This window comes from Pedobacter sp. ASV1-7 (assembly GCF_040203335.1).
GTDB lineage: Bacteria > Bacteroidota > Bacteroidia > Sphingobacteriales > Sphingobacteriaceae > Pedobacter.
In genome coordinates this window covers 692,057-749,727 of sequence record NZ_JBEHBV010000001.1, presented here as the reverse complement: position 1 = coordinate 749,727, position 57,671 = coordinate 692,057, and the positions used below count along the sequence as shown (strand labels likewise).

47 protein-coding genes (2 of these 47 running past the window's edge) are annotated in these 57,671 nt (G+C 37.2%); 11 read left to right on the top strand and 36 right to left on the bottom strand.

Going from position 1 to position 57,671, the window contains the following annotated elements; genetic code table 11:
* Window positions 1–472 carry the end of a hybrid sensor histidine kinase/response regulator gene (locus tag ABDJ41_RS03255; RefSeq protein ID WP_349784309.1) on the top strand. The gene continues 1,118 nt to the left of window position 1, outside the view, so 472 of the gene's 1,590 nt are visible here — the last part of the coding sequence; the start codon falls outside the window, past its left edge; it ends in the stop codon at window positions 470–472.
* On the opposite strand, the gene pth is transcribed toward ABDJ41_RS03255, so the two are convergent.
* From pth to ABDJ41_RS03240, 3 genes are all read right to left on the bottom strand, one after another.
* Entirely contained in the window at window positions 462–1,022 is a 561-nt protein-coding gene (gene pth / locus ABDJ41_RS03250; protein ID WP_349784308.1) for an aminoacyl-tRNA hydrolase, read from the bottom strand. The genes ABDJ41_RS03255 and pth overlap by 11 nt on opposite strands.
* A gap of 96 nt (window positions 1,023–1,118) precedes the next feature.
* On the bottom strand, window positions 1,119–1,697 hold the full coding sequence (locus tag ABDJ41_RS03245) for a 50S ribosomal protein L25/general stress protein Ctc (RefSeq protein ID WP_349784307.1): 579 nt from the start codon (window positions 1,695–1,697) through the stop codon (window positions 1,119–1,121).
* Between the two features lie 27 nt (window positions 1,698–1,724).
* Window positions 1,725–2,666 (bottom strand): ribose-phosphate pyrophosphokinase, encoded by a 942-nt coding sequence (locus ABDJ41_RS03240; protein ID WP_349784306.1) that lies wholly within the window; start codon window positions 2,664–2,666, stop codon window positions 1,725–1,727.
* 674 nt (window positions 2,667–3,340) lie between these two features.
* Here ABDJ41_RS03240 and ABDJ41_RS03235 point away from each other — a divergent pair.
* Both ABDJ41_RS03235 and ABDJ41_RS03230 read left to right on the top strand, forming a co-directional pair.
* Window positions 3,341–6,367: a glycosyltransferase family 117 protein gene (locus ABDJ41_RS03235; RefSeq protein WP_349784305.1), complete on the top strand. Its 3,027-nt coding sequence runs from the start codon at window positions 3,341–3,343 to the stop codon at window positions 6,365–6,367.
* 330 nt (window positions 6,368–6,697) lie between these two features.
* Entirely contained in the window at window positions 6,698–8,686 is a 1,989-nt protein-coding gene (locus tag ABDJ41_RS03230) for a calcineurin-like phosphoesterase C-terminal domain-containing protein (protein ID WP_349784304.1), read from the top strand.
* Window positions 8,687–8,784: 98 nt separating this feature from the next.
* Here ABDJ41_RS03230 and ABDJ41_RS03225 read toward each other — a convergent pair whose 3' ends face one another.
* The 13 genes from ABDJ41_RS03225 to ABDJ41_RS03165 form a co-directional block, all read right to left on the bottom strand.
* Window positions 8,785–9,747: an acetyl-CoA carboxylase carboxyltransferase subunit alpha gene (locus ABDJ41_RS03225; protein ID WP_349784303.1), complete on the bottom strand. Its 963-nt coding sequence runs from the start codon at window positions 9,745–9,747 to the stop codon at window positions 8,785–8,787.
* Between the two features lie 47 nt (window positions 9,748–9,794).
* The gene (locus ABDJ41_RS03220; RefSeq protein WP_349784302.1) at window positions 9,795–11,717 is read right to left on the bottom strand and encodes an alpha-amylase family glycosyl hydrolase; all 1,923 of its coding nucleotides are present in this window, start codon (window positions 11,715–11,717) and stop codon (window positions 9,795–9,797) included.
* 32 nt (window positions 11,718–11,749) lie between these two features.
* Window positions 11,750–13,087 carry an MFS transporter gene (locus tag ABDJ41_RS03215; RefSeq protein ID WP_349784301.1) on the bottom strand — a complete coding sequence of 446 codons (1,338 nt, stop codon included), beginning with the start codon at window positions 13,085–13,087 and terminating at the stop codon, window positions 11,750–11,752.
* A gap of 9 nt (window positions 13,088–13,096) precedes the next feature.
* A complete protein-coding gene (locus tag ABDJ41_RS03210; RefSeq protein WP_349784300.1) occupies window positions 13,097–14,797 on the bottom strand; it encodes an alpha-amylase family protein in 1,701 nt (566 codons plus the stop codon).
* A 44-nt stretch (window positions 14,798–14,841) separates the two neighbouring features.
* Window positions 14,842–17,157, bottom strand: coding sequence for a glycoside hydrolase family 65 protein (locus ABDJ41_RS03205; protein ID WP_349784299.1), 2,316 nt, complete (start codon window positions 17,155–17,157; stop codon window positions 14,842–14,844).
* Between the two features lie 57 nt (window positions 17,158–17,214).
* A complete protein-coding gene (gene pgmB / locus ABDJ41_RS03200) occupies window positions 17,215–17,880 on the bottom strand; it encodes a beta-phosphoglucomutase (protein ID WP_349784298.1) in 666 nt (221 codons plus the stop codon).
* Window positions 17,881–19,746 carry a glycoside hydrolase family 13 protein gene (locus ABDJ41_RS03195; protein ID WP_349784297.1) on the bottom strand — a complete coding sequence of 622 codons (1,866 nt, stop codon included), beginning with the start codon at window positions 19,744–19,746 and terminating at the stop codon, window positions 17,881–17,883.
* A 6-nt stretch (window positions 19,747–19,752) separates the two neighbouring features.
* A complete protein-coding gene (locus ABDJ41_RS03190; protein WP_349784296.1) occupies window positions 19,753–21,216 on the bottom strand; it encodes a SusE domain-containing protein in 1,464 nt (487 codons plus the stop codon).
* Window positions 21,217–21,226: 10 nt separating this feature from the next.
* The gene (locus ABDJ41_RS03185; protein WP_349784295.1) at window positions 21,227–22,003 is read right to left on the bottom strand and encodes a hypothetical protein; all 777 of its coding nucleotides are present in this window, start codon (window positions 22,001–22,003) and stop codon (window positions 21,227–21,229) included.
* Between the two features lie 7 nt (window positions 22,004–22,010).
* Window positions 22,011–22,508, bottom strand: a complete 498-nt coding sequence (locus tag ABDJ41_RS03180) for a DUF5004 domain-containing protein (protein WP_349784294.1) — start codon at window positions 22,506–22,508, stop codon at window positions 22,011–22,013.
* Window positions 22,509–22,532: 24 nt separating this feature from the next.
* Complete coding sequence (locus tag ABDJ41_RS03175; RefSeq protein WP_349784293.1) at window positions 22,533–23,915, bottom strand: RagB/SusD family nutrient uptake outer membrane protein; 1,383 nt, start codon at window positions 23,913–23,915, stop codon at window positions 22,533–22,535.
* A 24-nt stretch (window positions 23,916–23,939) separates the two neighbouring features.
* Window positions 23,940–26,993: a SusC/RagA family TonB-linked outer membrane protein gene (locus tag ABDJ41_RS03170; RefSeq protein WP_349784292.1), complete on the bottom strand. Its 3,054-nt coding sequence runs from the start codon at window positions 26,991–26,993 to the stop codon at window positions 23,940–23,942.
* A 557-nt stretch (window positions 26,994–27,550) separates the two neighbouring features.
* Window positions 27,551–28,570, bottom strand: coding sequence for a LacI family DNA-binding transcriptional regulator (locus tag ABDJ41_RS03165; RefSeq protein WP_349784291.1), 1,020 nt, complete (start codon window positions 28,568–28,570; stop codon window positions 27,551–27,553).
* 154 nt (window positions 28,571–28,724) lie between these two features.
* Between ABDJ41_RS03165 and ABDJ41_RS03160 the strand changes: the two genes are divergently transcribed.
* Window positions 28,725–29,876: a fatty acid desaturase family protein gene (locus ABDJ41_RS03160; RefSeq protein ID WP_349784290.1), complete on the top strand. Its 1,152-nt coding sequence runs from the start codon at window positions 28,725–28,727 to the stop codon at window positions 29,874–29,876.
* A gap of 19 nt (window positions 29,877–29,895) precedes the next feature.
* Here ABDJ41_RS03160 and ABDJ41_RS03155 read toward each other — a convergent pair whose 3' ends face one another.
* The 9 genes from ABDJ41_RS03155 to ABDJ41_RS03115 all read right to left on the bottom strand — a co-directional run bounded on the left by ABDJ41_RS03155 (window position 29,896) and on the right by ABDJ41_RS03115 (window position 43,316).
* Window positions 29,896–30,588, bottom strand: coding sequence for a GDSL-type esterase/lipase family protein (locus tag ABDJ41_RS03155; RefSeq protein ID WP_349784289.1), 693 nt, complete (start codon window positions 30,586–30,588; stop codon window positions 29,896–29,898).
* 29 nt (window positions 30,589–30,617) lie between these two features.
* The gene (gene glpT, locus ABDJ41_RS03150; protein ID WP_349784288.1) at window positions 30,618–31,958 is read right to left on the bottom strand and encodes a glycerol-3-phosphate transporter; all 1,341 of its coding nucleotides are present in this window, start codon (window positions 31,956–31,958) and stop codon (window positions 30,618–30,620) included.
* A gap of 105 nt (window positions 31,959–32,063) precedes the next feature.
* Window positions 32,064–32,966 (bottom strand): glycerophosphodiester phosphodiesterase family protein, encoded by a 903-nt coding sequence (locus ABDJ41_RS03145; RefSeq protein ID WP_349784287.1) that lies wholly within the window; start codon window positions 32,964–32,966, stop codon window positions 32,064–32,066.
* 31 nt (window positions 32,967–32,997) lie between these two features.
* Window positions 32,998–34,413, bottom strand: a complete 1,416-nt coding sequence (locus ABDJ41_RS03140) for a calcineurin-like phosphoesterase C-terminal domain-containing protein (protein WP_349784286.1) — start codon at window positions 34,411–34,413, stop codon at window positions 32,998–33,000.
* A 19-nt stretch (window positions 34,414–34,432) separates the two neighbouring features.
* The gene (locus ABDJ41_RS03135; RefSeq protein ID WP_349784285.1) at window positions 34,433–34,999 is read right to left on the bottom strand and encodes a hypothetical protein; all 567 of its coding nucleotides are present in this window, start codon (window positions 34,997–34,999) and stop codon (window positions 34,433–34,435) included.
* Between the two features lie 128 nt (window positions 35,000–35,127).
* On the bottom strand, window positions 35,128–36,675 hold the full coding sequence (locus tag ABDJ41_RS03130; RefSeq protein ID WP_349784284.1) for a DUF5689 domain-containing protein: 1,548 nt from the start codon (window positions 36,673–36,675) through the stop codon (window positions 35,128–35,130).
* Window positions 36,676–36,699: 24 nt separating this feature from the next.
* The gene (locus ABDJ41_RS03125; protein WP_349784283.1) at window positions 36,700–38,265 is read right to left on the bottom strand and encodes a SusD/RagB family nutrient-binding outer membrane lipoprotein; all 1,566 of its coding nucleotides are present in this window, start codon (window positions 38,263–38,265) and stop codon (window positions 36,700–36,702) included.
* Between the two features lie 12 nt (window positions 38,266–38,277).
* Window positions 38,278–41,517, bottom strand: a complete 3,240-nt coding sequence (locus ABDJ41_RS03120) for a SusC/RagA family TonB-linked outer membrane protein (RefSeq protein WP_349784282.1) — start codon at window positions 41,515–41,517, stop codon at window positions 38,278–38,280.
* Between the two features lie 188 nt (window positions 41,518–41,705).
* Window positions 41,706–43,316 carry a glycerol-3-phosphate dehydrogenase/oxidase gene (locus ABDJ41_RS03115; RefSeq protein WP_349784726.1) on the bottom strand — a complete coding sequence of 537 codons (1,611 nt, stop codon included), beginning with the start codon at window positions 43,314–43,316 and terminating at the stop codon, window positions 41,706–41,708.
* Between the two features lie 200 nt (window positions 43,317–43,516).
* Between ABDJ41_RS03115 and ABDJ41_RS03110 the strand changes: the two genes are divergently transcribed.
* Complete coding sequence (locus tag ABDJ41_RS03110; protein WP_349784281.1) at window positions 43,517–44,281, top strand: DeoR/GlpR family DNA-binding transcription regulator; 765 nt, start codon at window positions 43,517–43,519, stop codon at window positions 44,279–44,281.
* A 23-nt stretch (window positions 44,282–44,304) separates the two neighbouring features.
* Here ABDJ41_RS03110 and ABDJ41_RS03105 read toward each other — a convergent pair whose 3' ends face one another.
* From ABDJ41_RS03105 to ABDJ41_RS03080, 6 genes are all read right to left on the bottom strand, one after another.
* The gene (locus ABDJ41_RS03105) at window positions 44,305–45,276 is read right to left on the bottom strand and encodes a polyprenyl synthetase family protein (protein ID WP_349784280.1); all 972 of its coding nucleotides are present in this window, start codon (window positions 45,274–45,276) and stop codon (window positions 44,305–44,307) included.
* 6 nt (window positions 45,277–45,282) lie between these two features.
* Window positions 45,283–46,698, bottom strand: a complete 1,416-nt coding sequence (locus tag ABDJ41_RS03100; protein ID WP_349784279.1) for an MBL fold metallo-hydrolase — start codon at window positions 46,696–46,698, stop codon at window positions 45,283–45,285.
* 71 nt (window positions 46,699–46,769) lie between these two features.
* The gene (locus ABDJ41_RS03095; protein ID WP_349784278.1) at window positions 46,770–47,786 is read right to left on the bottom strand and encodes an asparaginase; all 1,017 of its coding nucleotides are present in this window, start codon (window positions 47,784–47,786) and stop codon (window positions 46,770–46,772) included.
* A 2-nt stretch (window positions 47,787–47,788) separates the two neighbouring features.
* Window positions 47,789–48,556: a TatD family hydrolase gene (locus ABDJ41_RS03090; protein ID WP_349784277.1), complete on the bottom strand. Its 768-nt coding sequence runs from the start codon at window positions 48,554–48,556 to the stop codon at window positions 47,789–47,791.
* A gap of 91 nt (window positions 48,557–48,647) precedes the next feature.
* Window positions 48,648–49,631, bottom strand: coding sequence for an FKBP-type peptidyl-prolyl cis-trans isomerase (locus tag ABDJ41_RS03085; protein ID WP_349784276.1), 984 nt, complete (start codon window positions 49,629–49,631; stop codon window positions 48,648–48,650).
* Window positions 49,632–49,688: 57 nt separating this feature from the next.
* Window positions 49,689–50,699: a DHH family phosphoesterase gene (locus tag ABDJ41_RS03080; RefSeq protein ID WP_349784275.1), complete on the bottom strand. Its 1,011-nt coding sequence runs from the start codon at window positions 50,697–50,699 to the stop codon at window positions 49,689–49,691.
* 143 nt (window positions 50,700–50,842) lie between these two features.
* Between ABDJ41_RS03080 and ABDJ41_RS03075 the strand changes: the two genes are divergently transcribed.
* Both ABDJ41_RS03075 and bamJ read left to right on the top strand, forming a co-directional pair.
* A complete protein-coding gene (locus ABDJ41_RS03075) occupies window positions 50,843–51,262 on the top strand; it encodes a nucleoside-diphosphate kinase (RefSeq protein ID WP_349784274.1) in 420 nt (139 codons plus the stop codon).
* 117 nt (window positions 51,263–51,379) lie between these two features.
* Window positions 51,380–52,126: a BamJ family beta-barrel-assembly machinery protein gene (gene bamJ, locus ABDJ41_RS03070; protein ID WP_349784273.1), complete on the top strand. Its 747-nt coding sequence runs from the start codon at window positions 51,380–51,382 to the stop codon at window positions 52,124–52,126.
* A 36-nt stretch (window positions 52,127–52,162) separates the two neighbouring features.
* Here bamJ and ABDJ41_RS03065 read toward each other — a convergent pair whose 3' ends face one another.
* From ABDJ41_RS03065 to recF, 3 genes are read right to left on the bottom strand one after another with little or no spacing between them, the layout of a single operon-like run.
* A complete protein-coding gene (locus tag ABDJ41_RS03065) occupies window positions 52,163–52,324 on the bottom strand; it encodes a hypothetical protein (protein WP_349784272.1) in 162 nt (53 codons plus the stop codon).
* A 38-nt stretch (window positions 52,325–52,362) separates the two neighbouring features.
* Window positions 52,363–52,653, bottom strand: coding sequence for a DciA family protein (locus tag ABDJ41_RS03060; protein WP_349784271.1), 291 nt, complete (start codon window positions 52,651–52,653; stop codon window positions 52,363–52,365).
* Window positions 52,646–53,749: a DNA replication/repair protein RecF gene (recF, locus tag ABDJ41_RS03055; RefSeq protein ID WP_349784725.1), complete on the bottom strand. Its 1,104-nt coding sequence runs from the start codon at window positions 53,747–53,749 to the stop codon at window positions 52,646–52,648. Before recF ends, ABDJ41_RS03060 begins: the two co-directional genes overlap by 8 nt.
* Before the next feature lie 203 nt (window positions 53,750–53,952).
* Between recF and ABDJ41_RS03050 the strand changes: the two genes are divergently transcribed.
* From ABDJ41_RS03050 to ytxJ, 3 genes are all read left to right on the top strand, one after another.
* Window positions 53,953–54,624, top strand: coding sequence for a tetratricopeptide repeat protein (locus ABDJ41_RS03050; RefSeq protein WP_349784270.1), 672 nt, complete (start codon window positions 53,953–53,955; stop codon window positions 54,622–54,624).
* Between the two features lie 97 nt (window positions 54,625–54,721).
* The gene (ribH, locus tag ABDJ41_RS03045) at window positions 54,722–55,213 is read left to right on the top strand and encodes a 6,7-dimethyl-8-ribityllumazine synthase (RefSeq protein WP_349784269.1); all 492 of its coding nucleotides are present in this window, start codon (window positions 54,722–54,724) and stop codon (window positions 55,211–55,213) included.
* A gap of 213 nt (window positions 55,214–55,426) precedes the next feature.
* A complete protein-coding gene (gene ytxJ, locus ABDJ41_RS03040) occupies window positions 55,427–55,759 on the top strand; it encodes a bacillithiol system redox-active protein YtxJ (protein WP_349784268.1) in 333 nt (110 codons plus the stop codon).
* On the opposite strand, the gene ABDJ41_RS03035 is transcribed toward ytxJ, so the two are convergent.
* On the bottom strand, window positions 55,749–56,153 hold the full coding sequence (locus ABDJ41_RS03035; protein ID WP_349784267.1) for an OsmC family protein: 405 nt from the start codon (window positions 56,151–56,153) through the stop codon (window positions 55,749–55,751). The two genes, ytxJ and ABDJ41_RS03035, sit on opposite strands and share 11 nt — an antisense overlap.
* 131 nt (window positions 56,154–56,284) lie before the next feature.
* Between ABDJ41_RS03035 and lipA the strand changes: the two genes are divergently transcribed.
* The gene (lipA, locus tag ABDJ41_RS03030; RefSeq protein WP_349784266.1) at window positions 56,285–57,163 is read left to right on the top strand and encodes a lipoyl synthase; all 879 of its coding nucleotides are present in this window, start codon (window positions 56,285–56,287) and stop codon (window positions 57,161–57,163) included.
* A gap of 57 nt (window positions 57,164–57,220) precedes the next feature.
* On the opposite strand, the gene ABDJ41_RS03025 is transcribed toward lipA, so the two are convergent.
* On the bottom strand, window positions 57,221–57,671 hold the end of the coding sequence (locus ABDJ41_RS03025; protein ID WP_349784265.1) for an NAD(P)H-hydrate dehydratase. 494 nt of this gene lie beyond the right edge of the window; the window shows 451 of its 945 coding nt (coding positions 495–945); its start codon lies beyond the right edge, outside the window — the gene reads right to left on this strand; the stop codon is at window positions 57,221–57,223.

Genomic DNA, 57,671 nt, shown 5'->3' with positions numbered 1-57,671 from the left:
TATAGGCAGTACATTTTCTTTCACAAACTGGTACGAAATAGTTAAAGAAATAAAAGTCACTAAAAAGATGAATGAAGAACAACTTCTCCCATTTAATAATGCCAAAGTACTTGTTGCGGAAGACAATCCTGTTAATAAATTCCTGATTGAAAAAATACTTAAAAGCTGGAATGTAAATTTTGATATGGTTGAGAATGGTAAAGAAGCAATAGAAAAACTCAGGGATAATGACTACCACCTTATTTTAATGGATACATTTATGCCCATCATGAATGGCCTTGAAGCTATTAAATTGATAAGAGAAGGCTATGCAATTGGAAAAGAAAAAATTCCTATAATCACATTTTCCGCTGCTGTAATGGAAACGGATAAAGAGACAGCAATAGCAGCTGGTGCTAATGATGTAATCAGTAAGCCATTTGAAGCAGCTGTTCTTCACAAAAAAATAAAGGAGTATGTGACTATTGATTAAAAGCGGTCATGGTTTTAGCGGGACCAATAGTTACGAAGCTTTTAATTAGTTCTACACTTTTATCAATCAATGCAGGTAATTCTGGCCACTCATCTTTATCAAAAGGAGAAAGGACATAGTCCGCCTGTTGTCCCCTGCCAAAATTATCGCTGATACCAAAACGTAGTCGGGGGTAACCTTGTCCGCCACAAAGGCCTTCAATACTTTTTAACCCGTTGTGTCCGGCACTGCTCCCCTGTAATTTCAAACGTAATTTACCCAGAGGTAAAGCCAGGTCATCTACTATTACCAATACGTTTTCTATTGGAATACGCAGTTCCTGCATGTAATAGTTTACAGACTTCCCACTTAAATTCATATAAGTAGTAGGCTTAATCACATGAATCTTACGTCCCTTAAAACCAACCTCAGCATAATAAGCCAAACGGGTATTAGTAAATTTACCTTCCAGCTGATTTACCAGTTCATCTGCTATCATAAAGCCAATATTATGACGCGTATATGCATATTCTGGCCCTATATTTCCTAAACCAACAACTAAGTATTTCATTTCTTCAAATATAATATATAAATCGTTGTTACAACAAGTATATAAAAAAAGCAGTACCGACGTGGTACTGCTTTTTATTTAGCCTGTTAAATAGAATTATTTTTTACCAGCTGCTTGTTCTGCTTGTTTTAGAGCTCTTGACATACCAACTGAAACGACTGTATCTTCACCAGTGTTGGTAATGAAATAATCGCCTTTTGCAAGATCACGTACGCGGATAGAGTTACCAACTTCCATTTTAGCGATACTTACTTCGATTGTTTGAGGCATGTTTGTAGGTAATGCTTTAACACGAAGCTTACGTAATTTCTGAACTAATTTACCCCCCATTTTAACACCTGGAGAAGTTCCTGTTAATTTAACAGGGATTTCCATTAAAATCTCTTTGTCATCAAATAACTGAAGAAAATCTACGTGTAACAACACGTCTGTTAATGGATGAAATTGTAAATCCTTAATGATAGCTTTAGTTTTAGTACCATTGATTTCAATTTCTACGAAGTTCGCTTCCGGAGTATAAATAGCTTCCTTTAAATCAGTGATTAATACTGCAAAGTGAATTTGCTCTTTACCACCATACAATACTGCAGGAGCCTTACCTTCGTAACGAAGCTCTTTAGCATCGCGTTTCCCTACGTTCTCTCTTGGAGAACCGCTAATTGCGATTGTTTTCATTTTATATATATTTAATTGTTAAAATTATTAAACGTTAAACAGGTCACTGATAGAGCCATGTTCATTTACATTGGCAATAGCCTTAGCAAACAACGGAGCCGTACTCAACACCCTTATTTTAGGACTTTTTTGTTTCAATGGAATCGTATCAGTAACAATCAATTCAGTTAACATTGAATTCTCAACGGTTTCATACGCCTTTCCCGACAATACAGGATGGGTACAAACCGCTCTTACACTATTGGCCCCATTTTCCATAATTAAAGCAGCAGCTTTAGCAAGGGTACCTGCAGTATCGCAAATGTCATCAATCAACACAACATCTTGTCCCACTACATCCCCAATAATAGACATTGATTCTATTTCATTTGCACGTTTACGTCTCTTATCACAGATAACTACCTCTGCATTAAAAAATTTAGCAAAAGTACGAGCGCGATAAGAACCACCCATATCTGGTGATGCAATAATTAAATTATCCAGTCCCAGACTTTTAATATAAGGAACAAAGATGATAGATCCGTCCAGATGGTCAACAGGAATATCAAAAAAACCTTGAATCTGAGCAGCGTGCAAATCCATGGTCATGATTCTGTGAATACCCGCAGATCTTAATAAGTTGGCAACCAATTTTGCACCTATTGCAACTCGTGGCTTATCCTTCCTGTCCTGTCTTGCCAATCCATAGTAAGGAACTACCGCAGTAATATAATGTGCTGAAGCTCTTTTAGCTGCATCAACCATCAGTAATAATTCCATTAAATTGTCAGAAGGCTGATAAGTAGACTGGATGATAAAAACATCACAACCACGTACCGTTTCGTTATAAGAAGGCTGAAACTCCCCGTCGCTAAACTTATTTAAAGTTACATCGCCAAGTGGTCTGCCGTAATGTTCGGCAATTTTTATTGCTAACTCTTTAGTACCTGTTCCGGCGAAAAGTTTAACTGGGTTAAATTGCAAAGGCATGATTAAAGGGGATCAATGCTGGTTAAATAAAAATCGGATTGTGAAACAAACCACAATCCGAATAATGTTTTGTTGTCCGACCTGGATTCGAACCAAGACAAACGGTACCAAAAACCGTTGTACTACCCTTATACTATCGGACAATCTTTCCTTTTTAAAACTCCTTTCGAGAAAGGGTTGCTTTGAAATGGAATGCAAATGTAAGCAGATTTTTCTTTAATGCAAGAGCTGAATTAAAAATTTTTGAAATAATTTCGAATAAATTCCTACCTTCTAAAATAACTCCCTATAAATGAATGGATTGTTTTCTGCATTATTTTTATAAAAAAATCAAACAAATCTCCGAAATCAGAATTCATATCTTATTTAACACCTCAATTAATAAAATAAATGGTTCTTGTATTTTAATTTGATGAACGGGATGTAATAAATTGGGAATAATCAAAGAATGATTTAAGAATAAATAAGTAGTTGCTTATTCCCTATTTATTCCTTAGATATTACTAACTCATTATATTAGGCAGAGCCATTGCGATCTAAAGCTTGCAGAGCTAATACTAATGATAAAAAATGTTAAACTCATTGTTTGATTGCGCTAGTATCAATCTATTTCTTTATTTTCGGCTGCATTTTATTCGCCTAATGGCGTATATATTTAACTATTCAATAAAGAAATGAATTATTCGAAAATTAATAATCTTACAGGCTGGTTTTGCTTTTTAATCGCAGCTGTAACTTACATCTTAACCTTAGAACCCTCTGTAAGTTTTTGGGATTGTGGTGAATTTATTGCTTCCGCTTTAAAAATGCAGGTTGTACACCAACCTGGTGCGCCACTATTTTTAATGATTCAGCGCTTCTTTTCTCTTTTCGCTTTTGGTGACGCAGAGAAAGTAGCTTACTTCATGAATGTTGGATCTGCAATGGCAAGTGCTGCAACAATCTTATTCTTGTTCTGGACCATAACAGCTCTAGCTAAAAAAGTTCTGGTTAAGGAAAATGAAGAAATATCTAAAGGAAACTTAATTGCAATAATGGGCGCAGGTGCTGTTGGTGCTTTAGCTTATACTTTCTCAGATAGTTTCTGGTTCTCAGCTGTAGAATCTGAAGTATACGCATTGTCTTCTTTATTTACAGCTATCGTTTTCTGGGGAATCCTGAAATGGGAAGCAAAAGCCAACGAAACAGGTGCAGATAAATGGCTACTTTTCATAGCTTATATTATGGGCTTATCAATAGGTATTCACTTATTGAACCTACTAACCATCCCAGCAATTGCTTTTGTTTATTATTTCAAGAAAACAGAAAAGCCTACTACTGCCGGTATGATTAAAACTGGTATTATCGGCATCCTTATACTTGCAGTAATCCAATATGGCATTATACAATACCTGGTATCATTTGGTGCATATTTCGACCTGTTCTTTGTAAATACATTAGGAATGGGCTTTGGCTCTGGAGTAATCGTATTTGCAATACTGGTAATCGCTGCCTTAGTTTATGGGATCCGCTATTCTATCAAACACCAAAAAAGAGTTTTAAACCTGGCTTTACTTTCAACTGTACTCATCATATTCGGTTATTGCTCATTTGCTATGATTATTATCCGTGCAAAAGCCGACCCGAACCTTAACAACAGTGACCCTGATAACGCATTCTCATTCCTTAGTTATTTAAACAGGGAGCAATATGGAGACAGACCTTTGTTATTCGGCCCTAACTATAATTCGCAAAAAGTTAACCTTACTCAAGGAAAAACACTATATAGAAAAGGTGATGATAAATATGAAGTAGCTGGCAAAAAGACGGACTATGAGTATGATAAAACTACACCTTTCCCAAGAATGTATAGTGATGATGGTCGACACGTTGGCTATTATAAAGACATGATGGGTTTTGATGACAGTCACTTCCCCGGTCTTTTTGACAACATCAGCTTTCTATTTAAATACCAGATTGGACAAATGTATATGCGTTACTTTATGTGGAACTTTGTTGGTCGTCAAAATGATGATCAAGGTCAGGGAAGTTTATATGAAGGTCAATGGTTAAGCGGAATTAAACCAATTGATGCTATTATGCTTGGTGATCAGACGAACCTCCCTCCCTCTATTGTAGACAGCAATTCCTATAATCGTTTCTTCTTCCTTCCTCTTATACTGGGGCTAATGGGTGCCATCTGGCAATTTAGCCGCAGCCAAAAGGATGCTGGAACAGTAGCCTTATTATTCTTCTTTACAGGTTTAGCCATTGTGCTTTACCTGAATCAGAAACCGATGGAACCACGTGAAAGAGATTATGCATATGTAGGATCATTCTATGCCTTTGCCATTTGGATAGGACTCAGCGTACTGGCTATTCGAGAGTGGGTATTTAAAAAGCTTACTCCTGCAAATGGGGCGATTTTAGCTACTGCGACAGGTTTATTAGCCGCCCCTGTACTTATGGCCGCCCAAGGATGGGATGATCACGATAGATCAACCAAAATGGTGGCTCATGATATTGCAGTCGATTACTTACAATCCTGCGCACCTAATGCCATTCTCTTTACTTATGGTGACAACGATACCTACCCATTATGGTATGCACAAGAAGTTGAGAATATCAGACCAGATATTAAACTTGTTAACTTAAGTTTATTTGACACCGATTGGTATATCAACGGACTAAAACGTGTTACTAATGAATCTGCTGCATTGCCAATCTCAATGAAACCCTCGCAATATGTTCAAGGTGTTAGAGATGTCATGTACTACCAGGATTATAAAATTGCAGGCTCTGTAGAATTAAGCAATATCCTTGCTATTCTTTTATCTGAAGATCCTGAAGATAAACTTCCATTACAAGATGGCAGCAGAGAGAATTTCATTCCTACAAAGAATTTTAAGCTTACTGTAAATAAAGCTGATGTAATTAAAAACGGTGTAATAAGTGCTGCTGATTCAAGTAAAATTGCACCAGCACTGGAATGGAGCTTTAATAAGAATTATGTAACCAAAGGCACTTTGGCATTCTTTGATATCCTGGTACACAACAACTGGGAAAGACCAATTTATTTTGCCAGCACAGTTCCATCAGACCAATACAACGGCCTTGACAATTATTTATATAATGAAGGGCTTGCTTTACGTTTACTTCCTTTAAAAGCTGACACATCAGCCCAAAAAGCTGAACTGATCAACACCCCTGTTCTTTACAAAAATGTAATGGATAAGTTCGTTTGGGGTAATGTTAAAAATGCAAAATATCTGGACCCACAATCTGCTGACGACATTTCTATTTTCACCAACATCTTCAACAATACCATTTCCGGATTAATCAGAGAAAACAGAGCTGAAGATGCTAAAAAAGTTGTAAACAGATACTTCGAAGTAATGCCTGATAAATTCTATGGCATGCGTTCTATGATGGGCACATATTTTATGGCCGAAAACCTTTATTTACTTGGTGATGCCAAGAGAGCAAATACTTTAATAGAAAAATCTGCTGCTTATATCCAAAAAGAGCTGACTTATCTTGCTGACGTTTCTGCCAGTAAACGTAAGTTTGTTGGCGGACAAAATGTTCAATTGGGATTATCATTCCTGCATCAAATGTCTAAAACAGCAGAACAGAACCAACAAGCAAAGCTTAGCCAAAGTCTGACAAGTCAATTTGAAGGTTTGGAATCGAGATTTGCGGCCTACTTCTCGCAACAATAAAATATATAATAAATTATTTCGCGCTGATAAACTATCCCTATATGGTGTTAAGTTTATCAGCGTTTTTTTTGTGTCTTATTTTAATCAATCGTCTTATAGCTGGTGAAGAAACAGTACAACTTTTTTGAACAAAAGGAAGAAACGAAAGCTTAATTAAGAAAAAATCTCAAAAAAGAAAACGATAGAAAACTTCTTTTTGTTTCATTTTAATTATTTTTTATTATTTTCACTTTCAATTTATTACTTGCAAAATCCATAACTCTTCGTTTAATTGTTTAACTGGATTTTCGCTACTCAAAACAAAAAGCCAATTAAATAAACGAACTAAGTATGGAAAAAATCAAACATCCTCCTTTCACAAAAGCGGCCATTATCCTTCTGTTTCTTTCAATCCTGGCAATTGGATGCTCAAAAAGTAAAGTAGATCCAGACCAACCCGAGCCAGAGCCTTCAACCTCCGGGATTAAAATAACAGAAATAGCGGTTCCTACATCAATAACAACTGATTATAAAACAGAAATAAAGATCTCAGGAAAAGGGTTTGCTCAAGGTGATGAAATCATGTTAACTTCAACAAAAGATTTATCCCTGATTTACAATTCAACAGTAAAACAGGTATCGGCAGATGGCATTACTTTTATTATACCGAATGATTTTCCAGAAGGAAGTTACAAACTAACTGTAAAGCGTAAAGGCGACTATCTTTACCTGGCTAGTACAACTATTGATATTATTTTTAATGCAAATATTCCAGATAAAACAGGAATGACAATTAAAGGTGTAATTCATGCACAAGGTGTAGGAATTGCAAATGTGGTCGTTTCTGATGGAGTGGAGGTTACTAAAACTGACAGTGAGGGCATCTATTATCTCCCTTCTAAAAAAGAGAACCAGTATGTTTTTGTTTCTATTCCAGGAAACTATGAAGTAGATAATAACGGAAGTGCACCATTGTTTTATAAGACATTAACTAAATCTGCAAACCAGGTTGAAGTAAGAGACTTTAAACTAACGCCTGTAGACAACAACAAACATGTTGTTCTGGCTATGGCCGACCTTCACCTTGCGAATAGGAATGATGACATTTCTCAGTTCGAAAAGGGGTTTATACCAGATGTAAATGGTGTAATTCAATCTTATAAAAGTAGTGGTACTAAAGTGTATGGACTAACATTAGGCGACTTAACATGGGACTTATATTGGTATTCAAATAGTTACTTTCTATCTGATTATGTTAAACAAATGAATAAAATCAATGCTCCGGTATTTAATGTTATCGGCAATCATGATAATGATCCATATGTCGCAAACGATTTGTTATCTGAGGGTGCATACAGAAATATTATCGGCCCCACCTATTACTCTTTTAATTTAGGCAAGGTTCATTATATTGTTTTAGACAATGTGGAATATCTCAATGCCGGAGGTGCATTTGGCGCAGTAGGTGCAAGAGATTATAAAGGAAAAATCACAACGAATCAGATAGAATGGCTAAAGAAAGACCTGGCTATGATCGAAGATAAATCTACCCCTATTATTGTAGGAATGCACATTCAATTAAACAACAACCCAACATTAAGTGCCGGAAAACCTATTTCTACTGCAAGACTGGACAACTCTACAGAATTTAAAACTGCATTTACAGAGTTTTCCAATGTCAACATATTAACAGGACATACTCATATTAACTATGCAGTAGATAATGCCACAGGTTCATTTATGGAACATAATTTAGCAGCAGTATGCGCTACCTGGTGGTGGACTGGAAGAAACGGTTATGCAGGAAACCACATTGCCAAAGATGGTAGTCCAGGTGGTTATGCAATCTGGGAATTCAATAATAAAGATGTAAAGTGGCAGTATAAAGGAATTGGGGAAAGTAGAGACTACCAATTCAGGGCTTATGATTTAAACAAAACGCATATAACAGCCGCTGCATTTGCTCCAGCATCAACAGATACAAAATTGAACCCTTATACTAGAGGTTATGGAACAGCAAACAACAACAATGAAATATTGATAAACGTTTGGGGTTATGATGAAAAATGGAAAGTTGAGGTTACAGAGAATGGGGCTCCTTTAAATGTTACCAGAGTTTCTGCCTATGATCCGCTACATATTATATCTTACGAGGCTAAACGTCTAAATGTAGATGCCGTACCAACAGAAGACTTTGTCTCAACGGCAACAGTGCACATGTTTAAAGCTAAGGCCAGTAATGCAACTAACACCTTACAGATTAAGGTTACCGATAGATTTGGCAAGGTTTATACGGAAAATATGATAAGACCCAAAGTATTAACCTACTTAATGAAGTAGTCATTGCAAAAAGAGCTAATTAAATAAAACAGCCTGTATCATGATGAATGATACAGGCTGTTTTATTTAGATACGACCAGAATAGGCCGACAACTATTTTATTCGTTAACGACTCCCATTGCACAGAATTTTTCAATTCTTGCAGCAATCATTTTTTCCGTTTTTTCCTTTTTAAGTACTTTAAGATCTGCTATGATCTGAGCTTTCACAGTCTGCGCCATCAGTTCCGGATTCTGATGTGCCCCCCCTAGAGGCTCCTTAATGATACCATCAATAAGTTTATTCTTAAACATATCATCAGATGTTAGCTTTAAGCACTCTGCCGCACGCTCCTTATAATCCCAGCTGCGCCATAAGATTGACGAGCAAGACTCTGGAGAGATTACGGAATACCAGGTATGTTCCAGCATATATACTTTATCACCAATACCAATTCCCAATGCACCACCTGATGCACCCTCACCTACTACAAAGCAGATGATTGGAACTTTTAATACCGACATTTCAAGTAAGTTACGCGCAATGGCTTCACCTTGACCACGCTCTTCAGCCTCAAGCCCTGGGTAAGCACCCATAGTATCAATAAAAGAAATCACAGGCTTATTGAACTTCTCAGCCAAACGCATCAAACGTAAAGCTTTACGGTAACCTTCCGGATTAGCCATACCAAAATTACGGTATTGTCTTTCCTTCGTATTTTTACCTTTCTGATGTCCAATAACCATTACAGTTTCGCCATTAATTGTAGCAAAACCACCAATAATAGCTTTATCGTCCTTAACTGTTCTATCACCATGCATCTCGATGAAATCATCGCAAATCATGCTGATATAATCCAACGTCTGTGGCCTTTCAGCATGACGGGACATTTGAACTTTCTGCCAACCTGTAAGATTGTTATATAATGTTTGCTGTGTAGCGTCTAGTTTTCCTTCAAGCTCTGTTAAGGTAGCAGACATATCTACTTTGGTTTTTTCGGCAACTTGCTTAACCTTTTCTATTTGTTGTTCTAACTCAACAATAGGTTTTTCAAAATCGAATGATGTTTTTATCTGTTCCATAATCGGGCTGTAAAAATAGACATTTTATTTTAAAAACGTTATTTATTTCAACCACCGTTGAGTGGCTTACGACTGTATACATGGTACTCCCCCGCAGCAAGCGTTTTGTTATAGATCGCAGTACCTAGCGTGATTGTTCCTCCACTTAGTACATCGTACCATAATCCTGATGTGCCAAAATCAATACTAGCATCTTTATCCGTTACATCAAAATTACCGACTACCATTACAGTATTGGAACCTTCAACCAACTTCACATATTTGATACCACCAGATAAATTATAACTTGCATTTGTAGCATTAAAAATAGCATTCTTCTTTTTCAATCCCATTAGCTTTGCATAAGTATCATATAAAGCTTTACGCTCAGTTTGTTGAAAATACTCCCAATGGATAGGTTTATTACCCGTCCGTCCATTATAATTTATACTGATATCATATCCAAGTTCTTCAAACTGCCAGATCATTTTTGGCCCAGGAACAGCAAATAGAAAAGCCGCCGCCATTTCCTCACGCTTTAAAGCTGTAGCCAGATTTTTCACACTATAAGAAGCGGTCACATTTCCATAATTCAAGTTTTTATACATGGTACGTTCTTCATCGTGGCTTTCAATAAAATTGATCAGGTTTTCTGATCTGGCGAAACCATGACGGGCAAAAAAAGCCCAGGAGAAATCAGAGTTACTAACCCAGCCCATAGTTGCCTCGTTCATATTTACATTCAGACCATTCCAAAGCATCATACCTGCATCAGCCAATATTTTCTCTTCCGCGGCATCGGCAAAGTGTTCCAATATCACGTAAAAATTATTAGCATCAATACTTTTAATATGATTATTGTAATCATTCCAGATTGCAACCCTGCTTGCATCATAAGCACTAAAAGAGGCATCGTCTGTTGATACCTTTTGTGTAAAACCTTTCGACAAATCGAAGCGAAAACCATCAATCTTATACTCTTGCATCCAAAACTTCATGACATTTTTGGCAAATATTTTTGTGGCAGTACTTTCATGATTAAAGTCGTAGCCCACATTATATGGATGAGTATCAGACCGGGTATTAAACCATGGACTAATAGCAAGAGGCTTACCCGAAGGTTGATCAAAATAAAGTTGAACCATGGGCGACTGTCCGAATGAATGGTTCAACACCATATCCAAAATCACTGCAATCCCTTTACCATGGCATTCATCTATAAAATTTTGCAGTGCTGCTTTTGTACCATAATACTTATCCGGCGCAAAGTAAAAAGAAGGATTATAACCCCAGCTTAAATTTCCTTCAAACTCATTTACCGGCATAAGTTCAATAGCATTAATACCTAATCCTACCAGATAATCAAGCTTCTGCAAGGTTGATGCATAATTATGTTCTGCTGTGAAATCTCTAATCAACAACTCATAAATGACCAGGTCATTTTTTGCAGGTCTGGTAAACCCTGAAGTATGCTTCCAGTTATAAGCTGATCTATTGCCTTGCATAACGCTTACAATTCCAGTGGTCTTACCAGTCGGATATGCTTTTAATCCCGGATAAGTTGAAGCATCTATATAACTATCATTAGCAGGATCAAGTATTTTTTCACAATATGGATCCGCAATTTTTAAGCTTCCATCAACTAAAAATTGATATGCATATTCTGTATCAGGATTCAGATTATCCACCTGTATCCACCATATGTTACCATCACTTGTATTCTTCATGGCGGTGGCTTGCCAATTGTTAAACTCTGCAATTATGTCTACCGATTTTTTATATGGTGCATATAACGTAATAATTGCTGATGTACCATTATTAATAAACACTACACCATCTTTTGCAGCAGTAGGTAAAGGAACAACTGGGTCGACAGGAGGTATTGGAATAACTGGAACTACTGGCCCAGTAGACTCTGGTGTAACTTTTCCTTTTTTGCATGCAGTGGCTAATACCGATAAAATCAGTACCAATAGATAAAATCTTTTCATGGTTTTCTTGATTTAGTATTTCAGGTCTATACTTAGGGTTCTACTGTATTTCTAGGTTCCTTTATAAAAACATAACATATCACAGCAGCAATAACCATTAAGCCCCCACCCATTTGCACTGCTAACAGTCTGTCGTTATGTAAAACTTCTCGCATGAGCCAACCAAAACCCAACGAAGCAATAATTTCCGGCAATACAATAAAGAAGTTAAATATCCCCATGTAAATCCCTATTTTATGTTTAGGCAATGAACCACTCAGCATAGCATAAGGCATAGACAATATACTAGCCCACGCTATCCCTACCCCAGTCATACACACATATAACATATTCTTATTTACCACCCAGGCTACACTTATTAAGCCGATAGCACCGCACAACAAACATAAGGAATGCGTAGTTTTACGTCCTAGTTTATCTGCTATTTTAGGTAATATGAGTGCAAACAAAAAGGTAACGACACTATAATATGCAAGGGTTAAACTCCCAAAATCTGCACCATGTGCATATACAGGATCACTAGCATCTTTCCCCCCAAACACATTGACAGCAACAGCTGTAGTATAATAAAACCACATTAAAAAAAGGCCTGGCCAAGTAAAAAACTGCACCAAAGAAACAATCTGCATTCGCTTGGGCATGTCCATCAACGATTCCCAGATTTCTTTGGCTCCAGCCCCAAACCCTTTATTACTTTCCAGCACCTTTTCTTTAAAATCAACATCCGCGGGAGGATATTCTTTTGTTGTAAATACAGTATACAAAACTGCGGCCAGAAAGAAGAACGCTCCTATATAAAAAGAATACTTGACATTCTCTGGAATACTTCCTTGTGCTGCTGTATTGCTCAGATGAAAAACATTATTCATCAGCCAGGGTAATGCCGAAGCAATACTTCCTCCTAGTCCAATCATCATGCTCTGCATGATAAAACCTCTATTCACCTGAGAATCTGGCAATTTATCAGTTACAAATGCACGAAAAGGTTCCATGGCTACATTTCCAGCAACGTCTAAAATCCATAACAATCCCGCAGCCATCCATAATACACTGCTATGCGGCATAAATACTAAGGCTATGGAACTGATAATAGCTCCAATCATAAAGTAAGGTCTTCTTCTACCCCACCTTGGGTGCCAGGTGCGGTCGCTCAGATATCCAACTATAGGTTGAACCAATAAGCCTGTTAAGGGGGCGGCTAAAAACAATAAGGGGATCTGATCTGGATTCGCACCAAGATTTTCATAAATACGTCCCATATTGGCACGCTGCAAATCCCATCCAAACTGAATGCCGAAAAAGCCGACGCTCATATTAATGATCTGGACTAAGCTTAGCTTTGGATTTTCAGTTAATGTTTTTAAGCTCATCGATTTGTTTTAAAATTCTATAATCTGTGCAGAAGCAGGAGATACTTTTACTGAGATACTGGTTCCAGAAGAAATATTTAACATTTTACCTGACAGCAATTCTGTAACAGATACCATTTTTTTGATCTTTACTACTTCATCTGGAATCTTAATTTTTTCCATCAAGGTTTGTGTACGATCAAAATTCGCAATGATCAGTAGGCGCTGATTTGCTGTATAGCGTATATAAGCATACATTTTATTGTTCATGCTATCTGTTACAGGTATTTCATAAATCTGGCCATTTTGAACCGCATCAGAAACAGCTACAATACCCATCAGCTTTTTATAATAGTTACGTAATGTAATTTGTTTATGATTAAGCTTACCGCCATCAAAAGCACCATTATTCATCCATTTTTGATGTTCTGGAATACCCCAGTAATCAAAAATACTGGTACGGTTATCATCCCCCCCAAAGCCTTCTATGCCTTTCGCAGGTTCACCTACTTCTTGTCCGAAATACAGCATTACCGGACCGGTGGATAAAGTTGCAGAGACCACTATTGCAGGTAATGCATACAAAGGATCTCCGGCAAAACCGGCAGAAGCAATACGTTCTTCATCATGATTCTCTAAAAAACTAAGCATGCGGTTGCCGAACCCTGCAGTTTCTATCTGCCAAACTCTTGAAATCTCTTTTACATCTGCATTAGGCTCATTTTTAATCAGTTTTTTCAGTCCATCGTATAGGCCTACTTTATCATACAAATAATCAAAATGACCTTTATTTAAATAAGTCTCATAAACCGCAGCATTATATGCCTCCCCAATAAATATCATAGAAGTATATCTAGATTTTACTTCTGGAATAACCCATTCCCAAAATTCTACTGGTACCATTTCGGCCATATCACAGCGAAACCCATCTATTCCTTTTGAGGCCCAATAAAGCAAGATATCACGCATCTTTAACCATACCGGAGGTTTCGGATCAAAATATGTTTTATTTCCATTTAGATAATCTACACCATAATTTAATTTTACTGTTTCATACCAATCATTTTCTGATGGTGCATTAGAGAAAACATCATTCCCTGTTGCTTTAGCAGGCATTTCATCAAATTCCGAATCCTTCAAACTCTTTAAAGGATCATTCTCTGCAATCTTTCCCGGCACTACAAAAGGCTGTCCAGGAATGTAATAATAATCGTTAGTTGCACTAAAAGCCTTTGTTACATCATCTTGTTTACCAAAATCCTCCACACCTTCAGGCTTTAAATGCGAATCATATTTTCTAGCTACATGATTAGGTACAAAATCAATTATTACTTTCATACCCTTTTGATGAGTACGCGTTACTAATGCCTCGAACTCCTGCATCCTTGCTTTTACGTCTACAGCCAGATCGGGGTCTACATCATAATAGTCTCTGATGGCATAAGGTGATCCAGCTCTACCTTTTACCACATCTGCATCATCTGGTTTAATGCCATAGGCACTATAATCAGTCAGACTCGCATGTGCAATAACCCCGGTATACCAAACATGGGTAGTTCCAAGCTCTTTAATGCCATCTAAAGCCTTTAAGCTGATATCATTAAATTTACCACTCCCGTTCTGATTTATAGTACCATAAGTGACATTGGCAGTTTCTTTATTTCCAAATAATCGGGGTAACAACTGGTAAATTATAGGTTTGTGCTGCGCTTGGGTAATTGCAGGTTCCATAACAAGAGTTAATAACATTAAGATAATTGTTTTTGAGAGCCTTATCATACCAATTGTCCATTGTACGTAATCACCGTTTCTCCAAGTGGAACAGCATACGATTTATTAAATATAGTGATTTGCAGTGTTTGATCTACATAGTTTAAAATTCGGATCTGTGTAGCATTAATTTGAACTTTTAACTGTACTCCTCTAAAGCCTACATTGAAAGAAAACGACTTCCAGGCTTTTGGTAAAAAGGGATTAAACTTTAAAGCTCCATTGCGAACTCGCATACCTGCAAATCCTTCTACAATACTCATCCATGTTCCTGCCATCGAAGTGATATGTAATCCATCTTCTGTATCGTTGTTGTAGTCATCAAGATCTAAACGTGCAGTACGTAAATAAAACTCATAAGCTTTTTCTTCATCGCTTAATTTAGCAGCCAAAATACTGTGGACACAAGGCGACAAAGAGCTTTCATGCACTGTGCGACTTTCATAAAAATGATAATTACGCTTTAATGTTTCCTGGTTATAATCATCTTCAAAAAAATACATGCCTTGTAAAACATCTGCTTGTTTGATATAACAAGAACGCAATATTCTATCCCAGCTCCATTTTTGATTTAATGGACGCTCTGTTGATGGCAAATCTTTAACAAGGATCTGCTCTTTATCCATAAAACCATCTTGCTGTAGAAATATCTTTTCTTCTTCGTCATATGGATAATACATCTGACTGGCAATTGTTTTCCAATCTGCAAACTCCTCCATCTCATTTAACTGGACCTTTTCTAGTATTGCCTTGTATTTTTCAGGCTCCTGATTTTTAACAATGGATGCCGCTTCAATAGCATAGTTTAAACACCATGCTGCAAGTTTATTTGTATACCAATTGTTATTGATATTGTTCTCGTATTCATTTGGGCCAGTTACACCGAGTATTACATATTTTTGTTTATCATTACTCCAGTTTACCCTTTGTCTCCAAAATCTTGCAATACCAATCAAAACTTCTAACCCGTATTGCGCCAGATAGTTTTCTTTGCCAGTATAACGGATATAGTTAAAAATGGCAAAGGCAATGGCTCCATTTCTATGGATTTCCTCAAATGTAATCTCCCATTCATTATGACATTCTTCTCCATTCATTGTCACCATAGGATATAAAGCAGCTCCATTATTGAAACCTAACTTCCCTGCATTTTCAATAGCTTTTTCAAGGTGTTTATAACGATATACCAATAGGTTTTCAGCTACCACTTCTGGGGCTGTCGACAAATAAAAAGGAATACAATAAGCTTCCGTATCCCAATAAGTGGAACCTCCGTACTTTTCACCTGTAAATCCTTTTGGACCAATATTCAAACGAGCATCCTTACCTGTATAGGTTTGGTTGAGTTGAAAAATGTTAAATCGGATAGCTTGCTGTGCTTTTACATCACCTTCAATTACAATGTCACTTTCTTCCCATTTTGTTGCCCAGGCTCTAATCTGAGCTTCTAACAATTGAGCAAATCCTTGTTCTACTGCTTTTTCAATTTTCTGTCTGGCAACTGTGAGCAATTCAGTTTTATCATAATTCTGTGAAGAAAGGTTTACTGCAATTTTATAAATATCAACAGATGTTTTTTGTTTCAATGCAACAACTACAGTACGACCAATGTATTTTTCCTTTGAAACCTCATTTAGTTGCTGTTTTTCATCATCATACAAGACTGTGGTCTGAATTGCAGTACAAACATCAAACTCTGTCTTCTTTGTACGTAGCACCAAAAAGTCTGTATCACCCTCTTGTTCTTGCTTTACCTGATTCCAGAACTTTTCATCGTAATTAGCATCCTGATTTTTTATATCCCCATCTATAAATGAGGTAATGCTGATATTCCCATCAAAGTTTACAGCTGTTATTTTATAATGTAAAGCAGCCGATTCATCCTCAGCAATACTACAAAAGCGTAAAGCATTTACCTGAATAATTTTACCACTTTTAAGTTGGGCAGTAAAACTACGACTTAGTGTTCCGGCTTTCATGTTCAGTACACGTGTAAAATCCGTTACAGTGCAAGTTGAAAGATCCAATACTTCATCATCAATCTTAATGTTTAAGCCAATCCAGTTTGCGGCATTCAATACTTTTGCAAAATACTCAGGATAGCCATTCTTCCACCATCCGACACGGGTTTTATCAGGATAATACACCCCCGCCACATAGTTTCCTTGTAAGGTTTCCCCCGAATAGTTTTCTTCAAAATTAGCACGTTGGCCCATTCGTCCGTTACCTATGCTGAACAAACTTTCCGATATTTTATTTAATATAGGATCAAAACCTTCCTCAATAATATTCCACTCGTCTGCTTTTATGTAATTCTTCATCTTTATGCTACTCTGGTATCAGTCTGCTAATAGGCTAAACACCTTATCCTTTTTCTGTTAATTTTTCAATGCCATGATATCGGCAATAGTGATTTTCGAGAGGTCCTTTATGACGATTTTAGATCCGGGCAGGTTTTCCGTACTTCCTACACCCACCACCAACATTCCTGCTGCATTTCCTGCTTCCACTCCTGCCAGGGCATCTTCAAAAACAATACAATCCTGAGCTGCTGCACCAAGTAATTCAGCTGCTTTAACGAATACTTCCGGATCAGGTTTAGAAGCCGTTACAGCATTGCCATCTATAATGGCATCAAAAAAACTGGCCAAACCTGTTCGCGTTAAAATCAGTGCCGAATTCTTACTCGCAGATCCTAATGCCATTTTAATTCCCGCAGCCTTCAGATCCTGCAATAGTTTTAAAGTACCCGGCAATAATTCATCTGTGGTCATTTTACCAATCATTTCCACGTACCATGAGTTTTTCAAAGCGGCTAGTTCTGCTCTTTCTTCTTCTGTCTTTTCCACCCCCCCCCAAGCTAAAATCTTCTCCAGTGACCGTACGCGACTCACTCCTTTCAATTGCTCATTTTGCTCGTGGGTAAAATCGAAGCCCATTGAGTTTGCTAATTGCTTCCATGCTTGATAATGGTATACAGCTGTATCTACCAAAACACCATCAAGGTCAAATATGCAGGCTATATTATTTGTTGTATTGCTCATTTAATTCAGTTCAAGTACCAGTGTTGTTTTTGCAGGCACTCCTATTGTTTTAAGTGTATTTATTTTTTCGCCAGTGATGACATTCGTCGCAGAAGATGCTTTTTCCATACGCTCTGCAAACCTTGAAGTTTCAAGTTGTTTGTCCTTATCTTCTGTGTTTACTACAACCATTACAGTTTTCACCAATGAACCATCTACATCATTATCAGCCTGATACCTGAAATATGTATAAATTCCATTCTCTGGGACAAACTGCATCAGCTTACCCGTCTGCAATGCCGGGTTATTTTTACGGTAATTGGCCAGTGTTCTCACGAAATTAAAGGCTTCATTTTCTTTTGGCGTGCGTCCGGCAGCTGTAAACTTATCTTCTTTATCTCCAACCCATCCGCCAGGAAAATCTGAGCGGACCAATCCATCAGGATTAGAATAGTTTTTCATCAATATTTCTGTACCATAATACAATTGAGGGATGCCACGCATGGTTAATAACAAAACCATCCCTGATTTATACTTATCGAAATCTTCATTTACCATTGAATAAAAACGACTCATATCATGGTTATCCATAAAAATGACGTTACGTTCTGCATCCTGATACAGGAAATCCTGTGCAAGTGTAGAATACAATCTGAATATGCCATCTGTCCAGCCGGGCTTACCGTTCAAAGCTTCATAAATTGCATTTTTAAGAACTGCATCAGTAATTCCAGGCAGCTCGGTATCGAAACCACGGTTTACAGTATTTCCTCCTGTAAAATATGCTTGCGCAGCAGCACTGTTAACCAATGTTTCCCCAAATACAGATAGTGTAGGGAACTCATTTCTAATTTTTATCATCCAATCTTTCATATAATCCGGATCATTATATGGATAGGTATCCAGTCGTAAGCCATCAATACCTGCATACTCCACCCACCAGATGTGATTTTGGGTAATATAGTTCTGAACAAAAGGATTTCTATGGTTCAAATCAGGCATGGTCGGAACAAACCAGCCATCTAGCATCTTCTTCTTATCGGCCTGTGATGTATGCGGATCCATTACTGGCTCATCACGATAACTGGTTTGCGTATATATTGGCCATTGATTTACCCATTCTTTCATAGGCATATCAGTGTATAACCAATGGCCAGTACCAATATGGTTGTGAACAATGTCTTTCACAATCTTTAAACCTTTTTCATGTGCTTTATCTACATAGCTTTTGTAAAGAGCTAATGTTCCATAACGTGGGTCAATCTTATAATGATCTGTTGCTGCGTAACCATGGTAAGATGCCAAATTCATGTCGTTTTCAATTTCTGGAGTCATCCATATCGCCGTTACACCCAAATCTTTCAGATAATCCAATTTATTGATGAGTCCTTGTATATCGCCACCATGACGGTAATACATAGAATCGCGATTCAACTTAGTCTCACGCATCTCTTTTACCACATCATTTTTAGGGTCACCATTTACAAAGCGATCAGGCATTAACAGATAAATCAGGTCTTTGTTGGTCACACCCTGTATGCGTGTTAGTCCACTTTCTCTTGTTTTTAGCTCGTAAATATATTGTAACTTCTTTTTTCCGCCCTGCATAAACACAATAGGAAATTTCCCAGCCTTCGCAGCAGGATCAATTTTAAGATCTAGAAAAAGGTAATTTGGGTTCTCTACTTTATTGACCTTTAATAAGCTTACACCAGGATAATTTAGCTGTACATCAAGCTTGGAAATATCGACACCATGTACCAATAACTGTAGGTTGGGATTATGCATCCCCACCCACCAGAACATTGGTTCTATACGTTCTAACTTTTGCGCATTTACCTCAGTTGTTAAAAGGGTAATGAACAATACAATAAAAAGTTTTTTCATATTCCTTTACTTGCTATAAAAAATATAATCTCCTGTCAAATCATTGAACATGATTTTATACGTACCTGGTTTCACATTCAGATTACTTCCATCTCTTTGTCCATTACCATATCTTCCATCAGTATTTGATGCAGTAGCCCCCCAGTTCACATCCCATCCTGTATCAATTCTAAACTTCAACCCTGTATTTGCCCCAATCGTTTGCGTAATTGTCCAGATATGCGGATTGAAGGTTGTTTTGCTCATTGGCGTTATATTACCCCAACCATTAAAATCCCCAATTATTCCAATAGAATTATAAGTGGTTGCCCCAGCTGCATTATATGGTGAAATAGAGAATGTTAAAGCATTGATATTAATTTTAACAGTATAGTATCCTGCAGTTGTTACTTGATAAGTACCCGGATCAGGATCAGAATCTTTAGCTTTTAGCTTAACTCCATTACTTCCGTCATTACCATACTGAGTTGCCCAGCTACCTACAACTGTAATAAACTTAAACTCTCCAGCATTTAAATAACCAGTATAGATATAGCTACCCCTATTGGTTTCATCGCGGTACATATAAGTTGGATTACCATTGTCCCACTCAAACTCTGTAGCGCTGCCTAGCATATAAAGGTTCACATCTCTCAAAATTGAAATATCATTGGTATAGTCTGAAAATTTGCTGAAAGTACCAGAGGTAGCCTCAACGGTCCATTTTAAAGTTGCAATGGCCGATTGATCAGCTAAACCAGCAGCTGTAAGTGCGGCATCTAAGTCCTTATAACTTACATGTAAGTTAGAATCAAGCCCACTATTGTCTGATATAAACTGGAACAATGGATCACTGAAACTACCATCATGCTTAATGAACTTAACCTTGTAACTCGTATTCGCACCAGCCTTTCCAGCAAAAGATTTCTGCCATTTGAAATGTAATGTACTTGCTGTTAAAATCGGATTAATGGTAATAACATCTGCACTCGAAACTGGTCCGTATAGAATAAAGTTGGATACCCCATCACCAAACCTGGTTACTGAAACATTAAAGGTATCGCCATTCACTTTCACTGTGCCATTCTCAGCAACGATACGCCAGATTAGCTCTACTTTTGCGCCATCAGCTATGCCTTTTGCTTTTAAAGCATCATCTAGTTGTTTTTGAGTTAAAGTCAATGTTGTAGCCTTACCACCATTATCCGATGGAAATTCAATAATTGGCTGATCAACTGACCCTGTTTTTAAAGCTGCAACCCATTTGTATGTAGGCTGAGTACTTACACCAGGTTTAGCTGCTGTCCAGCTGATCACTATATTTTTCCCTGGTGTTGCCGAATTCAATACGATCATTGTATTGTTGGCCGGTGCAATGGCTGTAAAAGTACCCAATGCTTCACCTTTAGACATTTCATCATAATTTGTTTTCTTGCATCCAAAAGCAATTGCTACAAATGCAAGGAGCATATATAATATTTTGTATTTCATCGCTTTAAGATTAATTGAAAACCGTATAAACTACCTCTGTTACCGGGCCCGAGGTTTGTACATCTTGTCCGCCAGCATCTTTTACCGTACCGGTAAATTGATAGCTGAATTTCCCCAACTTTATTCCTGCAGGTATAGTAATTACCAGTTCAGGAATAAAAGAGTAAGAGAATAAAGCGGTCGATTCCTTTTTTGTAATAATACCTTGCATTGAACCAACAGGATCTCCCGCTTCATTATAAAAGCTAAGATTCACTTTTATATTACTCATCCTTTGCAGGTTAATATCAGTAGCCAGATTTTGTTGAAAGTAGACTGTAGCCATATCAGTACCATCTAATTTTGCAGGAAATATCCTGAACTGCGAGGCAGTGAACACAAGCGGATCAAACTTATAAGGCTTAAAATCTGGTGTTTGTTTAGATCCATCTTTAGCTTTACCTAAAAAACCAAAATTGATCAGCTCTGCAGGACTTTGCCCAAAAAGGGTTGTTCCTGTAAATTTGAAAGTGAATATATTAGGTCCGGTCCTGGTCATCTTAGCGTTCTCAGATGATGCTCCCCATTGTCCATTTGTACTGGCATCTTTACCACCACCAACACCATCATTAGAAAAAGCCCAGATGTAAACATCATTTGCTCCGTCCATAGCAGTACCAGATATATCAAGCGTAATTGTCACCTCATCCTCAGCGGTAAAAGCGGCCGGACTTAAAGTCACCTTTCCTTGTCCTGATACCCACAAAGTACCGAGACAACCTATAATTAATAATAATATCTTTTTCATGACCGCATTACTTTTTAGTGAATTCATACTGGTAAGAAAGGATAACCTTTCCATTTAACTTCTTATCTCTCTTAATGATCAACTTACCCGATTTCAGACTTACATAAGATCCTATGCTCAGACTGTTAGTAACCGTCCCATTTTTTAGTGTAATGGTAGTCGGTGCCTTTACATCATCTACAGTCCAGCTTCCTGAAGTCAGATCTGCTATTTTAGGAGAGTTACCAGAAGTAATGGTAAAGGTACTTGGGCTGCCCTGTGCATCACCCAGAAAAGCTAGATTCAAATCAGTATATGGATATACAGAAGTAATGTCAAGCTGTTTATAAGGGAAGCCCTTTGTGCTGGCGTCCTGATCAATTTGAGTGACTTTAGTTAAACCCCATGTCCCCTGCATAGACTTTACTACATTTTGCGGTTCGCCAATTGGTGCAAATTCCTCTGGTTTACAGCTCCATACCAAAAGGATACAGATGGCGAAAAGGATATATTGAATACGTTTCATACGTTAATATCTTAAAGTTTATAATTAAAAACAATTACCTTCTGGATTACGCTGGAAGGTCAGACTAGTAGCCATTTCTTCTTGCGGAAATTGCAATAGGAAACCAGGGCAGTTCCAAACTGATCCGCGTTTATCTATGTTCTCTCCTCCCCTTGCTCCGATACGTTTGATTTCTGATAGTCTGACTCCTTCACCTATAAACTCCAGATTACGTTCTGTACGTGCATTTGTAATCACGAATGGTGCAGTTGAATTAACAGGAATACTTTTAGTACCAGCATAAGCACGGTTCAGAATGTCGTTCAAATCTTTAATAGCGATATCCAGATTAATGTTATTTTCTGCGGCAGACTCTGCTCTGATCAGTTTTAATTCAGTAAGATAAATTACCGGAATATTAAACCTGTCTTTATTATACTTTGTAATCGGGTACATACCTGGATATTTCACAGCATTTATAAAAGACTTTCTAACATCATTGGTTGTATTTAGTAGATCGTAAGTGGCTTTTGTAAACCTGATGGATGGTAATGTGAAATCTGAACGGAATTGATTTCTTAGTTCTCCACCTGCTTCAAAAACACCCCTGCCAGAGATGATCTGGAAAACACTTTCTGTTGACAGACCTTCAGAGAATCTGGTTGCATAAGTTGCATCCAATATGAATTTATTTGTAGAAATAACCTGATTTGCATAATTATATGCATTAGGAAAATCATTCATTTGAAAATATACTTTAGCCAACAGACCTTTAGCGGCCCATTTATTAGCAAATCCGCTATTATCATCCAACATTTTAGCTTCAGCTAACTTCAGGTCAGTAATAATCTGATCATATACTTGTTTTACGGTAGATCTGTCTTTAGACTCTGGCGTAGCGGTTAATCGGATTGGCACACCTAATTGTGAATTCTCTGCATTAAAACCGAATGGTTGTCCAAAAAGCTTCACCATTTCAAAGTGAATCAGTGCACGTATAAATAGCGCTTGCCCTTCCACATTATCACGATTTGCAGCACTCACTAAACTCAAGTTTCCTAATACCAAATTGGCACGATAAATACCCTGGTAAGATTGCGTGTACATGTCTCTTTTATATTCTCCAAAAATGGATGACTTACGTAAGAAAGTTTCTCCAAAATCCCCCGAAAGCTGGCTTCCATCAAGCTGATCAGCTACTAACTCACTCATGATTTTTATTCTGCCACCAAACATATGATCTCCACCAACGGCCTGATAAGCTCCAGTAAGTACCGCTCTTACACCTGCCTCATCGGCAAGTGCTTCTTCTTCGGTCAGTCTTGAAGCGGGTGGGGCATCCAGAAACTTTTTACAACCTGTTCCTGTACCTGCAAGCACAGCAAGTATTACCACCACTTTCGTTATATTTTTATAATTGAATTTCATCTTCTTAGTTCTAATGGTCAATAATTAAAATGAGGTTGATAATCCAAATGTTACACTCTTTTGCTGAGGTGTGGTCAGGTAAGTAACATTAGGGCTCATATTCCTGTCCTGTGGATTGGCAAAGTCTCTCGCAATTTCAGGATCACCACCTGGATATTTAGAGAAAGTCAGTAAGTTCATTCCTGAAGCAAACATTTTCAAATTATTTAACCTCAATCTATTGGCAAAAGTGGCCGGTACGGCATAAGAAAGGGTCACCTCTCTTAATCTTACAAATGTTGCATCATACAAAAACATAGTGGAGTTGTATTGCCATTCACTGGCAAGTCCCGGATAAGTATTGGTATTTAATGTCAACCTTGGAAATCTGGCAATATCACCAGGTTTTTGCCAGCGATCTGCAATATCTGTACGCATATTCCAGTCTGTTACAATACCGAGTTGACGTTTTGCTGAACCATCATAAAGGTTTCCTCCAACAGCGAAGGTGAACATTGTATTCAGCTCGAAGCCTTTGTAAGTAAATGTATTGGTTAAGCCGCCTACAAAATCAGGTAAAACCTGTCCGGTAATTACACGGTCATCCAAAGAAAAGGTTTTAGTTTCGTAGCCATCTTTATTTAACCAAATAGGTAAGCCATCAGCAGGATCAACGCCTTTATACCTTACCAGATAATTTATCCCCAGAGGGTAACCAATAGCGATACGGGTATCATTCGTACCCCCCGAGATGGCATCAGCAGAGAGGCCTCCTAAATCAATTACTTTATTTTGATTCTGAGAAACGTTTAAGCGGGTAACCCATTTAAAGTTATCGGACTGGATATTAATCGTGTTTAAACTTAGTTCAAGCCCCTGATTAGTAATAGTCCCAACATTTACCCAACCATTTAAGAAACCCGTTGAAGGCGATATAGCTCCATTAAGTAATGCACCAGTAGTTTTTTTATGGTAATAAGCCAATTCGCCACTAATACGATTATTGAAAAAACCAAAGTCTATCCCCAGATCAAAATTAAGTGCCTCTTCCCATTTAAGGTCAGTGTTTTCAATATTATTTGGATAAACCGAATTGGTTCCATTGTATACAGTACCCTTGTCAAAAAATGGTGCATATTGCCCTGAAAGAAACTGAGAACTACCTACTTTACCATAACTGGTTCTAAGTTTTAAATTAGAAAGGACTTTATTGCCTTTCAGGAAGTCTTCTTGACTAATGTACCATGATGCCGATGCAGCAGGGAAAAAGCCATATTTATTTTCAGGGCCAAATTTAGATGAACCATCTCTTCTTGCTAGTACTTGTAAATAATATTTATTATCATAAGAATAATTGAACCTTCCGAATAATGATTCAAATGTATCTTTCAAATCGCCAACAACATACAAAAGCGGTGCAGTACCAAATCCGGTGAGTACATCATTGTAACTCTTAAGGTCTTTATTAAATGGGGCATCTGCCTCACCGCCAACACCATTCGGATATCTGTTTCGGTAAGACAATTGTGTTTCTACCCCTGCTAGGAAAGACAATTTGTTTTTCTCGCCCAATTGCAGGTCATAATTCGCTGTACCTGTAAGTGTATTATTAAATATTTTTTGAGGCCATGAATTGGCATAACCTCTTGTTTGATCTCTAAGTGCTGGAGGCTGGAATTGATTCTCATTAACATCCATGTTATCAATATTCGCGATAGCCTTAATGCTCAAATCTTTAACAGGCTTAAGCTCTAATGTGACACCAGCAATTAAACGGCCAGTAACAGACTTCCAGTCTAATAGGTCCACATTTCTTACCGGATTTGCTCCTCTATTGAAATAGGTCCCATCTGCATTATACACAGGATAAATTGGCAGGGCTGTCGACATCGCATCACCTAAACCACCACCCCAAGCGGCGTTAACTCTGGTATTGGTTCCTTTATCATAGGCTACATTTACACTGGCATTAAAATAGGTGGTCGCTTTGACATCAATATTAGTTCTCATACCGTAACGTTGGTACGAATTTCCTTTCAGGAAGCTTTCATTGTTACTATAATTGGCAGATACAAAAGCTCTGATACGATCGGTACCCTGACTGTAAGAAATGCTCTGATCATTGGTATGACCAGTTTTAGTTAACAATCCCCACCAATCTGTATTATTCTTTTCGGCATCGCTCCAACTTATTCCATTTGGTAATGTTGCCAAACCGATATTGCCGTCATTAGCCCAAGCTTCCTGACGTAGTTGTAACCATTCAGGTCCGCTTACAAATTTTGGACGATTGGCATAAGTAGTAAAACCATATTTGGAAGATAGTGAGAAAACGGCCTTACCCAATTTACCACGTTTGGTTGTAATCAGGATTACCCCATTTGCACCACGCGAACCATAAATCCCAGCTGCCCCCGCATCTTTCAATACTTCAACAGATTCAATATCATTAGGATTAATAGTCGCTAATGGGTTTTGATTCATTCCTCCCCGATTATCTCCGATAAAGGGATCAGAAGTAATCGGGATACCATCTACCACATAAAGCGGATCACCACCGGCAGAGATAGAGCCTATACCACGGATTCTGATTACAGAACCACTTCCTGCAAGTCCACTACCTTGCGTAACCTGTACACCTGGAGCTTGTCCCTGCAAACTAGCCTCAAAACTAGGCGTAGGAATAGCAGTAAGTTTATCGCCAGTTACTTTAGAGATAGATCCGGTAACTTCACGACGTGTTTGCGTGCCATAACCTACCACAACTACTTCATTTAAACTTTGTGCATCAGGTTTCAGACTGAAGTTTACCACTGTATTACCAGATATCCTTAAAGATTCCTGTTTAGATTGATAGCCAATAAAGCTAACCAATACCGAGACTGAGCCATTGCTGATACCCATAATTTTATAAGTTCCATCTGCATTACTAAGCGTAGTTTTTTGGAGACTTTTGATTTGTACCGATGCGCCAGGCAAGGGAAGTCCGGCCTCGTCCAACACCCTTCCGACCAGTGTTCCGGTCTGGGCATTTGCCCCTAGTGCTGTTAAAACCAAAAGCACAAAAAGGCAATGCTTTTTTAGGTAAAATACTTTCATATTTGAACTCGTTTTTAGGTTTAATATTCGGTTAACATTAAGTGTATGTAACACTTATGGTAAATTTACAGTCAGCAACGACAATTCAAAATATTATATCAAATTTATTTTTAACACAATATTTTATATTATGAATAGCCAAAAATATGCGGAAATATTTTTCATCTCATTTCTGAAAAAACATTAAAAAAATAACACAACTATCTTTATATCAGCTATATAAAAACACAAAAATCAAAAGAAAGTGTATTTTTTACACATATGGATTTTTGACTCTTTTTCCGGGATCGTTCCCGGGATCGTTCCCGGAGTTTTCAACAATTTATAGAAGTTCATCCAAAAGAAAAGAGAGAAATTCTGCGTAAAACTTGAAAACCTGGAGAAACTTTTTTCAAAAACTGCCTTTTTTCTCTATCAAAAAGACAAGGTTTTTTCCCTTAATCCCGACTAAAAATTCTGGTACAATCTAGCCTATAATTTTTAATCAGAAATCTGCAAAAATTAAGAAAATGCACTATATCAAAAAGTACTTTCAAAGCTTAAATTATTTTATGATTTTAATCTATTGTTCGTTCAGTTGATCGTCTTTTAATCAGCTTTGATTTTAATACGATCATCTCGTTGGGATCAACAGATCCCGGATACTCCAGCATTTTAAACAAAAGGTTTGCCGCTTCGGTTCCGATCTTTGTAGCGGGCTGTGTTACAGTAGTTAAAGAGGGATTCAACAATGGTGCAATTTCCAGACTTGAAAAACCTACAACCTTTAATTGATCTGGAATAGATATGTTTAAATCATAACAGGCATAATATGTTGCAAATGCTAGTCTTTCTACAGAAGTAAAAACCCCATCAGGCTTTAACTCTTTTAGCATGCTCTTTAAAATCACATTGTTTGCACGATAGCTATTTTTACAATCTACAACATAACTGTCGTCATAAGGAATATTGTATTTCAGCAATGCATCAGTATACCCTTGCATTCTGAACTTACCGATAGATAAGTTTTTATTGATCACCAGATAAGCAATCTTCTTACAGCCTTGCTTAATCAAGTGCTCTGTTGCAGCAAAGCTACTGTCGTAATCATTAGTAATTATTCTCGGAGTAATAATATCTTCATAGACCCGATCAAAAAACACCAATGGCAATCGCTTTTGTGTCAACTCGTTTAAATAAGTATGATCGTTTGCTTCACCAGATACAGACATGATGATTCCATCTGCCCGGCCATTGTGCAAATGTTTGATAAAAGAAACCTCTTTCTCGTATACATCATCTGTCGCATAGATAAGAATATGATAACCTTTATCCCGAGCAATTTTCTCAATCCCGTGAATAGCCTGCGAGAAAAAGTTATTGCCAAGCTCTGGAACAATTACCGCTATGGTTTTACTCCGTTGTTCCCTAAGGTTACTTGCATAATGGTTGGGCTGATAATTCAACTCTTTTGCTTTAGAGAGTATCCGCTCTTTTGTTTCTTTATTAATATCGCTATTATCCCTAAAAGCTCTAGACACTGTTGAAGTAGACAGGCCAAGGGCTTTTGCCAACTGCTTGATATTGATGTTTTCCATCTACGTAAGATCTGAATGATAGAGAACTATTAATTTACTGGTAAATATAAATGAAAATACATAATAATAACATCTTCACAATACGATGTACGTTTTTATTATGTTACATTAGCGGTCTACATGTAGACAAAATGCTACCCAGCGGGGATAATTTATGAATAAAAAGGTTAAGTTCACGAATGTTGAGCAATCAACATTTTACGTGACAGTGCGGAAAAGGGTAGATGCCTACTTTACTGACAACAATATTTCCATCCATGCCAACCCAGCTATGTGGTTTAAAACCATATTTTTTTTAACTGGTATATCGGCCATTTATCTGATGATTCTTTTTGCAGGTTTCAATGCAGGGATTTCGCTTGTGCTTTGTGCTTTACTAGGCATGTTTGGTGCATTTGTAGGCTTTAATGTTTGTCATGATGCCATTCACAAAGCCTACTCATCAAATGGCAAGGTAAACCAGTTTTTTAGTTTTATCTTTAACCTTATTGGAGCTAGTCCTTATGTGTGGAACATCTGCCATAATATTGTTCACCATACTTATACCAATATTGCCGGACATGATGAGGATATAGATGTTGCTCCTGGTCTGATTCGCTTCTCGGAGGCTGAAACAGTAAACAAAGTACAAAGCTACCAACATTACTATGCTTTTGTATTATACAGTTTTGCTATGCTTTCCTGGGTATTCAGAAAAGATTATAAGAAGTTCTTTCAGAAAAAGATTGGAGAGCATGTTGCTAATCATCCCAGAATTGAATATTTCAAGCTATTCTTCTATAAAGGAATTTATTATTTTCTATTCATTGGGTTGCCTTTGCTTGTCATGGATATCAGCTGGTGGCAATTTATAATTGGCTTTCTGGTAATGCAATTTGCCCAGGGACTGGTTCTTGGACTAGTATTTCAACTAGCTCATGTTGTTGAAGGAACAAGCTTTCCTTTCCCTAATGGGCAAGGAAATATTGAAGAGGCCTGGGCAGTACATCAAATGCAGACCACTGCTAATTTTGGAGTAGATTGCAAAATCACTAGCTTTTTATGTGGCGGACTGAACAGACAGGTTGAACATCATCTGTTTCCTAAAATATGCCATATCCACTACCCTGCTATTGGAGCTATTGTAAAACAAACAGCAATTGAGTTTAACATTGAATATATTGAAAGTTCCTCTTTTGGCACAGCTTTGGTTTCTCACTATAAGACACTAAAAAGGCTGGGCAAAGAAACTTACAACGAGACACCACATATAAACAGGCCTGATCAATTGATGAACAGGCCTGCAATGGTTTATATAAAGAAATGATTTTTTTAGCAGAGGGTGGCTATTTTAAATACCCACCCTTTTTGAGCACTTCTGCCCAAACCTGGTAGCCTGCCGGCTTCAGGTGCAATCCATCGTGTGTGAGTTCTGCTTTTAAACGATTCTCTGAATCCAGAAAATGTGTATATAAATCGATTACGGTTATTTTTTTATCCGCAAACTTTCTGATTTCAGAATTGAGCCATAAAATATGATCGTCTTTACCGTAATGATTTTTAAATTTATTAAATGAACTATTTACAGGCAATAATGTGTAAAAATAGATTTTAGTCTTTTTTGAGCCTGCCTGTATCCTGTTGATGATACTTTTATAATTCCTTAAAATAGTGCTATCAGGAATATTCCTTGACACATCATTAATCCCGATTAATACAAAAACTTTTTTAGGCTTTCCTGATATTACCTGATCAAGGCGTTCTAATACGCCAAAAGTAATGTCTCCGGATATCCCTCTGTTTTTAGCATTGGGAAGCTCGAGCAATTTTGCCCAATTGGTACCTGCTGTAATGCTATTCCCCAGAAATACAAAGTCCTTTTTATCGATCCCTTCTGCTTTAAATTCTTCTATCTTTTTAAGATAAGCTTTAGGCCTGTAAGTACTGTCCCATGTTGCTTTCTGCGCGCTGGCTACACCTATTGTAAATAGCAGGATCAAACTTAACCCTGCTATAATTCTTTGAAATCTGTGGTTCATTAGTGTGTTTTTATAATTACAAGTTACTTTTATACAACCCCTAAATTCTTTTTCTCCCTGTTCCAGGTTAATGCCGTAAAGAAAATAGATAAGATACAGGCAGCAATAATCAACTCAAATCCACCATCCCAGCCCAGATTATCTACAACTATACCTATAGCTATATTAGCGAATAATGCCCCTCCAAGGTAACCGAAAAGTCCGGTTAATCCAGCTGCTGTTCCTGCTGCTTTTTTAGGCACCAAATCAAGTGCTTGTACACCAATCAGCATCACTGGACCATAAATCAAGAAACCTATGGCAATTAATGCTGTATTATCAATCCAGATATTTCCTGGGGGATTTTTCCAGTACACCAATACAGCAATAGTTACCAATGCCATATATATTACTGTAGCTGGTGCTCTGCGCCCTTTAAATACCTTATCACTAATCAGACCACATAATAAAGTCCCCGGAATTCCAGCCCATTCATAAAAGAAATACGCAAGACCAGATTCTTTCAACGTAAATCCTTTAGCTTCTTCAAGGAAAGTTGGTGCCCAGTCTAAAATACCATACCTCACAAGATATACGAATGCATTTGCAAATGCGATATACCATAGCATTCTATTGTTAAAAACATACTTGAAAAAGATCTCCTTAGCAGTAAATTCCTTTTCCTGATCGGAAGAATAATTTGCAGGGTAGTCATTTTTATATTCTTCAATGGGTGGCAATCCACATGATTGAGGTGTATCTCTAACCAAAACATAGGCAATAACTGCAAAAACTAAAGCAATTAGTCCCGGGAAATAAAACTTACTATGCCAATCTGCAAAGATCTCGATAGCTAGAATCGCAATTGGTCCTACCAAACCACCGCCAACATTGTGTGCTACATTCCAGATTGACATCATCGTACCTCGTTCTTTTATAGAATACCAGTGTACCACTACCCTACCACATGGAGGCCAGCCCATTCCCTGAAACCATCCATTAATAAAAAGTAATACAAACATCACTGCAATGGATGAGGTGGCAAATGGAAAAACCCCCATAAAAATCATGGTAAATGCAGAAAGCACTAATCCAACCGTAAGGAAATTACGGGCATTACTTCTGTCAGAAACATTCCCCATTAAAAACTTGCTTAAGCCATAAGCGATGGAAACGCCAGATAAAGCAAAGCCCAACTGCGCCTTGGTATATCCCTGATCAACAAGATCCGGCATAGCCAAAGAGAAATTCTTACGAACTAAATAGTAACCTGCATACCCCAAAAAGATTCCTAAAAAAACTTTAAAACGTTGCTTCTTATACTCGGGGTCAATCCTGCTTAAAGGTAAAAGCTCTTTGTGTGGAGCAGGAGAAAATAATTTAATACTCATTAAATGGTTAGTTTACTTGTTTAATCGTTTTTGGTTTTGTTGATGAGAGGGCATTAAGATTCAGCATGTTTGGCTATGAACACGCTGTTGTTGCTTTTGTTAAAACTAGTTAACCAATAGATTAGGATAATCAGAAATAATTCCATCTACATTTAATTGCTTCATAGCAACAATTTCCTCCTTGGTATTCACTGTCCATGGAATAACTTTGATCTTCTTCTCATGACATTTCTTTACCATCTCTTCATTAACCAATTTGTAAAGAGGGCTTATGATAAATGGATTAAATCCAAGATCAGCTAAATTCTCTTCAACTGTCTTTTTGTTATTGATCAGGAAAGAAGTTCTTACATGTGGGTATTTCTTATTTAACACTTGCAATGTTCTTTTATCGAAAGACTGGATAACAACATATGGAGTAATTCCTTTTTTCTCGATCACATCCATAAGTAACTTTACAAACTCTTCTGGTCCAGGATTTACTATACCGTCTCCTTTTGCGCTACACTTGGTTTCTATGTTATAGAACATTTGCTTTTTACCTTTACTGTAAGATTGTGCATCATCAATAAGATCAGATAGCAAAGGGATATATGATTTTATTTTCTTTTGTTCAGGAAAACCAGCATTAACCTTAGTTCCAAGATCGAACTGCTTTAATAGACTATAATCCATCTGATAAACGGCATATTTCTTAGCATCAGATTTCGGAATTTCTTTTCCTTCAGGTGTCAGCATAAATGAAGGGCTCAGGTAGTCATCATGAGTCACTACTACCTTACCATCCTTGGTGATATGTGTATCCATTTCTAAAGTAGTAATGCCCAGATCAATTGCATGACGCATTCCGATGATGGTATTTTCAGGCATCAAGCCTCTTGCTCCTCTGTGACCTTCAGTACTAAAGGCCGGGAATTCTACTTTAGTCATAGTATTTGATTTTTGTACGGTTTTACAGGCCGACAAACTTAACAAAGCCACAGTGGCTACACAAATTACTTTCTTCATTGATTTGTATTTGGTTATTGTATTTAATTATCTAAGCGTTAACAATTATTGTATATTTTTCACTGAAGCGATCAGTAACTATGACCTTTACGTTTTTTACCTCAGGTCCAAAATGTGCCATAAACAGGTGCTCAGTTTTTTTCGGTTCAGCAAAAGAACGGGTAACGGGTAGTTTATCTCCTTTGTACAATTGTACAGCTAAAGGATCGAAACCTTTTTGTTGTTCCATCACTCCCATTGCTTTATCGTCCAGGAAATATTCTATTTTCCATTGCGGATCCCAGTTCCATACATTAGCAATTGCCCGCTTCTGATTGGTTAATGGCTCAACAAACAGGTTAAACTGTTTAGTTTTATCAAATCCTGTTGATTTATAATACCACTTTAAGTTGGTTCCATCTACTTCATAAACTCCATAACCACGAGGAGTACCATCACCACAAATTGGCCCGGTCCACCATGCCCCACATACTGTACCATGGTTATGTTCGTAAATGTTCTCATTTATTACTTTATTGAGGTTATAGTGGGTATGACCTGTCATGATATGTACATTGGTATAGCCCTCCAGTAATGCATATAGTGCCGCATTATTTTTAACGGAATTATGAATTGGAATATGTGCACTAATGATCAATAACTGATCCTTTGCTACATACTTCAAATCTTTAGCCAACCACTCAAGTTGATTTTCTACGATATAACCATCATAGTTACGTTCTGTACCTAAATAGCGTACATCATCTAATACAACGTAATGTGCCTTACCTCGGTTAAAAGAATAGTATGTAGGGCCAAATACTTCCTTAAAGGTTTTATCTGATGTTTCATCACCGCCCATTCTATAATCCATATCATGGTTACCCAATGCCTGGAAAAAAGGGATGCCCATATCTGCTACAGCCTGATTATAATCTGGAAAAAGAGGAAGGTTGTCCCAAACAATATCTCCAACACAAATACCATGAACTAAGGCATCAGCTCCCATAGATTTCACCAATTGCTGCACATCAGGAACAGAAGTATCCATCATTTGCTTCACATCCTTCTTCGTCTTCACCTGCGGATCCGCCCATACGATAAAACTATGTTTAGTGTCGTTCTTTTTTAATGCCTGCAGTTTAAAATCGTATTGATTGCGACTTCCCAGTGTTTCATACTGCCTGCTTATGCTATAATCCGTTTTAAACTCATAACCTGCAGGTGTGCTCATAAAAACATTGGTAGCCATGTCGTTTGTGTTAATGGTATAATTTCCTTTTGCATCTGTTAACACCACGCTATAACCATCCGACATTACTACATTGGCTATACCTTTTTTGCCATCAGTAACCCTACCTTTAATCTGCTTATCTCTTTTTAAGCCAGAGAATGCATTAGTCTGTAAGCTGATAAACGCACCCCCGGTAATTAAACCGAGGGATTGTATAAAGGATCTTCTATTCATATCTTAAATGACTGGTGATTTAGTTTTGGTATACAGCAAGATCATCAATATTGAGACGTCCGTTTTTTATAGACGGATCTTCTTTAGAAGAACCCAAACCTAATTTATTAATACGGAAACGAACTTTACCTTTAATATCAGGAGTAAACGTAGCTACTTTTAAAGTAGGCTCCGGATCAGAAATATCCGCACCTACCTGAGTCCATGTTTTCCCTTTATCTGTAGATGCTTCTAGCCTCCAGGTACAAGTACGGTCTTTTTGAAAAGTACCGTAAGCTACTTCTACTTTTGAAGCGCCATTAGGTAAGTCAAAATTCATTTGTAAATACACAGATCTGTCTTTGTTTTGCTGCAATCTAACAGATTGCTTTCCGTTAAATCTATCTTTATTTTCAAGAGCACCTAAGAGTGCATCATCAAAAGTCCAGTTCCCGCTTTTCAAATCAACTTTTGCAGATTTATATCTGGATTTAGCAGAAGTATCAGGCGATTCGAATTGTTCAGGGAAGTTAGCATATAGGCTCCCTTTTTGTGCAAAAACATAATTTGATGCACAAAGCATCATTAGAAGGAATAGCTTTTTCATTTAGTTTGGTTTTTGAATGGTTTAAATCTTAATGCTTTTATGGAATCTTCATTAAAAAGAGAAGCTTTTGAAGTCAACACGAGCCATCAATGATAGCTCATGTTGAAAAAAGAAATTAATATTTGTTTTTAGTTTATAACCTTCGTTACATCTGGTCTGCTAGAATCCGGTCTTTGTTCAATTAAAGACAATGGAGAGTTTTTAGCAATTGGCCAAGTCGTATGTGCCCTTTTAGTTGTCCATTTCTTAGTTGTCGCATCATACACTCCACCTAAATAACTAAACTGACTATCAACAGCAACCACAAACTTTGCCGTGTTCTTCCCTTGTCTGAAAAATGGTTGATATGTAGTTCCATCATATACATTATACATATCATTACTACAAATAGAATAACCAACACCAGCACCATAAACATCGCCGCCATTTCCACCAAAAAACACCACATCTGAAGGTACCGTATATAGATTTACATCTGTAGTCGCAAAAATTGAAATACCAGCAACATTTCCACTATTGGCTAATAGATTACCCGTTTTATCTCCAATGTTATCATCTCCTTCTTCGTTATTATAAAGCTTGCTAACAATCCAGTTCGCATTACTGATATCAGTTGAGGTTTGCCCTGCTATTTGTTTTAAGGCACCTACATAAAAGAATTTTCCTTTTGCTACGGTCCCCTTAGTAAGTTTAAATTTATAAGTACGTACTCCACCTCTATTCCATCCATTAACAGGGAAATCAGAACCAGTTGCTCCTGCATTATTGGAGGTGTAGACACTAAATGGTTTTTGCCTAAAATCCAAATCTTGAGTTGCCATAAATTGTATGTATTCATAGTTAGCATCTGTACCTGATGGATTTGCAAAGTAGCCTGTAATAATTGCTGGATTTGGACCCAATGGAATATTAGGGTCCACTATTATACTCGTAGCTTCAAAATCTGCATTTATACGTGGCCATATCTGAGAAACCCCTGCCGTTGTTTGAATTACAATTCCCTTGACATTAGCCGTCCAAGGTAACAATTCAGATTTAAAGTTAGCTGTGCCATTAACCTGCATTTGAAGATCTCCTAAACCATCGTTTAACATTTTTGTACCTTCAAGTGTTTCAACACCAATATTAGGTTCAAAATTACCATTGTATACCGCACCATAAAGCCCTTCAAAGTTATCAGGTTTAGCAAATAAAGCTACAGTAGATACTGGTGTAATAATCACCTTAACACCAGTTGCAACTCTTTTAACATTAGAAGCCGGAACTCCTGTTATTTGCAAAATACCGTTTACTCGCTTCAAGATAGCTCCCTCAATATCAATATGAACAGAATCTCCAGGCACGTAATCTGCTGCGGCTGCACCTATATTAATAGCCATTCCCCTTAAAGAATCGACTCCATTACCAGTCATTCTTAAATTTTGAATAAACAATAAGCCTTCTGGCAAATTATGCCCCGAATGATCAGAGGTAACTTGTCCTTTTACGGAGATTGCTTCTCTCGTAACTTGTCTGGTTAAAATCACTTCATTCCCTCTGTAAAGCTTTCTTAAATCAAAATTTGAGATAAATGGACTAGGAGTAACTATCATATAATCACTATCCCTTTTACAGGCAGACAGAATAGCCAGACATGCCCCTATAATCAGTATATGTTTTTTTAAAATCTTTTTCATAACTATTTTTCTAAATATTAAGAATTAGGGTTTTTGCCACCAAACCAATGTATTGATATCATCTGAACCTTGAGCGGCTACAGCATTCTTATAGTTAGTTGGATTTGTCGATTGCGTTACAAGTGGGTAATTTAACCTAGCCGGCATTACACCTCCATTAGCTAAACCTGGTCCCTTTGGTAGAATAGGGTGTCCTGTACGTCTATACTCAAACCATTGTTGAAAATCAACCAAAAACATCGCATAATACTTTTGAATATGGATCATCTCCATCTTACTATTTCCACCTATGCTTGAGTCATCCAATGGTAGGGCTGGATTCCATTTTAAGTTTGCCTCAGTTATATAGGTGATGAATTTAGCATCTGAAGGACCTGTATATAGAGTTGGCATCCAATAAGTAATTGCATCAGCTATTCCTTTGTTATAATAACTCTCTGCAGAGCCTGCTATCCAACCCTTTGCAGCCGCTTCAGCCAATATAAAACTTACTTCAGCACTATTCATTATGATACCTGTATTGGGATCTGTTTGTAAAGTAAATTTATTCTCTGCATCCGAATTAAAATGAGCCTGTATAACTACACCAGATCCTGGCAAAAACCCACTCGGAACACCCACATATCCATCAACTCCTTTATCAATACCGAAACGAGGCACACCACCAGTTCCTAAAGCAGGATTAACCCTTGGATCTTCCCACGAAACTAATTTACCTAAGAAGAAGTCGCAAATAGGCATGTTCCTAAAATCTACCGCACGTATACCTATCATATATGGAGAAGAATAAACAGCACTACTACTATTAGTCCCGTTCCATAGAATCTTAGCAGTCTGTGTATTATTTTCTATAATTGGATACTCAGCAGGGTTAGTATCAACCATCTCTTTAATCTTTGCCTTTACCGTACCTGCAACTTCTATTTTGCCAGAAGCACGAAGCAATAATCTTAAATAAAGGGAATTACCAAATCTTCTCCATTTTGAAATATCTCCCTTATAAACAGGATCACTTGCGTCTATAGCTGTGCCCTCTTTTAATAACTCATTTGCTTCTTCCAGTTTTTTAAACATATCTTCATAGATATCTTTTTGCTTATCAAACTTAGGTTGCATAAGCCCGTCTCTACCCATATTTGCTTCAGAATACGGAATATCTCCATAAGTGTCTGTTAATAATGACGAAACCCATGTTTGTGAAATTAATGATATTCCCTGATATGATTTATTTAAACTCTCTGGTTTACTTGCAATCGTATAAATGTCTTTAAGGTCAGTCATATTTGTATACCAGGCATTCCAGGTATAATCCGCCCAGGTTCTTCTCACATCATAACGAAAAACTTTACCTTCTGCATCACTAATTTCTACTGAGACCTGCATCAATTGGTTATTGAAGTTCCAATTACGAAGCATGTTAGCATATAAAATATTCACTAAAGCAGGCTGTAACAATCTGCGAGCTTCTACTTCTCTCTCACCAATTGGATCAATATTTACATCGATGAAATCTTTTTTACAGGATAGGGTTGTTGACAGGCCCAAAACTGTTAAAAGTGTATATACTATAGTATTTTTAATCTTTTTCATAATTTCTATAAATTAAAGGCCCACAACTAAACGTACACCATAAGTCCTTGTAGATGGCAACTGACCTGTTTCAAATCCTTGAACAATATCTGAACCAGCCATCGTTCCAAACTCCGGATCGAACGCTGGCCATGGCGACCAAATAAACAAATTACGTCCATAAACACTAAGAGTTACTTTATTGAAACCTATAGATTTCAGCAATTTCTTGTTAAGCGAATAACCAAAACTAGCTTCTCTAAATTTAATATAATCTGTTCTAAAAATACTTCCTTCAGCTTGACCACTTCCATATACCGACTCATAAAAAGCAGCAAGATCGGTAGCGATTACATCATTTTTACGGAAAGTTCCATCTGGATTCTGTAAAACTCCATCTCCAATTACACCATTATATCTTCCAGGTAAAGTAACTTTATGTTTACCCAAAGAAGCCATTCTAGAGAAAGTAAGTGAATGACCAACTCCGCCAACCTGAGCATCAAACAGAACATTTAAGTTAAACTGTTTATAGTTAAACCCTGTACCAAGACTGAATCTCATAGTTGGCATAGTATTACCAAGGTATAGCAAGTCAGGGTTTTCTAAAGCTACACCTGTCTCAGGATTAAATATGATTTGACCATCTGGCGAGCGTAGATAACCTCTCCCATACAGATCGCCCATGCTACCACCAACATTTGCCACAACCTGACCACCGCCCAATGCTCCTGTACGAAGTACTACAGAACTATCCGCTAGTTCTTTAATTACATTTTTATTGGCAGAGAAAGTAGCAAAAGTTGTCCACTTAAATTTCTTGGTTTGAATAGGTGTGCCATTAAGAGCAATTTCAATTCCCTTATTATCTACCCTCCCAATATTAACTACCTGTACATTATAGCCAGTAGATTTATCTACAATTCTATTTAATATCTGGTTTTTAGTGTTACCTGCATACACAGCAACATCTAGGCCTAAGCGGTTTTTAAACATTTTTAAGTCTAATCCCAACTCAATTGTTGTTGTTTTTAGCGGTTTCAAATTGTAATTAGGCAATACTCTCGGGTTGCTCATTGAAGTATCTGGATAAATTCCGTCTGCCGCTTTCTGATAATAGTACGCAGTTCTATATGGAATATTACTTCCACTACCTACCTGCGCTATTGATGCTCTTAATTTAGCAAAGCTAAATGCCTTTGGAAGCTTCCAATAATCAGAAGCAACAAAAGCTAAACTTGCTGATGGATAGAAAAATCCTACATTATCAGTGTGTGTTAATGTTGCCAAAGTACTATTCCAATCCTGGCGACCGGTAATATCTAAGTATAAAAAGTTTTTATATGCAAATGATGCTGAAGCATAAAAACTATTAATCCTATATCTTGCAGTATCTGGAACATAAACCAAAGGATTTTCATTATTATCCAGCCTATATTCATTTGGAATTACCAAACCATCTGCACGCGTTTCCATCTTTCCATATTCATTGCGCATCTGGCTACCACCAAAATTTGCTGTCAAATGCAAATCCTTATTGATTTTCTTATCGTATTTTAACAAGAAGTCGGCATTAATCTCATAAGACCTCATATCTGACACACGATACGAACCATGCGCAAATTTATTCCCAGATGCATCCCAAGGACGGCGCGTATTACGAACTTCATCATTTAAATCTATCGACGCTCGAGCCATTAAACTTAATTCCTTATTAAATTTATAATTAGCTTGAAGATTTCCTAAAATCCCATTTCTTCTTTGTGCATTTATATATTGCTCCGAAATAGCATAAGGACTCTCCGGATTAGTTGTAGTAAGGTTCATTAATTGTTCATACTTCTTTCCAGGAGCCCAATAGTCTCTATACCAATCAACATTTACGTTTGGCTGTGCAAACATAAACCAATACATAAGTGACTGGTTACCATACCCTGTAGCTGGCAAGTTATCACTATGTCTATTACTATATTGTGCTTTTAAATTTAGACTTAGCTTTTTAGTTAGCTTAGTATTTGCATTAAAGGCAACAGTAGTCCTTTCATAGCCTGTATTTGGCACAATCCATTCATTATTACCATGACTTGCAGAAAAACGCATAGCTACCTTCTTATAGGTACCATCTAAACTTATTGAGTTTAATGATTCAAACCCAGTCACAAAGAAAGCATCAATAGGGTCCTTATAAGCAACCCATGGTACCCTTTCAAGGCTCTGCTTCTTTGTTAATGGATCGTATTGATAATACATCCTTCCACCATCAAATGGCGCTCCCCAGGTCGAACTAGTCCCATTTGTACTCGCCCCATCAGGAGATGTACCATATGAGAAATAAGGAACACCAAAAGTACCTGCACCAAACTCTTGTTGTCTATCTGGCCCTCTGTTTATATCTTGCCATGAGCTGTTTGAGGTAAAGGTAATCCCCATTGTCTTTCTACCTTTGGTAGCTGATTTAGTAGTAATAATAACCGCTCCATTCGCACCTCTCTGACCATATAACGCAGATGCTGCAGGGCCTTTAAGCACTGTTACGCTCTCTATATCATCAGGGTTTAAATCATTAATTCCGCTACCAAAATCCGCAGGCATAATATCACCAGATGTACCATATACACCTCCACCAGTAGCAGCAGTACGTTTAGAGCTACTTGAAGCTACAACACCATCAATTACAATAAGAGCCTCATTATCACCTGTAAGGTTATTTTCACCACGTAAAATGATTTTGTTGGAACCTGAAGGACCGTCGTTACGAACCATGTTCAAACCAGCAACTTTACCTGATAATGCATCAGTCCAGTTACTTGAAATGGCATTAGTTAACTGAGTACTATCAACAGTAGTTGTGGCAAAGCCTAAAGATTTCTCTTCACGTTTAATACCCAATGCAGTAACGACAACCTCATTGAGGTCAGAGCTTGAACTCTTCATCTCAACAGACATACTTGAGGTTGCATTAGTAACCATTCGCTTAACAATAGTATAGCCCAACATATTAAAAGAAACTTCTGTTCCTTTCACTACGTTAACGCTAAAAGCTCCTTTTGAATCCGTTACACCCAAAACTTTTCTTTGGCTGTCAGAAATAGTTACTCCCGGAATAGGCTGACCATCTTCAGCATCTTTGACCGTTCCTTTTACATTCACTGTTCCCTGAAAAAACATTTCGCCTAAAGGTCGTACCTCACTCGCCTTAAGCATTTGCGGCAACTGTAAAAAAACCAAAACCCATGCTAGTGCAAGGTATTTGAGAGGCCTTTTAAATTGCATGTAGTTAGTAAAATTTTTAATCATAATGCTAGTTAATAATTTGGTTTACGTTTTTTTTATTCTCATCATTCCAAAACATGGGTATAATCTGCTCCATTTTCCTTACAATATTTCGTTTTATTTCGAATCTTTCATTTGCTGCAAATATCAAGGTTGCAATATTAAACCCATGTTAAGTCTTAGTTAAGTTAGGCGGTTGCTTTAACTCCAGATTGATCAAATCCTTCTTTTACCGGTTTATATAATAAATATTGTTTAACCAATGCTGTAAACTCTTCTACCTGAGCATTGACCCACTTGTCATCTTTCTCCAGTTCTGCAGCCATTACTCTTGCTACTGAAGGAGCAAGTGTAAGCGCTCCCTTTGCATCCAGAAATAATAAACGCATCCTGCGGGAAAGCACATCCTCAATAGTACGTGCCATTTCATTTCTAACCATCCAAACGACTTCTGCTTTCGCATATTTAAATCCGGCATGCAAAGCCTCTCCCAATTCAGGATTGCTTTTTATAAGATTTCGAATTCCGTCAGCATCAGCACCATATAAACTAAGAGCTCCATCTTGAATTTCTGACATATAGCCATGAATCTTAACGTCTTGCGTTATACATTTTTTTGCTGCAAGCTTACCTAACTCAATTGCCTTATCCACCACATCCATTGCCATTCTTCGATAAGTGGTCCACTTTCCGCCTGTTATTGTAATTAAGCCAGATTCACTAATGATCAGCTTATGACTTCTTGAAATCTCCTTTGTACTATTAGTATCCTTACCTGGAGCAGCCAACGGGCGCAGGCCTGCAAATGCAGCAAGCACATCATTCCTGGTTGGTTCTTTAGTAAGATATTTTCCTGCAGTAGTTAATATAAACTCAATCTCTTCGTCCAAAGGTTTTGGCTCTAAAGAATGTTCATTCAGAGGAGTATCAGTTGTACCGACTAATACCTTTCCATGCCATGGCACAGCGAACAAAACACGACCATCCGGAGTTTTTGGAATCATCAAAGCACTATCCCCTTTTAAGAAAGAAGGATCAAGTACTACATGAGCACCTTGACTCGGGCGAACTATAGCTCTGCCAGATGGCACATCCATCTTCAGAATTTCATCCACAAAAACACCAGTAGCATTAATTACTACTTTTGCTTTTAATGTATAGCTCTTCTTAGTTTCAATATCTATAAAACTTACACCATTTACAATTCCATTCTCTTTCGTTAAATCAGTAACCTTAGTATAATTTAACAAAACACCTCCATATTCAGCCGCAGTTTGCGCAAGGTTCAAGGCTAATCTGGCATCATCAAACTGCCCGTCACTATAACTCACCCCACCAATCAAACCCTCTGGTTTCAACCCAGGTATAGCGCTCAACACCTTTGAAGCTGACAAGAACGAAGATTTTTTAAAACCACTCTTTCCAGCCAGCAAATCATAAAGTTTTAAGCCAATCAGGTATTTATATTTAGATAAAAACGAATAAACAGGAATAATAAACTCCTGATCTTTAACTAAGTGAGAGGCATTTTTCAATAATAAACCGCGCTCATGTAAAGCCTCATATACCAATGCAACATCACCCTGCGCCAGATAGCGAACACCACCATGCACTAATTTAGTACTACGACTTGAAGTTCCTTTTGCAAAATCAGATTGTTCAAGTAATAAGGTACGATAACCTCTACTGGCTGCATCAACAGCTGTTCCTAACCCTGTTGCCCCACCTCCAATAATAATAACATCCCAATCTACTTGTTTTTCTACCTGACTAATAAATGATTCGCGTTTAAACACCATTTTGTTTCTTTTCAATTTTAAATATCAATATTTCGTAAACTTTCGTTTTCAATATCAAATATAATAAAACGAAACTAAAAAAAGATGAATATTAAAAAAAACAAATTAGTAATATTATTTTTTTAACATTAAGTTTGCTAAAAGGCGCATTTTGAAATTAAAAATAATGCCTATATTACCTCATAGATATAGATACACAAATGATTAACATAGCTGAAAGACATCAATATATTTTAAATAAAATTCAAACAGACGGCTCAATAGACGTCCAATCGCTCTGCAAAAAACTAAACGTTTCGTCCGTAACTATCCGTAAGGACCTGAAACTACTCGAAGACAAAAATCTATTATTTAGAACGCATGGTGGTGCCACATTAAACAATCCATACACCGTAGACAGGCCTGTAAATGAAAAAGAACATTTACAATCGGCTGAAAAAATGAGAATAGGTGCCTTAGCAGCAGGCCTAATTGAAGACAATGATTCTATTATTATTGCTTCCGGAACAACTGTTCTTGCCATGGCACGTTGCATCAAGCCAAAAGGCAGCTTAACGGTACTTACCTCAGCATTAAATGTAGCATTAGAATTACTTAACCATGCCGATGTAGAAATCATTCAACTTGGTGGTCTGGTAAGAAAGAGTTCTGCATCTGTTGCAGGTCCGTATTCAGATAATGTTTTAGGCAATGTTTTTTGCAGCAAATTATACCTGGGGGTTGATGGGATAGATCTTGAATTTGGCTTGACTACAACCAGCGCTTCCGAAGCGCACCTGAACAAACAAATGATTGAATCCTCACAGAAAGTAATTGTATTGGCAGACTCAACTAAATTCGGAAAACGCGGCTTTGGCAAAATCTGTGGAATTGAAGCAGTAGACCACATCATAACAGACTCAGGAATTCCTGATCAGGTAAAAAAAGGATTAGAGAGCCACGGCATAAAGGTGTCTATTATTTAATAACAGACATCTAACACGGAAACTTACTTTTTACGCTCCGTAGTATATCGTACCAATTGCTCTAGTCCAGTCCTTGCGTCACCTGGCTCAAAACTATGCAGGATGTCAAAAGCTTCTTGTTGGTATTGAGCCATCTTTTCATTAGCATAATGTACTCCTTCCTTTGCGTTTACAAAGTCAATGATTTCCTGTATTTTTTCTGGTTCCTCATTATGGTTTTTCACCAGGTTAATGATTCTTTTCTTTTCAGCTTTCTCAGATCTGTTTAAGGCATAAATAAGAGGAAGCGTTACTTTCTTTTCTTTGATATCGATACCCAGTGGCTTGCCTACATCGTCGGTTCCAAAATCAAAAGTGTCGTCCTTAATCTGAAAAGCGATCCCTACTTTTTCGCCAAACAACCTCATTTTCTCTATCGTTTCCTCATCTGCACCTGCTGAAGCGGCTCCACAAGCACAACAAGAAGCTATAAGCGAAGCAGTCTTTTGCCTAATGACATCAAAGTAAAGTTCTTCACTTATATCCATCCTCCTTACCTTTTCAATCTGCAACAACTCTCCTTCACTCATTTGTTTTACTGCTTCAGAAACAATTTGCAATAAGCGGAATTCAGAATTATTCACAGAAAGTAGCAAGCCTTTTGCTAATAAATAATCACCAACTAAAACGGCAATTTTATTTTTCCATAGTGCATTAATAGAAAAGAACCCACGTCTTTCATAAGCATTGTCCACCACATCGTCGTGGACAAGGGTAGCAGTATGTAATAACTCTACCAATGCCGCTCCTCTATGGGTCGACTCAATAATACCTCCACATAATTTAGCAGCAAAAAAAACAAACATTGGCCTTATCTGTTTCCCTTTACGTTTTACGATGTAATGAGTAATCCGATCCAACAATGGTGCATCACTATGCATAGAAGCTTTAAACTTCTCCTCAAAGGCATCTATTTCTGCTGCTATAGGCAGCTTTATCTGATTTATTCCTGGCATCTTTTATTAGGCTTTCATCGCTTTAGAAGGACAGGCAAAATCAGTCCGTTTTAAACTTGTATTTTTTATAGCACCATAACCACCGGCAATATCAATCACATGATCTACCCCTCTTGCTTTGAGAATAGATGCAGCAATCATAGAGCGGTAGCCACCAGCACAATGAATATAATATGTTTCCTTTTGATTGATTTCATTCGTCCAATCATTTATATAATCAAGTGGACGTGTCATTGTCAACTCCAGGTGTTCTGCTTCATATTCTCCAGGCTTTCTCACATCAAGCGCCTTGATAGCTGAATTTGCTTTAGCTATTCGCTCAAACTCATCAGCAGAAATAGACATTATACTATCCACATCTTTTCCCTCTTCTTGCCAAGCTTCGATTCCTCCTTGTAGATAACCTATCGTGTTATCATAACCTACTCTTGCCAACCGCGTAATCGCTTCTTCTTCTTTGCCTGCATCAACAATCAGTAATAAAGGCTGCTTTAAATCCGTAATCAATGCGCCAACCCAGGGGGCAAATTGCCCGTTCAGTCCAATATTAACAGAAGAGGGTACAAAAGCTTTAGCGAACACTTGTGGATCACGTGTATCCAGAATCAATGCACTTGTTAAATTAGCCATACTTTCAAACTCAGATGGAGTTAAAGGCTTAAGTCCTTTTTCAAAAACATCATCCACACGATCATATCCATACTTATTCATCGCAGCATTCTTTGCAAAATATTGTGGAGGGGGCAAAATACCATCAGTAACCTCCTTTACAAACCGCTCTTTTGATGTTGCTTTAAGTGCATAATTTACTTGTTTTTGATTACCAAGAGTATCAAACGTTTCTTTACTCATACTTTTGCCGCAAGCAGATCCTGCTCCATGTGCTGGATAAACCAACACATCATCAGGCAACCCCATGATTTTGCTGTGCAAAGAGTCATATAAAGTACCCGCCATGTCTTCTACAGTTTGATCCCCTTGCTGCGCAAGATCTGGTCGACCAACATCACCTATAAATAAGGTGTCGCCACTAAAAATGCAATAAGCTTTTCCATCTTTACCTGTAAGGAGATAAGTAGTAGATTCTGGTGTATGCCCGGGTGTATGTAATGCCGTGATGGTCAGCTCTCCAATTTTAAACTGCTCACCATCTGTAGCAATGTAAGATTTAAACGAAGTTTTGGCTGTTGGTCCGTAAACAATTTCTGCCCCAGATTTCTCTGCCAGATCAATATGTCCCGAAACAAAATCAGCATGAAAGTGTGTTTCAAAAATATACTTGATTACTGCATTGTCCTTTTTAGCTCTTTTAAGATAAGGCTCAACCTCACGCAAAGGATCTATAATTGCAGCCTCTCCATTACTTTCAATGTAATAAGCAGCCTCAGCTAAACATCCTGTATAAATTTGCTCTATTTTCATTAGTCTTTCTTATTGATCCACAAATTTAAGATTATAAACCCTGCACAAAAAACAAATGGATAAGTTTTACTTTAAGCGGTCAATTCCCCTCGAAGCGACAGCTCCATTAGTTTAGCAACTTCGGTTTTATTGTGTCCTTGCCCCATTAAATACATCAGCTTTGTAATAGTAGCTTCGAAAGTCATATCGTACCCACTAATTACTCCCATTTGCTGCAATTCTTTACTTGTTTCATATTTACCAAGCTCTACAGATCCACGTTGACATTGAGAAATGTCGACAATAATTTTACCACTATTGACCGCTTCTCTTAAGCAATTGATAAACCATGGAGCTGTAGTTGTATTTCCAGAACCAAAGGTTTCCAAAACAATTGCATCTACCGGCGAATGTGTAATGGCCATTACCGCTTGTTGTGATATTCCCGGATACATTTTCAATACCCCAATATTCGAATTAAAGTCCAATAGCACTTCTAATTCCTTTTCAGGCTGAGGTAATATATAATTCTTGAAGAAATTCAAATGCACACCTGCCTCCGCCAATATGGGATAATTTGGAGAACGGAATGCTTCAAACTTCTCAGAGTTGTATTTAATAGAACGATTGCCCCGAAATAATTGCGAATCGAAATAGATACAAACTTCTGGGACTTTAGCTTTCCCATGGAGTTTCATAGCTGCAATTTCCAAAGCCGTGATCAGGTTTTCTTTTGCATCAGTTCTGATTTCACCAATAGGCAATTGAGAGCCTGTAAGAATAACAGGCTTGCTTAGATTTTGCAGCATAAAGCTCAACGCAGAAGCTGTAAAAGCCATCGTATCTGAGCCATGCAAAATTACAAAACCATCAAATTCATTATACCGGGTATGAATCAGCTTTGCTAATTCTGCCCATATAACCGGATGCATATTTGATGAATCCATAATCGGATCAAAAGAATGTACTTCCAGTTCATAATTCAACCTGGCCAATTCTGGCACATTCTGTTGTATCTGCTTAAAATTAAAAGGAATTAAGGCGCCGGTATCGGTGTCATTTACCATACCTATAGTTCCCCCTGTGTATATAATGAGTATTTTGGTCATTGTTAAATCTTAAAAATACTAATAGAATTTGCAGTAGTAACAGCTGCTATTTCTTCAATACTGGTTTCATAAATTTCGGACAGCTTCTGAGCGATATGTACCAAATAACTGCTTTCGTTTGGCTTACCTCTATAAGGAACTGGTGCCAGATAAGGCGAATCTGTTTCTAAAACAAGATTAGCCAATGGCACTTGCTTCAAAACCTCATCCAATCCAGCCTTTTTGTAAGTCACAACACCTCCAATACCTAAATAGAATCCAAGTTCAATTGCTTTATTAGCTTGTTCAAGATTTCCGGTAAAGCAATGCAAAATTCCTCTTAAGTGACTATCCCTTTCAGATTCCAATATTTCAAAAATTTCATTAAATGCTTCCCTGCAATGAATTACAATTGGAAGATCAAGATCTTTTGCCCATTTAATCTGCTCACGAAAAGCTGCTTGTTGAAAAGCGAGTGTACTTTTATCCCAATAAAGGTCTATACCAATCTCACCTATGGCATAAATATCTCTATCAACCATACTCTGGCATATTTCATCTAATACTTCTTCATAATTTCCCTTTACATCACAAGGATGTAAACCAGCCATGGCAAAGCAGTTTTTAGGATACTTTTTTACCATACCATCAATTTTTGCAATTGATTCAACATCAACATTAGGCAAAAACAAACGCTCAACCTTGTTGTCAAAGCAACGTTGCATGAGCTCATCAAGTTTATCCACATCTGTTTCATAATACAAATGGGTATGGGTGTCTGTAAAAAGCATTGGCGAAGTTAACAAAAACCATCGGAGCTAAACAAATAAAAAACCCGGTACGCATAAGCACACCGGGTTTCTCTATAATTTATTCAGCTTTCTATGGAGCGACTGGTGCAATTGTAGCACCTGTCTGACCAGCAACTGGTTTTTTAATGTCTGATAACTCAACCTCAAATACAAGCGGAGAGAAAGGACTAATACCACCCTGAGGCATACCACCTTCACCATAAGCAAGGTTTGAAGGAATGATTAAAGTGATTTTTCCACCCTTACCAATCAATTGTAAACCTTCATCAAATCCAGGTATTGCTCTTCCTAAAGTTATTGGACGAGGACCGTATTGAGCCATTGCATTGAATTTACCTGATGCTTTAGCAACTTTCTCATCTGAAGTATCGAAAATATTGTCTTTACCATCAGATTTCTTAGTTGTTAATTTACCAGTATAGTTAACCATCATAGTATCACCTAAAGCAGGTTTTACAGCATCTCCAGGCTTGCTGATTACATATTGTAAACCAGAAGCAGTAGTTGTAGTTTTCAGGTTATTATCTGCGATGTATTTTTTGATTTTACCAGCTTCAGCACCTTTTTTCTTGTCCATGGTAGTTTTGTAATCCTTTTCAAAGAAATCTCTTGCTTTGGCCTGGAAAGTAGAATCAGCCTCATTAGCACCTTTAGCCAATACTTTTTCTACCTTAACAGTAAACACGATATATTTATCTTTTGTACCTGCAGGTTTTGGCTGACCAGAACGAGCTGCCATAGTATCAAGATCTAACTTAAATGTAGCACTATCACCTTCTCCAAACAATGTCAATACATCATTCATATCACCATCATACATTTTCTTAGCAACTGGGAATACCTGAGGCTGCTCCATATCCCATGTATTGAACATCACAGAATCTTTTTCACTTTTCTGGATGAAGTTCAATTTAACGATATCACCTTCTTTAATTTTTGCACCACCGCCATCTTTGTGGATGATATACGACAGGCCTCCCGGACCTTTTTTATAATTGTTACAAGCAGCTAACCCAAGTGTTGCCGCGAAAAGAATTAAGATACCTTTCTTCATGTGTTCTTTAAAATTATACTTTTTATATGTTTATTTTCTATAGTTAAACGCTACTTATTATTGTAGCAATTGGTTTTTATATTCTAATAAAAGTGCTTTAAAATCCAGCACCGTATCTTCTAAATTCTTTTCAGAAACACCTCCAGCGGCATTTCTATGTCCACCGCCGTTAAAGTATCTCTTACAAATCTCATTCGCAGGAAAATCCCCTTTGGAGCGCAAAGATAATTTAACTTTATCAGTTCTTTCAATAATAAATGCAGCCAATTTAATACCATTAATTGACAATGCATAATTTACAATACCCTCGGTATCACCTGTCACAATATTAAACGTTTTCAACTCCTCTTTACTTACCTTAATAATTGCTGTATTAAACTCTCTGAGTATTTCTAGTTTTTCACTTAAACAGTGACCTAAGAAACGTAAACGGTTTTCAGTTGCATTATCGTATACCAACTGATGAATTCTCCAATGTTCTGCACCAAGATCAATCAAATCAGCAGCGATGCGATAAACAGCAGCATTAGCAGATTCAAACCTGAAAGACCCTGAATCTGTCATGATTCCCGTATATAAACAAGTAGCAATATCCTTGTTCATCATTGCACCATCTCCTAATTCATTTACAATAAATTCATAAACCAACTGAGCTGCAGCGCAAGCATTTATATTCCAGTGACGATAATCATCAAAATCCTCTGGATCCAAATGATGATCAATCATAATCTTATAAGCATCAGATGATCTAACCAATTCGCCAAGCTCATTGATCCTGCCAAGACTATTAAAATCAAGACAAAAAACAAGCGAAGCTTCTGCTACCAGTTTTGCTGAACGCTCCTGTTCCTCCGTATAAATAATCACATCAGCATTATTAGGAAGCCAATGCAAAAAATAAGGGTAATCTGTAGGTGTAATCACTTTGACATGATGCCCCTGTTGAATCAAATAAGCATACAAACCTAAAGATGAACCCATTGCATCACCATCAGGTTTATGATGAGTAGTAATTACAATTTTCTGTGGCGTTGCCAGTAATGATTTTATTTCTGAAATTGATAGCATAACTTTCGCAGCAAAGCTAATAATTTAATGATAATTGAAGCCAATAATATTTCGACCTCTTTAAGCAAGATTTTAAAGGTAATAAATCAGGTCTTTAATATTAACAGTATAAAATGTAATTTTGCAAAAAATTAAAAATCAAGATGAGTACAAACAGAACATTTACCATGATTAAGCCTGATGCGGTTGCTAATGGCCATATTGGTGCAATCATTAATGATATTACTACTGCAGGTTTTAAAATCATAGCATTAAAATACACTAAACTAACTGCAGAAACAGCTGGTGAGTTTTATGCAGTTCACAAAGAACGTCCTTTTTATGCTGACCTTGTAAGCTTCATGTCTTCAGGGCCAATCGTGGCTGCAATCCTTGAAAAAGACAATGCAATTGAAGATTTTAGAAAATTAATTGGGGCTACGAATCCTGCTGAGGCAGCTGAAGGCACAATTCGTCAGAAATACGCAAAATCAATTGATGCAAATGCTGTTCACGGTTCAGATTCTGATGAAAATGCACAAATTGAAGGTGATTTCTTCTTTACTTCTGCAGAACGTTTCTAAGCACATTAGATTTCGTCATCATTATTCTCATGGCGAATCAAATATTAAATAAGCACCTCAAAAAAGGTGCTTATTTTTTTGTAAAGTTTGTACCTTTCGACCACAACAATAAAACAAATGAAAAAGACTCTAATAACTTTAATGCTTCCGCTTTGCGCTCTTACCTTAAATGCACAGACAAAAGCGCCGGTAAAAAAAACAACGACAGTAAAGAACCCGACAACATCTGTAAAAAAAACCAGTACAGCAGGACAAATAGCTTTCAAGTCGACGTTAGACTCTGCAAGTTATGCCTTTGGCAATACCATGGCAACCAGCATGAAAAATGACGGATTAGGCAGTTTAAACTATGACTTATTGGTAAAAGGATTAAAAGACGCTTTTGGCGGAGCAACTCCCTTAATCTCTAAAGAAAAGGCCCAGGCAGCAATAAGCAATTTATTTATTACTGTCAGCAAACAAAAACATGCACCTGCAATTAATGAAGGCAAAGCCTTTTTAGAAAAAAACAAATTGCAATCAGGTGTACAGGTTACTGCAAGTGGTTTACAATATCAGGTGATCAACAGAGGAACCGGAATCCGACCAAAAGCTACAGATACGGTATTAGTAAACTATAAAGGGACATTACTCAATGGAAAACAATTTGATAGCTCTTATGACAGGAACGAACCTCTGGAATTACCTTTAAATGGTGTAATTGCAGGTTGGACAGAAGGGGTTCAACTTATGCAAACCGGATCAAAATACAAATTCTTTATTCCTTATAACCTTGCATATGGAGAACGTGGTGCTGGTGCAGATATCCCTCCATACAGTACTTTGATATTTGAAATTGAATTACTAAAAGTAAACGGAAAATAACCGATATAAAACCATTGTCATAGTTTATTGTTAATTCTATACATCAAAACTAAAATCTATGACTGTAAAAAGGTATTTTCCATTGGCAATTATTGCTTTCCTTTCCACTACTCTTATGAGCTGCGAACTTGTCCAGGGCATCTTTAAAGCAGGCGTATGGACGGGTATAATTATAGTAGTGCTGGTACTTGCACTCATTATATGGTTAATAAGCAGAATTTTTGGCGGATAGCCGCTTAAAGAAAAACAAGATCAGTAATCACTTCAGAACCGGCTCGTTCATTAATTTTTTGAATGATGCCGGTTCTCACCATTAAAAGCTCATTCTTAATTACCGAAGATTCAATCCTTACGAACAGTTTCTTTTGTGAAACATAAATTTGCGTAGTACGGTTCGCAATAGCTTTCCCCATCAAATCAGGCCATAAAGCCACAACTGATGTTTCATCAAACTTACCTTTCAACTTATAAACATTCAGCAACTTACCGATACCTTCTTTTAATGTAATGTCATTAGGTTTACGCATGATTTATTCCCCCGTTATTAACCTCAAATAAGGTAACTGGCACATCAATTTTATTAAATACTGCCAAAACCCGTTCTCTTCCCGTATCTGTAATGAAGATCTGACCAAAATCATGATGTGAAACCATTTCCATCAGCTTATGCATCCTATTGTCGTCCAGTTTATCAAAAATATCATCCAGTAATAACAAAGGCTTAAACCCTTTATACTTCTGAAGATAAGCATATTGCGCCAACTTTAAGGCAATTAAAAAAGATTTCTGCTGTCCTTGGGAACCAAACTTTTTCAAAGGCATATCCGCAATCGTGAAAATTAAATCATCTTTATGAATTCCTGTTGTAGTTCTTTCCAGAACTTTATCTTTTTCTATAGATTGTAACAGTAGTTGCTCAAAAAACGTATCATGAAGCTGGCTCTGGTACTGTAAGCTTACCTGCTCCTTATCATTAGTTAAAAACTGATAATACTTATCAAATAATGGAATAAACTCCAGCATAAACTGCTTTCTCTTCTCATAAATCTTAACCCCAGAGGCGACTAGCTGTTCATTATAAATCTCTAATAATGTCGGATCATAACTACGTGTTAGCGCAATTTGTTTGAATAATGCATTCCGGTTCAAAAGATGACGGTTATACATAATCAGTTCATCCAGGTACTGTATATCCGTTTGCGAGATCACATTGTCCATAAAACGCCTGCGTTCTTCACTTCCCTCCATAATAATATTGGTATCATAGGGAGAAATCATCACTAAAGGAAATAACCCGATATGATCAGCCAGTTTATCGTACTCTTTTTTATTCCGTTTAAATTGTTTCTTCTGATTGCGTTTTACTCCACAAGTGATTTTCTCATTCTTTTCCTGCCTTTCAAAATCTCCTTGAATCAGAAACAACTCATGACCTGTTTTTATTTGCTGCGAATCGATAGGATTAAAATACCCTTTACATAGGCATAAATAATGAATAGCATCCAATAAATTGGTCTTACCAGCTCCATTATCACCTACAAAGGCATTTACAGTTTCAGAAAAACTAACATTTGCATCTGTATAGTTTTTAAAATTAAGAAGAGTAATGTTTTTTAACCACATAGTATCTGTAGCCAAAGTTACCGTTTAGCTTTGTTAATTCTATGATTTGTTTTCTGCAATGCTTGAGGTTTTATCTCAATTTATTAACCTTTCTATTGGTTCTGATTAACGATCAGTTCATTAAATTTATTAAATACTTTTAAAAGAGGTTGATACTTTGATGTAAAAATGTATTTTTGCAGTCCTTAATTTTTTAAAATAAAATGTCTACAACAGAGAAAGAAATAAATCAGCCGGTAAGAAAGGGTTCTTTTTTAGAAGAAAATTCGAAAAGCCTTTTGTTCATTGCAGGTGCAATTGTAGTATTAATTGGTGTATATTTCTGGTATCAGAATGTATACCTGGATAACAGAGCAAAGGAAGCTTCTGCTAAAATGTACAAAGCAGAACAATACGTTGGAGCAGCTGATTCATTGGCAAACAAAGCCATTAATGGCGAAGGTGGTTACCCAGGTTTAGAGAAAATTGCAGACGAGTATGCCAATACAAAATCAGCAAACCTTGCAAACCTATACCTTGGAGGTATTTATTTACGTAAAGGTGATTATAAAAAAGCTACAGAAGTTTTAGGAAAATATGCTGAAACTGGAAGTGCTGTTGCAGATCCATTAGCTCTTGGTTTATTAGGTGATGCCTATAGCGAGCTAAAAGATTTTAAACAAGCGGCAACTTATTATAAAAAAGCAGCTGATAAAGCAAGTAACAAATTCACTTCTCCTATGTTCCTTAAAAAACTAGGTTTGGTATATGAAGCACAAAAAGAATTCAAAAATGCTGAAGAGGCATATACTAAGATAAAAACTCAGTTTCCTGAAAGTCAGGAAGCTACTATGATTGACGAGTATATTGCGCGTGTGTCAGTACAAGTGAAATAAAAAACAGCTTAAAGTTTTATGAAAAGGTTAACCGATGGTTAGCCTTTTTTTGTGCGTTATCATCAAACCTTTCTGAAATTTTATCTAAGTTTGCAACATGGCAACTCAATTAAAGAACCTCTCCGATTTTTCACATACGACGATCCCAAACGGTAATGCTTACAAATTTGCAATTGCGGTTGCAGAATGGAATGCTGAAGTTACAGGCAGCCTTTATAATGGAGCATTAGAGACACTGCTTAAACATGGTGTATCAGCAGACAATATTATCTCAGTAGCTGTCCCTGGTAGCTTTGAACTTACTGCAGCAGCAGAAATCCTTTTACAAAAACATAAAAACCTTGATGGTGTGATCTGCCTAGGTTGTGTAATCCAAGGAGAAACTAAACACTTTGATTTTATTTGTGATGCTGTAGCTAATGGTATTACGCAAGTAGGCATTAAACATGCTAAACCGGTTATATTTGGCGTATTAACAACTAATGACCAAGAGCAGGCTTTGGATAGAGCCGGAGGAAAGCATGGCAATAAAGGTGATGAAGCTGCAATTACTGCATTAAAAATGGCAGAACTTAGCGCAACAGTATAACAATTTTGATTATCGTGCTAAAAGCTGTAGATTAGTAGTTTAAATAACAAACTCAAAACGATATTACTGATGAAGAGAATTGCAATACTATTGCTTGGCGTATTTTTTGCAATAACTGTCCTGGAAGCTTGTTCTAACAAAATATGCCCTGCCTACAGTTCCTATCCAGAAGGAAGAAGAAGAAGATAAGACGGGTAGATAATTTATAAAATCATGCAGTGGAAAAACATTACTGATCTGGAACAGATCGGTCAGATACAGAAAGAAGAAGGATATAGCTTGATATTTAAGCACAGCACGCGTTGTTCTGTGAGTTCAATGGCAAAAAGACGTTTTGAACAGGATTGGTCTGTTATTCCTGAAGACACCTCTTTATACTTTTTAGATCTGATCAGCCACCGGGATATTTCCGCCCATATTGCTGAAACTTTCCAGGTCCATCATGAATCGCCGCAAATCCTATTGATTAAAAACGGCGATTGCATACTGGACGCTTCACATAGTGACATTTCGGCTGAAGAAGTGGCAGAAGTGATCAGTAATTAAAACTAACGGTTTTCTTGATATCAGGATGTAAACTGAACATCACGGGACAGGTATTAGCTGAACGTTCAATAATCTTTTTGTCTTTGTCTGAATAGTTATTTGCAGGAAACTGAAAGTCAACTACAATCTCTGTAACCCTTCTTGGGTTTTCAGCCATGATCTTTGTGATGTCACAAGTTGTACCATCAATATTAAAACCATGCTCATTCGCTGCAATACCAACAATAGTCAGCATACAATTACCTAATGATGTAGCTAGCAAATCAGTTGGAGAAAATGCCTCACCCTTGCCCTTATTGTCAATAGGTGCATCAGTAATAATTTCATTCCCAGAACGCTGATGAATAGATGTGGTTCTTAAACCACCATTGTAAGTTATTTTTGAAGTACTCATATAAGTAAAAATAAGCAATACCTATTTAAACAATACATAAAATCAAGATAAATCTTTTTTATGATTTAAATTTGATTCTTTCCTTATTTGCCAGTTGGCAATAATTCAAACCTATTATGTAACTTTGCGCTATGATTTCACTACCTGTTGTTTCAGAAGAAAAAGTACAACGTAAGCCAGATTGGCTTAGAGTTAAGCTACCTGTAGGTAAAGAATATGCGCAAGTACGTAGTCTGGTAGATACTCATAAGTTACACACCATCTGCGAAAGTGGCAATTGTCCGAATATGGGAGAGTGCTGGGGAGCAGGTACTGCAACCTTTATGATTCTAGGCAATATCTGTACCCGCTCCTGTTCTTTCTGTGCAGTAGCAACAGGAAGGCCTTTAGCTGTGGATACAGATGAACCTAACCGGGTGGCAAATTCTGTAAAATTGATGCAGGTAAAACACTGTGTAATCACTTCTGTTGATAGAGACGATTTGAAAGATGGAGGCTCAATCATTTGGGCTGAAACTTTACAGGCTATCAGAAGAGAAAGTCCTGAAACAACATTAGAAACATTAATCCCTGATTTTAAAGGACAATGGGATAATCTATATCGTGTTTTAGAGGAACGTCCTGAAGTAATGTCTCATAATGTGGAAACCGTAAAAAGGTTAACCAAACAAGTACGTATACAAGCAAAATATGATAGAAGTCTGGAAGCACTAAGACGCATATCTGAATTCGGTTTAAGAACCAAGACAGGCATTATGCTTGGACTTGGAGAAACTGAAGAAGATGTTCTGGAAGCGATGGATGATCTTGTGGCTAATGGTGTACATATTTTAACACTTGGACAATACCTGCAACCTACACGTAACCACCATCCTGTGGTAGATTGGATCCATCCTGATCAGTTTGCTAAATACAAAGAAATAGGATTGGCAAAAGGATTAAGATATGTAGAAAGTGGCCCATTGGTACGTTCATCTTATCACGCCGAAAAACACTTATTCGACTTTTAACAAGCGATAAATATATATTATAACATTTCAAGAACGCTTTAGGGTGTTCTTTTTGTTTTAATGGGTTTTATTATTTAAAAAGCTTTTAACAGTTATGGGAAGTCTTGCAGCTAATTGTGATGCCGTAATGTTATAATGGCTTACGGCTAATTCATCTCCTGCTTTACCATGAAAGTAACATCCCAGTATTGCAGCTGCTTTTGGACTATAGCCTTGTGCAACATAAGCGGCAATCAAGCCGGTGAGAACATCTCCCATCCCTCCTTGCGACATAGCAGGATTGCCTGTTGGATTAATACAAACATCCCCTTGTTGGTCAATAATAAAGCTATATTGGTTTTTCAATACGATAACAAGGCTTAGCTTTTTGGCCATTACTCTAGCTGTTTGCAGTCTCTCCCACCAACTTTTGTGTTTACCAAACAAACAATCAAACTCCTTTAAATGAGGTGTCAATATTGAATTTTTCGCAAGATGTAACAATAAATCTTCTCGTTTAGATAGAATG

Excerpts from the sequence above, each read along its gene's own strand:
- recF (WP_349784725.1), bottom strand. The coding sequence starts at position 53,749 with ATGTGGTTAAAAAACATTACTCTTCTTAATTTTAAAAACTATACAGAT.
- ABDJ41_RS03225 (WP_349784303.1), bottom strand. The coding sequence starts at position 9,747 with ATGGAACAGATAAAAACATCATTCGATTTTGAAAAACCTATTGTTGAG.
- ABDJ41_RS03155 (WP_349784289.1), bottom strand. The coding sequence starts at position 30,588 with ATGAACCACAGATTTCAAAGAATTATAGCAGGGTTAAGTTTGATCCTG.
- ABDJ41_RS03140 (WP_349784286.1), bottom strand. The coding sequence starts at position 34,413 with ATGAATAGAAGATCCTTTATACAATCCCTCGGTTTAATTACCGGGGGT.
- ABDJ41_RS03145 (WP_349784287.1), bottom strand. The coding sequence starts at position 32,966 with ATGAAGAAAGTAATTTGTGTAGCCACTGTGGCTTTGTTAAGTTTGTCG.
- ABDJ41_RS03115 (WP_349784726.1), bottom strand. The coding sequence starts at position 43,316 with ATGGTGTTTAAACGCGAATCATTTATTAGTCAGGTAGAAAAACAAGTA.
- lipA (WP_349784266.1), top strand. The coding sequence starts at position 56,285 with ATGATTTCACTACCTGTTGTTTCAGAAGAAAAAGTACAACGTAAGCCA.
- ABDJ41_RS03105 (WP_349784280.1), bottom strand. The coding sequence starts at position 45,276 with ATGCCAGGAATAAATCAGATAAAGCTGCCTATAGCAGCAGAAATAGAT.
- ABDJ41_RS03120 (WP_349784282.1), bottom strand. The coding sequence starts at position 41,517 with ATGCAATTTAAAAGGCCTCTCAAATACCTTGCACTAGCATGGGTTTTG.
- glpT (WP_349784288.1), bottom strand. The coding sequence starts at position 31,958 with ATGAGTATTAAATTATTTTCTCCTGCTCCACACAAAGAGCTTTTACCT.
- ABDJ41_RS03245 (WP_349784307.1), bottom strand. The coding sequence starts at position 1,697 with ATGAAAACAATCGCAATTAGCGGTTCTCCAAGAGAGAACGTAGGGAAA.
- ABDJ41_RS03215 (WP_349784301.1), bottom strand. The coding sequence starts at position 13,087 with ATGAGCTTAAAAACATTAACTGAAAATCCAAAGCTAAGCTTAGTCCAG.
- ABDJ41_RS03085 (WP_349784276.1), bottom strand. The coding sequence starts at position 49,631 with ATGAAGAAAGGTATCTTAATTCTTTTCGCGGCAACACTTGGGTTAGCT.
- ABDJ41_RS03075 (WP_349784274.1), top strand. The coding sequence starts at position 50,843 with ATGAGTACAAACAGAACATTTACCATGATTAAGCCTGATGCGGTTGCT.
- ABDJ41_RS03205 (WP_349784299.1), bottom strand. The coding sequence starts at position 17,157 with ATGAAGAATTACATAAAAGCAGACGAGTGGAATATTATTGAGGAAGGT.
- ABDJ41_RS03210 (WP_349784300.1), bottom strand. The coding sequence starts at position 14,797 with ATGGAACCTGCAATTACCCAAGCGCAGCACAAACCTATAATTTACCAG.
- ABDJ41_RS03125 (WP_349784283.1), bottom strand. The coding sequence starts at position 38,265 with ATGAAAAAGATTAAAAATACTATAGTATATACACTTTTAACAGTTTTG.
- ABDJ41_RS03195 (WP_349784297.1), bottom strand. The coding sequence starts at position 19,746 with ATGAAAAAACTTTTTATTGTATTGTTCATTACCCTTTTAACAACTGAG.
- ABDJ41_RS03100 (WP_349784279.1), bottom strand. The coding sequence starts at position 46,698 with ATGAAAATAGAGCAAATTTATACAGGATGTTTAGCTGAGGCTGCTTAT.
- ABDJ41_RS03135 (WP_349784285.1), bottom strand. The coding sequence starts at position 34,999 with ATGAAAAAGCTATTCCTTCTAATGATGCTTTGTGCATCAAATTATGTT.
- ABDJ41_RS03060 (WP_349784271.1), bottom strand. The coding sequence starts at position 52,653 with ATGCGTAAACCTAATGACATTACATTAAAAGAAGGTATCGGTAAGTTG.
- ABDJ41_RS03065 (WP_349784272.1), bottom strand. The coding sequence starts at position 52,324 with ATGAGTGCAAGTACCAGCACTACTATAATTATACCCGTCCATACGCCT.
- ABDJ41_RS03235 (WP_349784305.1), top strand. The coding sequence starts at position 3,341 with ATGAATTATTCGAAAATTAATAATCTTACAGGCTGGTTTTGCTTTTTA.
- ABDJ41_RS03230 (WP_349784304.1), top strand. The coding sequence starts at position 6,698 with ATGGAAAAAATCAAACATCCTCCTTTCACAAAAGCGGCCATTATCCTT.
- ABDJ41_RS03165 (WP_349784291.1), bottom strand. The coding sequence starts at position 28,570 with ATGGAAAACATCAATATCAAGCAGTTGGCAAAAGCCCTTGGCCTGTCT.
- ABDJ41_RS03170 (WP_349784292.1), bottom strand. The coding sequence starts at position 26,993 with ATGAAAGTATTTTACCTAAAAAAGCATTGCCTTTTTGTGCTTTTGGTT.
- bamJ (WP_349784273.1), top strand. The coding sequence starts at position 51,380 with ATGAAAAAGACTCTAATAACTTTAATGCTTCCGCTTTGCGCTCTTACC.
- ABDJ41_RS03220 (WP_349784302.1), bottom strand. The coding sequence starts at position 11,717 with ATGAAAAGATTTTATCTATTGGTACTGATTTTATCGGTATTAGCCACT.
- ABDJ41_RS03090 (WP_349784277.1), bottom strand. The coding sequence starts at position 48,556 with ATGCTTTTTACAGACACCCATACCCATTTGTATTATGAAACAGATGTG.
- pgmB (WP_349784298.1), bottom strand. The coding sequence starts at position 17,880 with ATGAGCAATACAACAAATAATATAGCCTGCATATTTGACCTTGATGGT.
- pth (WP_349784308.1), bottom strand. The coding sequence starts at position 1,022 with ATGAAATACTTAGTTGTTGGTTTAGGAAATATAGGGCCAGAATATGCA.
- ABDJ41_RS03175 (WP_349784293.1), bottom strand. The coding sequence starts at position 23,915 with ATGAAATTCAATTATAAAAATATAACGAAAGTGGTGGTAATACTTGCT.
- ABDJ41_RS03130 (WP_349784284.1), bottom strand. The coding sequence starts at position 36,675 with ATGAAAAAGATTTTAAAAAAACATATACTGATTATAGGGGCATGTCTG.
- ABDJ41_RS03180 (WP_349784294.1), bottom strand. The coding sequence starts at position 22,508 with ATGAAACGTATTCAATATATCCTTTTCGCCATCTGTATCCTTTTGGTA.
- ytxJ (WP_349784268.1), top strand. The coding sequence starts at position 55,427 with ATGCAGTGGAAAAACATTACTGATCTGGAACAGATCGGTCAGATACAG.
- ABDJ41_RS03110 (WP_349784281.1), top strand. The coding sequence starts at position 43,517 with ATGATTAACATAGCTGAAAGACATCAATATATTTTAAATAAAATTCAA.
- ABDJ41_RS03240 (WP_349784306.1), bottom strand. The coding sequence starts at position 2,666 with ATGCCTTTGCAATTTAACCCAGTTAAACTTTTCGCCGGAACAGGTACT.
- ABDJ41_RS03190 (WP_349784296.1), bottom strand. The coding sequence starts at position 21,216 with ATGAAATACAAAATATTATATATGCTCCTTGCATTTGTAGCAATTGCT.
- ABDJ41_RS03050 (WP_349784270.1), top strand. The coding sequence starts at position 53,953 with ATGTCTACAACAGAGAAAGAAATAAATCAGCCGGTAAGAAAGGGTTCT.
- ABDJ41_RS03080 (WP_349784275.1), bottom strand. The coding sequence starts at position 50,699 with ATGCTATCAATTTCAGAAATAAAATCATTACTGGCAACGCCACAGAAA.
- ABDJ41_RS03160 (WP_349784290.1), top strand. The coding sequence starts at position 28,725 with ATGAATAAAAAGGTTAAGTTCACGAATGTTGAGCAATCAACATTTTAC.
- ABDJ41_RS03095 (WP_349784278.1), bottom strand. The coding sequence starts at position 47,786 with ATGACCAAAATACTCATTATATACACAGGGGGAACTATAGGTATGGTA.
- ABDJ41_RS03035 (WP_349784267.1), bottom strand. The coding sequence starts at position 56,153 with ATGAGTACTTCAAAAATAACTTACAATGGTGGTTTAAGAACCACATCT.
- ribH (WP_349784269.1), top strand. The coding sequence starts at position 54,722 with ATGGCAACTCAATTAAAGAACCTCTCCGATTTTTCACATACGACGATC.
- ABDJ41_RS03185 (WP_349784295.1), bottom strand. The coding sequence starts at position 22,003 with ATGAAAAAGATATTATTATTAATTATAGGTTGTCTCGGTACTTTGTGG.